Genomic DNA, 57,671 nt, shown 5'->3' on the forward strand with positions numbered 1-57,671 from the left:
CGGCTGGGGGATCGCCACGAGAACCACAGTGACCAGTGCGACCGCACAGGACAGGACGTCGATGAGCAGCACCGTCTCGACGCTGCCGGCGGCCAGGACCGCCGCGGCGGCGGCCGGAGCGAAGATTCCCGGCACCGAGCGGGCCAGCGACAGCATGGCGTTCGCCCGCGGGTAGTGCTGCTTCTCCATCATCAGCGCGACCGTGGCCGAGTAGGTCGGAACCTGGAACGCCAGGAACGCCCCGGTCGCCAGGTTCACCAGGTACAGGTGCCACACCTGCACCGCGTCGGCGAGGAAGAGCACCAGCAGCAGCAGGGTGAAGACCGCCGCGCCGGCATCGCTGAGCGCGATCGTGAGCCGCCGCCGCCACCGGTCGATGAGAGCGCCGGCGATCGGGCTGAACAGGACGGTCGACGCGAACGCGCAGAACGTCATGAGTGCCAGGTCGGAGGCACGCCCGGTCTCCTGCCAGATCCAGATGCTGAGCGCGAAGTTCGTCATCCGGGTGCCGAGGGTGGACACCAGTTGTCCCGCCCAGAGGATGGTGAACGCGGCGAAGCCTGCCGGCCGCTTGACTGTCATGTCGTGCACTGTCCTTCCCGATCCGCCTCGACGGCGAGGTGGTCCGCCCGGCTGAGATCCCTGATCGCCTCGACGAGGCGGGCGAGTAGCCGTTCGATCGTTTCCCGGCGGTGTACGTTCGCGCTGTAGTTGACGTCGACGCCGAGCCTGCGATCAACGATGGATGGCACTACATCTATCAGGTACGGCCACCGTCCACCGGTATCCTGGGCCGGCCCGGCCGGGTCGTCGGGCACGTCGAAGAGATCGGTGCCGGTGGGGGTGCCGGCGAAGCTGAAATCGCCCATGTAGTTGAAGGTGACCTGGGGCGGCCGCAGCGCGGCGAGCCGCGCCCGCAGGCCGGCGTCGGGGTGGCAGTAGCGCAGCAGCCCGTGGCCGACTCCGTTGCCGGGCACCGCGGCGAGCTGCCGGAGCACGGCGGGCAGCCGGGCCGCGTTCCGGGTCCGGGGCACGTCGAGGCGCAGCGGGTAGTAGACCTGGAACCAGCCGACCGTGCGGGTCAGGTCGACGTCGTCGAACAGGTCGGCGCGGCCGTGGGCCGCCATGGCCAGCGCGCAGCCGGCGTCGCCGGTCCAGTCGGCGAGCACGCACGCGGTGACCGCGGCGAGGAGGTCACCGAGCTTGCCGCCCAGGCGGCGGGCGACCTGCCGCAGCCGGACCGTCTCCTCCTCGTCCAGGTCCGCGTGCAGGGTGCGGCTGCTGGCGAAGGTGGTGACCCCGTCAGGATGGTCGACGGGCAGCCGGGCGGCGGCTTCGGCGTCCTGGCCGAGCCAGAAGTCGAGCTGCCCGGTCACCGCGGGGTCATCCGCGTACCCGGCCAGCCGTTCGGCCCACTCCAGGTAGGTCGTACCGACCGGAGGCAGGTCCGGTTCCCTCCCGGCCGCCAGGTGCTCGCACGCCGACTGCAGGTCGGTGAGAAGCACGCCCCGCGACATGGCGTCGACAACCAGGTGGTGGTTGACCACGAGCAGCCGGTCCGGCTCGTCCCCGCCGAGGCGGAAGTGCGCGGCGCGGACCAGCGGACCGTCGGCCAGGTCCAGGCCGGACTGGCAGTCGGTGGCGATGCGGTCGATCGCGGCGGCGCGCTCGACCGGCGACAGACCGGTCAGGTCGTGGCTGTCGAACGCGACGCTCTCCGCCGCCGGGCCGTACCCCTGCCGCCAGGACGTCCCGTCGTACCGGAACCGGGCCCGCAACGCGTCGTGCCGTCGGACCACAGCCGCCAGCGCGGCGCGCAGGTGCGCCGGCTCGACCGGCCGGCGCAGCGTCAGGTCGTACGGGTGGTTGAAGTGCGCGACGTTGCCCAGTCCCGGGGCCAACTCGGCGAAGAACCAGTGCTGGGGTGGGGTCAGTGGCAGCTCGCCGGCCGGGGGTCCGCCCGGCCGCGACGGCGCGGGCCGCGCGGCCGGATCGGCGAGGGCCGCCAGTTCGGCGACGGTGGGATGGCTGAGGATCTGGCGTGGTGTGATCGTGATCCCCGCCCGGGCCGCCAGTGACACGACCTGGATGGCCACCATCGAGTCACCGCCCAGGTCCCAGAACGAGTCGGTGATCCCGACCTGTTCGACCTGTAGCAGCTCGGCGTAGATGGCGGCCAGCGACCGTTCCCGCTCGTCGCGCGGGGCCTGGTGGGTGCCGGGGCGCCCGTTCGGCGACCCGCCCGCCGAGGCGCCGGCCGAGCTGGCCCGTACGGCGGCCGCCGCGTCGGCCGGCCACTGCGGGGTGGGCCGGTCCCACCACTGGTAGGCCTCGCGGGCGACCACCGTGCCGAGGACCGCGAAGGCCTCCGGCGTGTACGGGAGGTGGCCCCACTGCTCGCCGACCGGATCATCGGCCACCTCCACCGCGTACCGCCGGAACTCGGCGGCCACCCGCAGGACCCGCACCCGAGGGTGTCGGGACAGCAGGGTGGCGAGCCGCCGGTCCATCGCGGTGAGCAGCCCCGACCACGGCGGAACCCGGAACCGGGCGGACGCGGGGCAGAGCAGGACGGTCAGCGGCGCCTCGGTGCGGTCGCGGAAGGCGCCCACCGCGCCGGCGAGCTCGTACAGCTGCGTCTCCAGGGTGTTGGCCGCGGCCGGCAGGTCGCCCGGCGCGTCGGTCGGCCGTCCCCGCAGCCAGTCCTCCCACCGGACGGCCAGCACGTTGACCCCATCCGGGTTCCGGCCGAGCGCCGCCTCCGGGTCGAGGAGCTGCTGGAACACCTGGGCGTACGGTCCGAACTCGAGCTCGGCGGGCGGATCCAACCGGCCGAGCCAGTGGCGGGCCGCGTCCCGTAGCGGGTCCGCGGTGAACGAGGCGGCGACGGTCACCCTCGGTCGAGCGTCACGCACCGGCGCGTCCGCCGGGGGTACGGGGTGGTCCTGCGGTGACCGGGCGCGCTCCGGTGGCCCGGACCCACCGGCGACGGCCGCCGGCCGGTCCGGATCGGCGAGCGCGGCGGCGAGCAGCTCCGCCAGGTCGCCCAGGAGCCGGTCGGCCGTGCCCGGATCGAAGATGTCGGTCCGGTGGTCGAGGGTCGCGTGCAGCTGCTGCGGGGCCCCCGGCTCGCCCGCGCGCCAGGAGAGGGTGAGGAAGAGGTCGAAATCGATGCCGGTCGGCGGGACGTCCACCGGCTGCACGGTGAGCCCGGGCAGCGTCAGCTCCGAGTCGGGGGCGTCCACCACGTTGAACAGGCACTGGAAGACCGGGTGGTGAGCGGCGTTCCGGGGCGGACGGACCGCGTCGACGATCGCCGCGAACGGCAACTCGTGGGCGTAGGCGTCGAGCACGACAGCTCGTACCCGGCGTACCAGCTCGCGGAAGGTGGGTCGGCCGGCCAGGTCGACCCGGATCGGCAGCAGATCCGCGAAGTAGCCGATGAGGTCGTCGAGCTCGGGGCGGTCGCGGCCGGAGACCGGCGTACCGAAGACCACCTCCGCCTGTCCCGCCCGCTCCGCCAGCAGCGCCGCGAACCCGGCAAGCGCCGCGTGGAACAGGGTGGCGCCCTCCTGGGCGACGAGCGCCCGCAGGCCGGTCCCGATCGCGACGTCGAAGGTTCGCACCGCCCTGGCGGACCGGTCGGACCGGACGGCGGGGCGGGGCCGGTCGGTCGGCAGGGTCAGGGTCGCCGGAGCGCCGGCGAGCCGGTTCCGCCAGTAGTCGGCGTACCGGTCGAATGCCTGTCGCTCGCGCCCGTCCCGCCAGGCCGCCACGTCGGCGAACTGCGCCGGCAACGGGGCGAGAGCGTCCGCGGCGCCCGCCTGCGGTGCGACCTCGGCCGCGTAGCAGGTGGCCAGCTCACGCAGGAAGATGCCCCAGGACCAGTGGTCGGAGACGATGTGGTGGATGCCGACCAGCAGCCAGTGCTCGTCCGCCGCGGTGCGGACCAGCCGGCACAGCAGCAGCGGCCCGGCAGCCAGGTCGAACCGGTGGCCCACGAACCCGTCGAGCTGCGCCCGGACCGCCCGGTCCCGCTGCGAACCGTGCCCGTCGCGGAGGTCGACCGTCGGCAGCCAGCAGTCGACCCGGTCGTGGACGATCAGCACCGGTGAGCCGTCGCGGTCACCGAAGGTCACCCGGAGGATCTCGTGACGAGCCACGACGGTGTCGACGGCCCGACGCAGCATCTCCTCGTCGAGCCGGCCACGCAGGACGGCGGCGAAGGTGATGTTGTGCCGGGTGGGGTCGTCGCCGAGCTGGGCGACGGCCCAGAGCCGGCGCTGCGTGGACGACGGCACCAGGTCGCCACCGCGCGGCAGCACCGGGATCGGCTCCAGCGTCTCACCGCCGCCGTCGAGCACCTCGGCGAGCTGAGCGATCGTCGGGCCGGCGAAGAAGGCCGGCAGCGCCACCTGGCGGCCGAACTCGGTCTGCACCGCCGACAGCAGCCCGACGGCGAGCAGTGAATGACCGCCGGCGGCGAAGAAATCGTCGTGTACGCCGGCGGTGGCGCCGGGCAACACCTGGGACCAGAGCGCGGCCAGCCGCCGCTCGGTGGCGGTCCGGGCGGCGACCGGCGGCTCGGCGGTGTCGCGCGGCGACCGGGCGGCGGGTCGACACCGGCCGGCCACCCTGGCGGCGTCGTCGAGCCGTGCGGCCAGGTACTCCAGCCTGCCCGCGTCAAGCGCGGCCGCCGGTCCGGGAGTGGTCTCGCCGGCCGGCCCGTCCAGCGGCCACAGCCCGGCGAGGAAGCGGCTGGCGTTGCCGGCCGGGACCGCGACCACAAGGGCCGTCGGGAACCGGGCGGCCACCTGCCGGGCGGTCGCCCGATCCTGGGCGAGCACCAGCAGAGCGGCGGGATCGTCGCCCGCGGCGACCCGGGCAGCGACCGCCTCGGCGACACCGTCGGCGCCGGTGGCGGCGACCACGGAACGGCCGTGGCGAGCCTGCCGGTCGCGGAGCCGGCTCAGCTCCGCCGCTGGCACGGCACCGTCCTGGACGACGACCCCCGCCAGCGGTGGGGTCCAGCACCGCGCGAGCTCGCGGGCGACCACCGTGCCGATCGCGGCGAAGAAGTCCGCGGTGTACGGGACCTGTCCCAGCTTGTCGCCCTGCGGGTCGTGGATCGCGGCGACCGGATAGCGGCCGCTCCACGCGGCGGGCGGAAGGAACGTGACATCGGGTAGCTGCCGGCAGATCCGCGCGAGTTCGTCGTCGAGTCGGGCGAACAGCCGGGTCCAGGGCTGCCCGGCGTACGCCGCGGAGGGCGGGCAGAGCCCGACCAGCACCGGTGCGGCGGTCCGGCCGCGCAGCGCCGCGAGCGCCGTCCCGAGGTCGGCGACGACCCGGTCGAGCAGCTCCGTCGCCGGCTGCGGGGCGACCTCGTCGCCGTGCCGCAACCAGTCCTCCCACCGCAGCAGGCACACCGTCCCGTCGGGGGCGGCGTCGCCGGCGAGCAGGTGCGGAAGAACCTCGCCGTACTGCTTCAGTCCGATCTCGGCCGGCACCCGCAGGAAGTCGCACCAGAACCGCAGCGGCGCGCGGACCGGTTCGCCGGTGAAGGAAGCGGCGACGGTGATCCGGCGCCGGCGCAGGCTCGGGAGCCGGTCGAGCGTGAGCTCCGGGTGCTCGGCGAAGTCGGTGAGGACGGCGGCCAGCCTCGCCACGATCGTGTCGACCGTGCCGGGCAGGAACAGCCTGGCGTCGTAGCCGGCGGTCCCGGCGATGCCGTCGGCGCCGTCGGTGAGCGCGAAGAAGAGGTCGAAGTCGGTGGCGAAGCCCTCCACCGGCTCGGGCCGCATGGTGACCGGCCCGGCCCGGTGCGACTCCTCGCCGAGCGCGGTCACGCTGAACATGATCTGGAACAGCGGGTTGTGCCCGGGATCCCGTGGGGGCGCGACCGCCTCGACCACTCGGACGTAGGGCACATCCTGGCGGGCGTACGCGTCACCGACGGTGCGATGGGTGCGTCTGATCAGTTCGCCGACGTCGGGGTCACCGGTCAGGTCGATCCGGAGCACGACGGTGTTGGCGAAGCAGCCGATCATCGGCTCGACCTCGGCCGTGGTGCGGCCGGCCACCGGGGTGCCGAGGAGGATGTCCGGTTGCCCGGTGTGCCGGTACAGCAGCGCGGCCAAGCCGGACAGCAGGACGGTGTTCACGGTGGTCCCGTGCTGGCGGGCGAGGGCGCCGAGCCGGGCGGCCAGCCCGGCGGGGAAGTGGACCGGCCGCTGGCCGTGGCCGCTCGTGTCGCTGGGGCTGCCGGGCGGCGGGCCACCGTCACCGTCCGGGACGTCATCCACGGCCGCGGCGCCGCGGGGCCGGTCGGCGGCGAACGTCGACAGCGCCGGTGCGCCCGAGAGCCGGTCACGCCACCAGTCGAGCTGGTCGGCGACGGCCGGGCCGTCGACCAGCCGGCGTTCCCGGTCGGCCCAGTCGGCGTAGCGGACCGGTAGGGGTGGCAGCTCGGCCGCCCGCCCGGCGGTTGCGGCGGCGTAGCAGGCCGCCAGGTCGGCGGTGAAGATCGCGGTGGACCAGCCGTCGAAGACGATGTGGTGGACGGTCACCAGCAGCAGGTGGTCGTCATCGGCGAGGGTGAGCAGCCGGGCCGCCAGCAGCGGCCCTTCGGTGAGGACGAACCGGTGCCGGCAGTGCTGCGCGACGAGTTCGCGGGTCCGCGCCGTCCGGTCCGGCTCGGCGAGTTGCCGCAGATCGGTGCGGGGCACGGGGATCGGCAACCGGTCGTGCACGACCTGCCGGGGCTGTCCGGCCACCGCCCGGAACGTCGTCCGGAGCGCGTCGTGACGGTCGACGACCTGGTTGACGGCGTCCCGCAGCGCGTCCGGATCCAGCGGGCCCGTGATCCGCAGCGCGAAGGGGATCGCGTACACCGGGTCGCCCGGATCGAGCTGGTCGAGGAACCAGAGCCGCTCCTGCGCCGACGCCAGCGACCGGCTGCCGTCGGCCGATGTGCCCGGCCGGTCGCCGCCGCCATCGCGGCCCTGGCGCAGCCGCCTCAACAGCAGCCGCCGCTCGTCGGCGGTGAGCTCGCCGAGCTGTCGCATGAGGTCGGTGCTCACGCCGGATGCTCCCCTCGCGCCTTGCGGATGAGTTCGAGTTCGGCCGCCTGGGCCTCCGGCGAGAACTCGCCGAGTTCGGCAAGCAGCGCGGCGAGGTCCTCGTCGTCCTCCTCCGGCGCTGCGGCCAGCCGGCGCACCTCGGCGGCGAGTTCACCGACGGTCGGGCAGGTGAAGATCACACCGGTCGGCAGGTCCACGCCGGTGGCCTGCCGGATCCGGGCCAGGACCTGGGTGGCGAGCAGCGAATGGCCGCCCAGCTCGAAGAAGTTGTCGTGCCGGCCGACCGCGTCGACGCCGAGCATCTGGCGCCAGACGGCGGCGACCAGTTCCTCCTCCGGGTACCCGTCCCCGCCGGCGTGGTCGGGTTCCGCCGCGGCGGGGGCGTCGGTCTGCGGGGACGTCAGCCAGCCGGGGGCCGCGCCCCGCTCCGCACCGTCCGCGGCGGGGGCGACCACGGTGCCGCCGTCGCCGGCCGGCGCCACCACCCAGTGGCGTTGCCGGGCGAACGGGTAACCCGGCAGGGGCACCCGGCGTCGGGCGCCGTCGGCGGCGTCGACCGGCGCGACCGGAACGCCGGCGGTCCAGCAACGGCCGACCGCGGCGAGGATCGCGGCGGTCTCCGGCGTCGCCGAGTCCGGGTGGGGGAGCGAGTTGACCGCGACGTGCCCGCCGGACGCGAGGTCCTGCCGACGCGCCAGGGTGGTGAGCACGGTGCCGGGACCGACCTCAAGCAGTACCTGGTGCCCGGTGGCGAGCACGGTGCGCAGCCCGTCCGAGAACCGCACCGGCTCCCGCAGGTGGCGGACCCAGTAGTCGGGATCGGTCGCCTCGGCGGGCGTGATGGGCTCGCCGGTCAGGTCGGAGATGAACGGCAGGTCCGGAGGTCGAAGGGTGAAACCGGACATGACCTCGCCGAACTCGTCGAGGATCGGGTCCATCATCGGCGAGTGGAACGCGTGCGAGGTGCGCAGCCGCCGGTGGGGGATCGAGCGGGCCGCCAGCTCGGCGGCGAGCGCGTCCACGGCCCGCACCGGGCCGGACAGCACGCTGAGGTCGGGCGCGTTCGCGGCGGCGAGCGCGAGCTGGCCCACCAGGCCCTGCCGGCGGGCAACGAGGTCGGCCAGGTCCCGGGCGTCGTCGGCCGGCAGCGTCACCGAGAGCATCGCTCCGGCCGGCAGCCCCTGCATCAACCGGCCGCGGGCGGCGACGGCGGCGAGCGCGTCGGCGAGCCGCATGGTGCCGGCCAGGCACGCGGCGACGTACGCCCCGACGCTGTGCCCGAGCATGGTGCGGGCCGACACGCCCCGCGCGCGCCACCACCGGGCGAGCGCGTACTCGACGCAGAACAGCAGCGGCTGCGCGTAGCGGGTCTGGGTCAGCAGGTGCCTCCCGCCGCCGGCCTCGTCCGCCGGCCGGTCGAAGCCGAGCAGGGTGCGTGGATCGCTGTCCAGGTGCGGCCGGAGCAGTTCGGCGCACCTGTCGAACTCGCTGCGGAAGCGGGGTTCGTGGCGGTACAGCCCGGCACCCATGCCGGCATGTTGGGCACCCTGCCCCGGGAAGAGGAAGACCACCTCGGGCGCGCCGCCGGTCACCGTGTCACGAGCCGCCGGCGCCTCGGCGGCCAGTGCGCCGGCGGCGTCGGCCGGGTCGGCGCAGACCACCGCCATCCGGTGGGCAAGCGCACGCCGTCCGGTGTGCAGGGTGTAGGCGACGTCCCCGAGGGCGAGGCCGGGCCGGGCGGCCAGGAAGTCCGCCAACCGCTGCCGGTGCGCGTCGAGGGCCGACGCGGAAGCGGCGGACAGCAGCAGCGCCTCGTGCGGGCGCGCCGCGGGCGTACGCCCGGTCGCCGCGGGGGGCTGCTCGATGACGATGTGGGCGTTGGTGCCGCCCATTCCGAAGGAGCTGACGCCGGCCCGCCGCGGGTGGCGGTCGTCCGGCCAGAGCTCCGGGCGCACCGGCAGGCGGAACGGTGACCGGGCCAGCTCCAGGGCGGGACTCGGGGTTCCCAGGTGCGGGTTCGGCGGGATCCAGCCGTCCCGGACCGCGAGCACGGCCCGGATGAAACCCGCGACGCCGGCCGCGACGTCCAGATGCCCGATCACGGCTTTCACCGAGCCGAGCGCGCACCAGCCGGTGCCCTGGGGCGCGCCGGCCCGGAACGCCTCGGTCAGCGCCGCGACCTCGATCGGATCGCCGAGCGGCGTCCCCGTTCCGTGCGCCTCGACGTAGCCGATGGTCGCCGGAGCCACCTCCGCCGCTTCGTGCGCTCCGCGCACCACGGCGACCTGCCCGGCCACCCCCGGTGCGGTGAACCCGACCCGCGCCGCGCCGTCGCTGGTGACGGCACTGCCCCGGATCACCGCGTGCACGGTGTCCCCGTCCGCCAGCGCGTCGACGAGCCGGCGCAGCACGACGACGCCGACCCCGTTGCCACCGACGGTGCCGGCGGCCGCCTCGTCGAACGGGCGGCACACCCCGTCCGGCGCCAGCACCCCACCGGGCACGTACCGGTAGCCGGCTGTCTGCGGCAACCGGACGGAGACCCCACCGGCCAGCGCGAGGTCGCAGTCGCGGGCCAGGAGCGCCTGACCGGCCAGGTGGATGGCGACCAGGGAACTCGAGCAGGCCGTCTGCACGCTGACCGCCGGCCCGCGCAGGTCCAGGTGGTACGCCACCCGGGCGGCGAGGGTGTCCTTGTCGTTGGCGAGCACCAACTCGTCGACACTGACGTCGGCGGTCACGGCGGGATTCGGCAGCAGGTGCCGCAGCAGGTAGCTGCTCATGCTCGCGGCGGCGTACACACCGACCAGACGCTCGCCGCCGGAACCGGCGTGCCCCGCGTGCTCCAGGGCGTGCCAGGCGCATTCGAGGAAGACCCGCTGCTGCGGGTCCAGGATGGACGCGTCGCGGGGGGAGTAGCCGAACAGGGCGGCGTCGAAGCATTCCGCGTCCGCCAGTACGCCGCCGGCGGCGACGTGGTCGGGGTGGGCCGCCTCGTCGGCCGGCACCCCGGCGGCGGCGAGTTCCGCCGCGGTGAACCTCCGCACCGCCGAGGTGCCGGTGCGCACCAGTTCCGCGTACGCGTCGAGGTCGTCCGCTCCCGGGGCGCGGATCGCCATGCCGACCACCGCGATTTCCAGCCCGGACAGCTCGGCCGCCGGTGGCGTCGGCCGGGGTCCGGGCTGCTCCGCCACGAAGCCCGTGTCGTCACGCATCGCCGGCCCTCCGGTCGTGCTGGCCCGACACCCTCCGGGACCGATCGAGCAGGGCTTGTCGTCCCCGCATCCGGGCACCGGTCGAGGCCGGCCCGCCGTCCCGCACGGGCGGCGCGACCGGGCCGCCGGACCCGTTGCCGCCGCCTCCGTCCGTGCCGGCGGAAGATGCGAGGTCGGCGGCGAGGTCGGCAACGGTCGGATGCCGGAACAGCGTGATGGTGGGCACCGGACGTCCCAACTCGTCCTCCAGGCGGACCCGGACGCGACTGATGAGCAGCGAGTTGCCGCCCAGGTCGAAGAAGTTGTCGAAGCAGCCGACCTGGTCCACCCCGAGTACCTCCGCCCACACCGCGGCGACGCGTCGTTCCAGGTCGCCTCGTGGCGGCACGGTCTGTGGCCGGTCCGCCGACCCGGCCGGGTCGGCCCGCAGCAGCCGCAGCAGCGCGGCGTGGTCGGCCTTGCCGTTCGGGGTGTGCGGTACCGCCGGGACGGTGACGAAGCGGGCCGGCACCATGTACTCGGGCAGCACCCGGCGCAGTTCGCGGCGCAGTGCCGCCGGCTCGGGCGAGCAACCCGGCTCCGGCACCAGGTACGCGGCCAACCGCACGTCACCGGGACCTTCGGTGAAGGTGCCGACGATGCTGGTGCGTACGCCCGGTTGCCGGGCCAGCACCGCCTGGATCTCACCGAGTTCGATCCGCAGGCCGCGGATCTTCACCTGCCCGTCGGCGCGGCTGAGGTACTCCAGCTGCCCGTCGCGCCGGTACCGCACCAGGTCACCGGTGCGGTACAGCCGCTGGCCCGGCCGGTCGCCGAACGGGTCCGGCACGAACCGCTCGGCGGTCAGGGCGGGCCGGCGCAGGTAGCCGCGGGCCAGACCGATGCCGCCGATGTACAGCTCTCCCGTCACGCCCCGCGGCACCGGCTGCATCAGCTCGTCGAGGACGTAGACGTCGACGTCGGGGAACGGCTCACCGATCGGTACGCGTTGCTCGCCACCGGCGCACCGGGCCATCGTGGTGGCCACGGAGGCCTCGGTCGGCCCGTACGCGTTGAACAGGATCCGCTCCGCCGCCCAGGTGGTGGCGAGGTCCGGCGGGCACACCTCGCCGCCGAGCACGACGGTCCGCAACCGCGGGACCTGCTCCGGGCGCATCAACGCGGTCACGGTGGCCGGCAGGGTGATGATGGTGATGCCCTTCTCGGTGATGGTGTGGGCGAGGTCCGCGCCGGGCTGCAGCGCCGCGCGCGGCGCGAACACCAGTTCCGCGCCCGTGGTCAGGGACACCAGCAGGTCGAACAGCGAGGCGTCGAAGCCGATGGAGCTGAACTGCAGGATCCGGTCGCCGGGCCCGGCGACCGTGATGCCGGCCATCGTGCGGCCGAAGTTGCACATCCCCAGGTGGGGGACCATGACCCCCTTCGGCAGGCCGGTCGAGCCGGAGGTGTAGATGACGTACGCGAGGTTGCGCGGGTCCACGTCGACCGGTGGCCGGTGTTCGGGGGCGTCGGCGAGTTCCGGTGCGGCGTCGGGACAGAGCGTGGGGATGTGCGCCGGAAGCCGGTCCCGCACGCCGGTGCTGGTCAGGACGAGGTCGACGCCTGCGTCGTCGAGCATGTGTCGGATCCGCTCGGGCGGGTTGCCGAGGTCGAGCGGAAGGTAGGCGCCGCCGGCCTTCCACACCGCGAGCGCGCAGACGGCGACGTCCACCCCGCGGTCGAGACAGATGCCGACCACCCGGTCCGGCCCGACACCGCGGGCGGCGAGCACGTGCGCCAGCCGGTTGGCCCGCTGGTCCAGCTGCCGGTAGGTGAGCCGCTGCCGGCCGTCGGAGACCGCGACGGCGTCCGGAGTGGCGTCCACCTGGCGTTCCACCAGCCGGTGCCCGAGCGGCTCGCGGCCGGGCCGCGCCCCGCCCGGCGCGGTCCAGTCCTCGAAGATCGACCTGGCGGTGCGGTTGCCGTCACGCAGCAGCCGGCGTTCCTCGTCGGCGCTGACGACGGCCAGCCGGCCGACCGGCCGGTCCGGGTCGCGCAGCGCCGCGGCGAGCAGGGACCGCAGGTGGCTGAGGAAGGCTCGGACGGTCTCCGGATCGAAGAGCCCGTCGTCGTACTCCAGGGTGCCGTGGAGGCCGTCCTCCCGTACCGTGCAGGCGAGCGCGAGGTCGAACTTGGTGGTGCCGCTGTGGCTGCGGATCGCATCGATCCGCAGACCGGCCAGCCGCAGCCGCGCGGCGTCGGCGTCCTGGACCACGCACATCACCTGGAACAGCGGGTGGTGCGCGGTGTCGCGCTCCAGGCCGAGGGCGTCGACGAGCAGTTCCAGCGGCAGGTCCTGATGGATCTGTGCGGTTCGCACCCGCTCGCGCATCTGCTCGGTCAGCGACCGGAAGGTGGTGTCCGGCGCGAAGGTGCCGCGCAGCGCGAGCATGTTGATGAACAAGCCCACGACCCGTTCCAGGTCGGCCCGGTCCCGGCCGGCGACCGGGCTGCCGATGACGATGTCGTCCTGGCCGGTGTAGCGACGCAGCAGCGTCATGAACGCCGCGAGCAGCACGACGAACGGGGTGGTGCCCGTCTGCCGCGCGTACGTCCGCACGGCGGTGGCGATCTCGGCCGGCCAGTCGAACCACTCCATGCCGCCGGTCGTCGACGGCACCGCTGGCCGGGGCCAGTCCGTCGGCAGTTCCAGCAGGGTCGGCGCGCCGCTGAGTTCGGCCGTCCAGTGCGCCAGGAGCTTCGCCCGGCGGTCCGGGTCGAACCGCGTCGCGGTCGACCGCGCGTGGTCCGGGTAACGGACCGCGGGCACCGGCAGTTCCGCCGGCCCCGCGCCGGCCAGCCGTGCCGCGTAGCACTGCTCGAGTTCCTCGAAGACGATCCCCATGCTCCAGCCGTCGCAGACGATGTGGTGCAGGGTGAGCAGGAAGACCGCGTCGGTCGCGTCGAACCGCAGCAGCCGGGCGCGCAGCAGCGGGCCGGTGGACAGATCGAACGGCAGCGCCGCCTCGATGGCCGCCTGCTCGGCGGCGAAGGCGGACCGCTCGTGGGAGGCGACGCCCGGGTGCTCCTCCACCCGCAGCGTCCCGACCGGCGCGTCGAGCACGATCTGCCAGGGCTCGCCGTCGAGGGAGAGGAACAGCGTACGCAGCGCCGCGTGCCGGTGGATGACGTCCGCCAGAGCCGCGTCGAGCGCCGCGGGATCCACCGCCCCGCTGAGCCGGAAGGCGTACGGCACGTTGTAGGCCGCCGAGGCGGGGTACATCTCGGCCAGCAGCCACAGCCGGCGCTGGGCGGAGGAGAGCGGGTGCGCGTCGTAGTCGGCGCCGCGTTCGGCCAGAACGGCGGCCATCGCCGCGCGCCGTCGCGCGTCGAGCCCGTGCAGTCGTCGCAGGATGTCGGCGTTCATCCGGTCTAGCCCCTTTCCCGGATCAGGGTGGCGACGTCGTCGTCGGACATCGCCTCGACGGCGTCGAGCAGGTCGCGCACGTCCCGTCGGTCCGCCGGGTCCGTGTCGGTGCCGCCGGAAGGGGCGCCGGTGCCACCCGCCGCCTCGCCGGGCGGCGCGGCGGCGACGGCGTCGACCGCGGCGGCGAAGCCGGCAAGCGTCGGATGCGCGAAGAGCAGCCGCAGCGGTACCTCGACGCCGAGGGCGCCGCCCGTGCCCGCCACCGCCGCCAGGACGTTCAGCGAGTGACCGCCGAGCCGGAAGAAGTCGTCGGAGCGGGTCACCCGCGTGACGTTCAAAACCCGTTGCCAGACCTGCGCCACCGCCTGCTCGGTCGGGGTGGTCGGCGCGGCACCGCCGGCCGCCGGCGTGAGCAGATCGACCGGGTCCGGCAAGGCGGCGACGTCCAGCTTGCCGTTGCCGGTCAGCGGCAGGGCCGGCAGCAGCACGAGCCACGTCGGCACCAGGTGGCTCGGCAGCCGGTCCCGCAGGTGGGCGCGGATGGCGGTCTCATCGACCTCCGGGCCGGCCGGGACCGCGTAGCCGACCAGCCGGACCTGCCCGGTGGCGTCCGGCCGGGGCTGTACCGTCGCGGCGCGGACCAGGCCGGACCGGTCCAGGACATCCTCGATCTCGCCGGGTTCGATCCGGAAACCGTGGATCTTGATCTGGCGGTCCGAGCGGCCGAGAAACTCCACCGTGCCGTCCGGGCGGTACCGGGCCAGGTCCCCGGTGCGGTAGAGGCGGCGTCCGGGCTCGTCACCCAGGTGGTCCGGGATGAACCGTTCGGCGGTGAGCGCCGGTCTGCCGACGTAGCCGCGGGCGACGCCGTCGCCGCCGACGAACAGCTCACCGACCAGGCCGGGAGCGACCGGTTGGAGGTAGCTGTCCAGCACGTACAGCCGCACGTCCCGAATGGGGCGGCCCAGTGGCACATGGACCTCGTCCGCGGGCAGTTCGTTGCACCGGTGGGTCGCCGCGAAGGTGGTGGTCTCGGTGGGGCCGTACCCGTTGACGAGGTTCTCCGGCGCGCCGTGCGCCAGCGCGGATCGCACCGCGTGCACGTTGGGCTGCTCGCCGCCGAAGACGAAGTGCCGGAGCGGGCGTACCGCTTCCGGGTGATCCCGGAGCACCTGCATCGCGAGCGAGGTGGTGAGGAACATGGTGGTCATCCCGTGTTCCCGGATCCGCTCGCCGAGCCGGGCCGGGTCGAGGACGTCCGGCCCGGACACTCCCACCAGGCGGGCGCCGTTGAGCAGCGCCCCCCACACCTCGAATGTCGCCGCGTCGAAGGAGATGTTGGAGGTCTGCGCGACGGTGTCGGTCGGCCGGAAGTCGACGTAGTCGATGTCGCGAACCAGCCGGATCACATTGCGGTGGGTCACCGCCACGCCCTTGGGCAGCCCGGTGGATCCGGAGGTGTACATCACGTACGCGAGGCTGTCCGGCACGGCCGTGGCAGGGAGCGGGTCGGCGGACTCCGCCGTCACCTCGGCGGCGGCGCGGGTCAGGTCGACCAGGACGGCCCCGTCGTCCGCCGCGGCCGACTCACCGTCCGCCGCGGCCCCGGCCCACCGGTCGCGCGTCGCCCGGTCGACGATCACCACGCGCGCGCCGGCGTCACGGGCCATGTACCGGCGCCGCTGCGCGGGATACTCCGGGTCCAGCGGCAGGTAACCGGCCCCGAGCTTGAGGGCCGCGAGAGCGCCGACGATCCAGGCCGCTCCCCGGTCCAGGCAGAGCCCGACCCGGTCGTCCGGCCCGACCCCGAGGCGGGCGAGGTGGCGGGCGAGCCGATTGGAGTCGGCGTCGAGTTGCCGGTAGGTGTAGCGGGCGTCGCCGAACCGGAGGGCCTCGGCGTCCGGCGTCCGGCGTACCCACCCCGCGAAGAGCGTGGTCAGGGTCTCGGCGCCGGCCGCGACGCGGGTGGCGTTCCACTCCACCACCACCCGTTCCCAGCGGGCCGGCTCCAGCCGGGGCAGGTTGGACAGGTGCCGGTCCGGCGCGGCGAGCGTCTGTTCGAGCAGGAGCAGGTACTCGCGGGCCAGCTCGGTCGCTCCGGCACGGGACAGGCGAGTGGTCCGGTACCGCAGGTAGCCGACGCGTTCGCCGACACCGGCAGGTACCTGCAGTTCGATGTCGTAGAGCGCGTGCGGGGCGGTCACCGGCTCGGCGGTGAAGGTGGTCGGACCGACCCGGTCGGTGCCGGTCAGCGACGGTGGAGAGGCGAACACCGCCTGGAAGATCGGGTGTACGCCCGGCCTCCGCTCGGGTGCCACCGCCGAGATGATGTCGTGGAACGGCAGGTCCTGGTGGGCGTACGCGTCGAGGCAGCGGCCGCGGACATCCGCGAGCGTGCCCCGCAGCGTCGGATCCGGGGCGAGCCGCAACCGCAACGGCAGCAGGTTCACCAGGTGACCGACGAGGTTTTCGGTTCCCGGCCGCAGCCGACCAGCGGTGGGGGTGCCGACCACCAGGTCGGTGGCGCCGCTGAAGCGGTGCAGCAGGAGGCCGAAGACGGACAGCAGCACCATGAACGTCGAGGCGCGCTCCTCTCGCGCGAGACGCTCGGCGGCGTCCGCCGCGGCGGCCGGCAGCACGAACGGCACCACGTCACCCCGGTGGTCGGCCGTCGCGTCGGCGCCGTCCTCGTGCGGCTCCGGGCGGTCGCGGGGCGCCGCGTCGGCCAGCGGACCGAGGTCGAGGGGCGCCGGCAGCCGGTCCAGGGCCCGCCGCCACCAGGCCCGGTCGTCGGCTGCCGACGAGGTGTGGAGCAGGTCGTGCTGCCACCGGGCGAAGTCGGAGTAGGTGCTGGTGAGTGCCGGTGCCGGGCGCGCTTGCCCGGTGGTGAACTCGGCGTACCGTCCGAGCAGTTCGGCTCGCAGCACGGGCAGTGAGTGACCGTCCGCGGCGATGTGATGCACGACCACGAGCAACAGCCGTTCGCGCTCGGCCAGCCGCAGCAGCAGGGTGCGCAGCAGCGGACCGCGGCCCAGGTCGAAAGGACGCGCCAGTTCCGCGGCGACGAGCCGTTCACACTCGGCGTCGCGCTGGTCGTCGGCGAGCGCGCGGAGGTCGCGCTCGACCACCGGGGCCGGGCCGTCGGCCGCCGGCACCGGTACGGGACGGCCGTCGACGGTTTCGAAGGCGGTCCGCAGCGGCGCGTGCCGGGCGACAAGCGCGCCCAGCGCCCGGTCGAGAGCCGCGACGTCGAGCGGTCCGTCGACGCGGATCCGGAGTCCGACCTGGTGCGCGGCGGTGCCTGGGTGGAGCTTCTCGAAGAACCAGATCTGCTCCTGGCCCGGCGCGGCGATCCCCGCCGGGCCGGTCGCCGCCGGGCTCGCGGGCGGGCTTGCGGTGTCACTGTCGCCGTGCAGCGCGGTCAGCAGCGCGGGATTGCGCAGCAGGCCGCGCAGCGGCGCGCGGGACGGCTCGGTCATCGGTCATCCCTCTCCGGTCCCGGCTGCGACGAGCCGGACCAGTCGGTCGGCGATACCCTCCGCCGCCGGGTTGTCTCCGGCCAGACGTGCTGCCTGTTCCCGGACGGTCGTCAGTTCGAAGAGGTCCCGGACCGCCACCGGGGCTCGGAAGATCTCCCGCAGCATGGCGGCGGCGCGCATGGCCAGCAGTGAATCGGCGCCCGCGGCGAAGACGGATTCGGTGACCCCGAGTTCCTCGACCTCGATCAGGTCCAGCCAGAGGCCGACCAGGACCTGTTCGATCGCCGACCGGCAGGGTTCGTGCCCGGGGCCGGCCAGCGGGGTCCCGCCGCCGAGCCGACCCCGGTCGACCTTTCCGCTCGGGGTGAGCGGAAAGGTGTCGAGGACGAGAAACCGCGCCGGGACCATGAAGTCGGGCAGGGTGCGGCGCAGGTGGCGGCGCAGTTCCTCCCGGTCGGGTCGGGCGTGGTCCCCGGGGTCGCCCGACCCGGGCCCGTCGAGCAGCAGGTACGCGCAGAGCAGCGGCTCCCCGTCGCCGTCCCGGGCGGCGAGTGCCGCGACGGCGTCGCGTACCCCGGGATGGCCGCGCAGCGCCGACTCGATCTCCCCGGGTTCGATCCGGTGTCCCCGCAGCTTGATCTGGTGGTCGAGCCGGCCGAGGTACTCGATCCGGCCGTCCGGGCGGCGCCGGGCGAGGTCGCCCGTCCGGTACATGCGAGCGCCCGGCCGCGGAGCGAACGGATCGGGCACGAACCGCTCCGCGGTGAGCGCGGGCCGGCCCAGGTATCCGTGCGCGAGCCCGTCCCCGCCGAGGTGAAGTTCACCTGTCGATCCGTCCGGGACCGGATCGCCCCGCTCGTCCAGCAGGTAGGCGCGTTCGCCGTCGAGCGGCACGCCGATGGTGACCGGTCCTGGACCGACCCGCTCGGCCACGGAGTACACCGCGGTCTCGGTCGGGCCGTACCCGTTCCACAGGGCGCGGGAGCGCGTGGTGAGCTGGTCGGCGAGATCCCGAGGGAGCGCCTCGCCACCGGACAGGACGGTCACCCGTGGACCACCGGACCATCCGGCGGCGACCAGCATCCGGAGGGTGGTCGGGGTGCCCTGCACGAACGTGACGCCGGCGCGCTGGATCTCGGCGCTCAACTCCTCCCCGTCCGTGGCGACCCGCCGGCCGACCAGATGCACGCTGGCGCCGACCGTGAGCGGGAGCAGCAACTCCACGAGCGAGATGTCGAACGACAGCGGCGTCTGGGCGAGCACCACGTCCGACCCGGTCAGGCCGAGCCGGGGGGCGAAGTCGGTGCAGAGCCGGACCAGCGCGCGGTGCGGCACCAGCGTCCCCTTCGGAGCGCCGGTCGATCCCGAGGTGTAGAGCAGGTAGGCGGGCGCCGCGTCGGGCCGGTGCTGGCCACCGTCGCGGGGCGCGGTGGTGGGCAGGTCGGCGACCGTGACGGTGACCAGCGGCCGGCCGGACCCGGGCAGCCGGTCGAGCAGGCCGGGCTCGGTCACCACGACCGAGGCCCCGCTGTCGGCGAGCATGTAGCCGAGACGTTCGGCCGGGTATGCCGGGTCGAGCGGAAGGAACGCGGCGCCGGCGAGCAGCACGCCGATCAACGCCGCGGGCAACTCGATCGAGCGGTCGGCGTAGACCGGCACCACCTGGCCCGGCCGCACGCCCGCAGCGCGCAACGCGGCGCTCCACCGGTACGCCCGGTCGAGCAGTTCCCGGTACGACCACCGGGCGGTCGCGTCCCGCACGGCCACCGCCGCCGGGGTGCGCGCGGCCTGCCTCGTGATCAGGTCGACGATGCCGCCGGCACCGCCACCGGTGGTGACCGCGTGCGGTGTCGCGGCGCCGGCCAGCGCCGTTCGCAGTTCGCCGACGAAGGCCGGCCAGCCGTCATCGAGCTGGTAGAAGTGGCCACCGGGCAGCGGACGGAACTCGAAATCGGCCGACGTGTGCCGCGACCAGGCCGCCACGTCGTCGACGGAGGCCTGGGGGTCGGTCATCCCGGTGAGGGCGGTGATCGGGCAACCCAGTGGTGGACCGGACCGGAACGTGTACGTCTCACAGGCACGCAGGTCCGTCCGGAGGGTCGGGAGCAGCAGCCGCATCAGGTCGCCGTCGCGAAGGACCGGCTCGGGCACCCCGCCGACGTCACCCAGCCAGGCCAGCAGCTCCTCGTCGTCCAGCAGGTGCCGGTGCGTCCCGGCGCGGGGCAGGTGTGGGGCGGCGTGGGCCGAGACGACGAGCCGGACCGGGGCGGCGGCGTGGATGTCGGCCAGCCGCCGGGCGACCTCGAAGGCGATCAGGGCCCCCATGCTGTGTCCGAAGAGGGCGTACGGCGGCGGAACGTGGTCCGCCATTGCGATCGCGAGCGGCTCGGCGACCGCCGCGATCGAGTCGGCCGCGGGCTGGTCGTACCGGCGCTCGCGGCCCGGCAGCTGGGCGGACCAGACCTCGATTTCCGGGGCCAGCGCCTCGGCGAGCGGCAGTGTCGAGGATGGTCCGCCGCCGGCGTGTGGAATCGCCACCAGCCGCAGCCCGGCGCGGGGGGACGGGAGCGGACATCCGAGCCAATGACCGCTCTCGGCTAAGTGGACAGATCGGTTAATTACGTTGTACTTGCTGCCCAACCCGCCACGCTCCCGGTCAGTTAAACCACAGTTCCCCGCCTCAATCGCCGCTAGCATGGTGGCGCATCATGGTCTTCATATCGGTACACGTTTCGGTATTGACCGAGGTAGGTGCCGAGTCGGGGGGAGTGGAGTGCTTTTCCGTGTCTTCAAGCGGCTCGAGATCATCGATTTAGGGGGAAATCCAGTCACGATCACGGGCCGCAGGCAGCGTGTCCTGCTCGCCATCCTGCTGGTCAACGCGAATGAATGGATCAACAGCCGCCGCCTGGTGGAGATGGTTTGGGACGACAAACCGCCTAAGTCGGCAATGGCGAATCTCAAGACATTTGTGTGGCAGCTACGTCAGATCCTGCCGCCGAGCCCGGACGGCGAGCGCATTGAAGCCCGCCGGGGCGAGTACCGGCTCCGCGCTCGCGCCGACGAGCTGGACCTGCTGATGGTGACCGAACTGGTGGCCGAGGGGCGGCGGCGTCGCGCCGACGACGATCCGGGCGCGGAGCGGTCGCTGGCCCGCGCGGTCCGGCTCTGGCGCGGTGACCTCGCCGGCGACCTGCTGGACAACCCGGCTCTCGCCATCGAGCACGAGCGGAGCATGGAGCAACGGTGGGCGCTGCTCGAGGACTGGTTCGACGTTCGGCTGCGCCGCGGGGGCGACGCCGACGTGGTTCGCGACCTGCGCGAGGTCCTGGCGGCCCGCCCACTGCGGGAGCGACTCTGGGGCCAGTTCATGCTTGCGCAGTACCGGTCCGGCCAGCGGGCCGAGGCGCTCGCCACCTACCAGGAGCTGTACGCGCTCCTCGACCGGGAACTGGGCATCGTGCCCGGGCCGGCGCTGCAGGAGATGCAGCGCAAGATCCTCGGTGACGACCCGTCGCTACGCCGGGAGGATCCCGCCCGACCCCAACCGCTCGCCCACCTCCCGGCCGATCTCCTCTCGTTCACCGGCCGGTCGGAGGAACTCGCCGCGGTGCTGGCCAGCATCGGCGACACCCCGCCGGGTGGGCGGTCCCGAGCGGCCGTCTGCGCCATCGACGGCATGGCCGGGGTGGGCAAGACCGCGTTCGCGATACACGCGGCGCACCGGCTCCTGCCGGACTTCCCCGACGGGCAGCTATTCATCGACATGCACGGGTTCACCGACGGCGTGCCGCCGGTCGAGCCGGCCGACGCGCTGGACCGGCTGCTGCGCGCCCTCGGCGTACGCGGTGACCTCATCCCGCGGGACCCGGACGACCGGGCCGCGCTGTTCCGAAGCCGGCTCGCCGGGCGGCGGATCCTGCTCGTGCTCGACAACGTCGCACACGTCGGCCAGGTGGCGCCGCTGGTGCCGGCGAGCCCCGGCTGCCTGGTCCTGGTGACCGGGCGTCAGCGGCTGCTGGGCCTGGACGACGTCCTGAGCATTTCGCTGGATGTGTTGTCCCGCGACAAGGCGATCGATCTGTTCAGCCGCGTCGTCGGCCGCCAGCGCGCCGACCGGGAGGCCGAGCGGGTCGCCGAGGTGGTGGAGCTGTGCGGGCGGCTGCCGCTGGCCGTACGCATCGCCGCGGCCCGCCTGGACGCCCGGCCGACCTGGTCGGTGGCGCATCTCGCCGAGCGGCTCCAGGACCGACGCCACCGGCTCGCCGAACTCGAGATCGGCCAGCGCAGCGTGGTCGCCGCGTTGCAGGTCTCCTATCAGCACCTGACCAGTGAACTCAAGCGCGTGTTGCGGATTCTCGGGCTCTACCCGGGACTGGACATCGACACCGACGCGGCCGCCGCGCTCACCGGCCTGCCACCACGGCAGGTGGACCGACTACTGGAGACGCTGGTCGACGTGCACCTGCTACAGCAGCGCGGACACCGCCGGTACCGGTTCCACGACCTGATCCGGCAACACGCCGCGACCCTGGCCGACCTCGAGGAACCGCAGGGCAGCCGGCACCAGGCGATGCGGGGCCTCATCGACCACTGGTGCTGGGCGGCGCAGAGCGCGGCCCAGCAGATCCAGCCCGGCCGCACGCCGGTCTGCGCGGCGCCGGAGCCGGCGAGCGCGCTCAGGTTCGACACCGCCGACCAGGCGATCGACTGGTTCACCGTCGAGCACAAGAACCTGCTCGTCGGGGTCTGCTACGCGGAGCGGCACCGGCTGTACCGCCAGGCCTATCACCTGGCCGACTCGCTGCGGCCGTTCTACTACAGCCGGGGCCAGATCGACGACTGGCTGCTCACGTCCCGCCTCGGTCTGGCCGCCGCCCGGATGTCGGGCGACGAACTGGCCATCGCCGTGTCGCTGACGAATGCGGCCTCGGCGAAGTGGACCGCCGGGCAGAACGTCGAAGCGCTGGCCGAGCAGACCGAGGCGCGCGAACTCTTCCACCGGCTGGGCGACCGGCAGAGCGCTGCCCGGGCCGCGGTGGCGGCCGGCCACATTCTCTTCCGGCTCGGCCGCTACGCCGAGTCGCTGGACCGCCAGTGGCAGGCGCTCGAGGTGCTGGACGACTTGGGCGACGTACCCGGGCGGGCCGCCGTGCGCTGCCTGGCCGGACTGCTGCTCTGGCGGCTCGGCCAGTACGAGGAGTCGCTGCATCAGCAGCGGATCTCGTTGGCCGACTACACCGAACTCGGCGACCTCAGCGGGCAGGCCGACTCGCTCACGCTGATGGCGCTCGTCCATGTCCGCCTCGGTCAGGAGGCCGAGGCGGTCGACCGGGCGCGAACCGCGCTCGACCTGTACCGCCGTAGCCACGAGCACCGCGGCCAGGCGTACGCCCTGAACGTGCTCGGAACCGTGTACGCCTCGCAGGGCCGGCATGCGGAGGCCCTCGGCAAGTTCAGCCACGCCCTCAAGTTGATCCGTGAGGTCGGCGAGCGAGGCACCGAGGCGCGGACGCTGAGCCTGCTGGGGATGGTGCATCGCCGCAGGGGCGACCTGATCCTCGCCCTGGAGCATCAGGACCGGGCCCTGTCCGTCACCCGCGAGACCGGTGATCCGGGCGTCGAGTGCGAGGTCCTCAACGAGTTCGGCCGGACCAGGTCGGCCAACGGCGAGTGGGAGCGCGCCGTCGAGCACCATCGGCAGGCACTGCGGATCGCGACGATGGTCGCCGACCCGTACGAGCAGGCCGAGGCCCACGAGGGTCTCGCCGTGGCGTTGACGGCGCTGGGCGATCCGGAGGCGGCCGGCGGGCACCGCAGGGCCGCTGCCGAGCGGTACGCCGATCTCGGCTTGGCTGAGCCGAGGATCCTGATGGAGGAGGCGGTGCCGAACAGGTCCTGAGCAAATTGCCGTCGCGCGTGGCCATTGGTTCTGGCTGGATGTACTTGATGGTGTGGTATTGGTTGCTCAATTGCCTCGAGAGTGGAATTTAGCGGCGTCAAGAAAGGTCATCTCAGCTATTCCGCGAGGGGCGGTAGCGCGCTGATCACCCTGGATGTCGATGCCGGCCGATCAGGTCGGGCGCGGTCCATTTCGGTGCGAAGACAGGACGTGCCCGTTCGGCGATGTTCATCAGGCGGGCCGAAGGCCGCAGCGGTACGTGCGTACGCTGTCACCGTCGGGTGCGCGCCACTGACTGCCGGCCTCCCAACCCAACCGTTCGTAGAATCCGGTCGCCCCCAGGGGCCCGGTCGACGTCTGCGCCTCGGCCCACACGGCACCGGCGTTCCGGACCACTTCGACGAAACGGTCGACCAGCATCACGCCGATGCCGCTCTTGCGCCAAGCCGGCTGTACCGCCAGCGCGGTCATGACTGCCACGCGCGATGCGGCAACCGATCCGGCCTCGTCCGGCGCCACCGCGGCCGCCCGGTGGCGCAGCACCCGCCGGGCCCACGGCCGGATCCGCGTTCGCGCGATACGGAGGGCAACTCTGGGCCGGACGACAAGCGCGACGAGCCCGGCGAGGGCAAGAGACGCCATCGCGCGCCGGTCCTTCGCCAGCTCCGTGGTGTAGGCGGTGTGATCACTGGCACCCAGCACGAACCCGACGACCTCGTCGTGCGGGTCGATGGCGACAACACCTACGCCGTGCGGCGAGTTCAGGAGGGTCCGCTGCCAGCGCCGGATGAAGCGGGCGCCGAGCGACGGGAACAGCCCCATCGGAAGCAACTCGACGTGGGCTCGGGACATCGCCGGCAGGTCCGTGTCGCCGGCCGGGCGGAGAGCGAGCCGGCCTGCGACCTGATCGGCTGGATTCGGGGTGGGCGGCGCGACGATGCTCCGGCGAAGATCGTCAACCATGCCGCGAGGAATGCGCATGACATCAGCCTTTGCGTGTCCGTGTCAGGATTCCCTGCTCGAGGGCCGGCCGTGCCGCTCACGGCCGGCCCGGAGGATGCCATCTCGACCAGCCCTCGGTCCACGTCTACCCGTCCGGCACAGCCGAACACCGGGACACCGACGACATTGGTGCCGGCCGGACGTAACGGGGGCAGAACCGCTGGGGGCATCAGGCGGGGAAGCGCAGTCCGGTGAGCAGCTTCTCCACGCGGGTGCGAATCTCGTCGCGGATCGGGCGTACCGCCTCGACGCCCCGGCCGGCCGGGTCCTCGAGCTTCCAGTCCTCGTAACGCTTGCCAGGAAAGACGGGGCAGGCGTCGCCGCAGCCCATGGTGACGATGACGTCGGACGATTCCGCGGTCTCGTACGCCAGGAGCTTGGGGGTCTGGTCCGTGATGTCGATGCCGACCTCGCGCATGGCCTCGACGGCGGCGGGATTGACCTGATCGGCCGGGGCGCTCCCCGCGGAGCGGACCTCGACGGTGTCGCCGGCGAGGTGGCGTAGCCAGCCGGCGGCCATCTGGGAGCGGCCGGCGTTGTGCACGCAGACGAACAGAACAGTTGGCTTGTCGCTCATCGGGTTCTCCAGGTTCTAGGTGGTTGCCGCCGGACCCGTGGTCGAGTCACCTCGCGGCGGGGGTGCTGCGGCGGGGAACAGGCGGCGGCGGGCCCACAGCGACACGTAGACCAGTCCGACGAGGACGGGGACCTCGATGAGCGGGCCGACGACGCCGGCGAGGGCCTGCCCGGAGGCGATCCCGAACGTACCGATCGCGACCGCGATGGCGAGTTCGAAGTTGTTGCCCGCCGCGGTGAACGCCAGGGTGGTGGTGCGTTCGTAGTTCAGGCCGATGGCTCGGCCGAGCAGGTAGGAGCCGGCCCACATGAGGGCGAAGTAGGCCAGCAGCGGCAGGGCGATGCGCGCCACGTCGGCCGGTCGGTCGGTGATGGCCTCGCCCTGCAGGGCGAAGAGGATGACGATGGTGAACAGCAGCCCGTACAGGGCCACGGGTCCGATCCTGGGCAGGAACCGCTGCTCGTACCAGTCGCGGCCCCTGGTCCGCTCGCCGAGACGGCGCGAGAGGTAGCCGGCGAGCAGCGGGATGCCGAGGAAGACGAGCACGTTGCCGGCGATGTCCCAGCCGGAGACCTCCAGCGCGGCGCCGTCCAGACCCAGCCAGCCCGGCAGGACCGACAGGTAGAACCAGCCGAGCAGGCCGAAGGCGAGCACTTGGAACACCGAGTTCAGGGCGACGAGGACGGCGGCGGCCTCCCGATCACCGCAGGCGAGGTCGTTCCAAATGATGACCATGGCGATGCAGCGGGCCAGGCCGACGATGATCAGGCCGGTGCGGTACTCCGGCTGGTCGGCCAGGAAGCTCCAGGCCAGGGCGAACATGACGGCGGGACCGACGATCCAGTTGAGCACCAGCGACGAGACCAGCAGGCGGCGGTCCCCGGTGACCGTGTCGAGGCGGTCGTAGCGGACCTTGGCCAGGACCGGGTACATCATGACCAGCAGGCCGAGGGCGATGGGCAGGGAGATACCGCCGATCTTCACCGCGTCGACAGCTCGGTCGAACCCGGGGACGCTCCGGCCGAGCAGGAGACCGGCGACCATGGCCAGCCCGATCCACACCGGCAGGAACCGGTCGAGGCTGGAAAGGCGCGCCACCACCGGTGTCTCGGCGGCGTCGGCTCGTACGGCGGTGCTCATGGAACTCCCGTGGCTAGAGGTGGTAGTGGGCGCGGCGGCTGCGGGTTCAGGAGCGAGCAGCCCGGCTTGCCGCAGGGCTCGCAGCTGGTTACGCGCGTTGTCCGGTCGTGCTCGAAATCCCGATCTGGGTCAGCAGGAGACGGACCCGGCGTTCAATCTCGTCGCGGATCGGTCGCACGCCGGCCAGGTCGAGCCCGGCCGGGTCGTCAACGGTCCAGTTCTCGTAGCGGGTGCCGGGGAAGACGGGGCAGGCGTCGCCGCAGCCCATGGTGACCACGACGTCGGCGGCTCGGACCACCTCGTCGGTCCACGGCTTGGGGAACTCCGCCGAGATGTCGATGCCACGTTCGGCCATCGCCGCGATCGCGGCAGGATTGATCTCGATGGCGGGTTCGCTGCCGCCGGACCACGCGACGGCCCGATCGCCGGCCAGGTGAGCGAAGAAGCCCAGGGCCATCTGGGAGCGGCCGGCGTTGTGGGTGCACAGAAACAGCACGACCGGGCGGCCGTCGCGGTGATGCCCCTCGACGCGGGCCAGGGCCCGCAGGCGCTGTCGGGCGAAGCGCTCGGCGAGCAGCGGCAAATGGTTCGCGATGCTGGCGGCGGTGGCGAACTGGTCGTAGCTGGTGTGCAGGAACCGCTCGATGGTCTCGGTGCCGTAGCTGCCGTCGAACTCCTCAGTGAGCCGGATCGCCGCGGTGCGCAGGGCGACCTGTTGGTCGAGGGTGATCTCTTGCCGTGGGTGGGCTCTGGTGCCGGTCATCGGGAACCTCCGGGCAGGACGGCGGGGGCGAGCCGGTCGACGCGGTCGGCGAGGTCGGCGTAGGCGGCTTCGAACGCCGCGTCGGTGTCCACCCGCACCGGGTCCGGGACGGACCAGTGCAGACGGGGGCGGACCGGTCCGGTCAGCTCCTCGTGGGCGTTGTCGCAGACGGCGATCACCAGATCGTCGCGACGCACGACGTCGTTGACGTGGGCGGTGCCGGCCGGGTCGAGGTCGAGGTGGTGGCGGTGAGCCACGGCCACCGCGCGGGGGTGGACCCGGTCTGCGGGCCTCGTGCCGGCGGAGGCGACCTCGCTGTGGGTGCGCTGCTTCCACAGCGCGGCGGCCAGCTGCGAGCGGGCCGAGTTGTGGGTGCACACGAACACCACCCGGCTCACGCCTGCCAACCGGGGAGTGGCGAGAGCGGCCAGAGTCTCCGGGCGTAGCCGGAGGTAGGTGCGGCGCCGGTCGCCTTCGGAGCGCCCCTTGGTGACCAGACCGGCGTCGGCGAGGACGTTGACGTGGTGGGCGACCAGGTTCGTCGCCATGTCGAGGGTGTGGCCGATCTCTCCGGGGGAGGCATCGCCCAGGGTGAGCGCGTCCACGATCGCCAGGCGTGCCGGATCTCCGAGAGCGGCGTGAATCCGGGCTCGCACGACGAGTGACGAAAGCTCAGCGTTCATTGAGTCAATCATTGCTGAGTAAGAGCTCCGGAGTCAAGCTGGTCCCGGATGGTCTCCGGCGCCCAGCGGTCGACGTCGCCCGTGCGGACGGATGGAGCCGGCGGATGGCGGCTGTGAGGGCGCGAGATCAGGCCTTGGCGGCGGCCCCGGGCTCGATCGACAGCAGCGCGGCGAGCTGGCGCAGGATCTGCGGTCGGGCCCGGTAGTAGACCCAGGTGCCGCGCCGCTCGGCGTCGACGAGGCCCGCCTCGCGCAGCGTCCTGAGGTGGTGGGAGATCGTCGGGCCGGTCAGGTCGAAAGCCGGCGTCAGGTCGCACACGCAGGCCTCCCCGTCCTCGGCGGAGGCGATCATCGACATCAGCTGCAGCCGCACCGGGTCACCGAGGGCCTTGAATGCGGGCGCGAGCACCGCGGCTGTCTCGGCCGGGACTCGGCGCTGGGCCAGCGGCGGGCAGCACGGCGCGTCGGCGTTGAGGTCGACGACGGGGAGGGGCGCCTGTTGCTTCGACATGCCTCTAGGTTGACATCTCTCTAATCAGTGTGCAAGTCTTTGATTCGACGAACGTCAAGACAGGCGTTCCACGGAGTTGAGCCAGCGGCGCTACGACCGCGCCCGTACCGCCGTCCACGCGCTGATCAGCCCTCGTTGACGAGAGGATTCACATGAGCCAGAACACTTCCACCGCGGATGGGGTAACCGGTGACCCCGCAGTGGCGCTGCCGTCCACCGGCTCCGGTGCCTGCTGCGGCAGCGCCGCCCAGGCCGTCGGCGGCATCCGCCCGTCCGTTGACGAAAGCGCCGACAACGACCCGTGCTGCGGGAGCCGGCAGGCGGCCGAGGCGGCCGGGTCGTGCTGTGGCACCGAGGCAAAGGCCGAAGCCGTCGCCACCGGACGCGGATGCTGCTCATGACGAGCTCAAGCAATCTCGCTGACCGCTCGAGCAGGTCAGCGTCGACCGGTTGGCCGCCGGGGATTACACTTTCATCGCCAATCGGCGATAAACGATAGAGGGAGTGGCGGTGGGTGAACTGCTCGACCGGGTGACCGCGCAGACGTACGCCTCGTGGTTCCGGGCTCTGGCGGACCCGACCCGGGTGCAGATCGTCGAATACCTGGCCCGGCACGCGCGGCCGATGAGCGTGGGCGAGATCGTCGCCGCCGTCGGGCTGGCCCAGTCCACCGTCTCCCAACACCTGAAGATCCTCACCGAGGTGCGGTTCGTGCTCGTCGAGCCGGTCGGCACCGCCCGTCACTACCGCCTCAACGAGGCCTGCGTCGGTTGCTTCCCGTCGGCCGCCGACGTCGTCATGGGTCGCCCGGCCCCCAACCCGAACGGAGCCAGCTGATGGCCGACCTCGCCGTCCGCCCGATGACGTCGGACGACGCCGATCGCGTCCTCGCCATCTACCAGGCCGGACTCGACGGCGGCGACGCCAGCTTCGAGACCACCGCCCCGACCTGGACGGCATTCGACGAGGCCAAGCTGCCGGACCACCGTCTCGTGGCCGTCGACGCGGACGGCACCGTGATCGGGTGGGTGGCGGTGGCGCCGACGTCGAGTCGGGCGGTCTACGCCGGGGTCGTCGAGCACTCCGTCTACGTCGATGCTGCGGCTCAGGGGCGTGGGGTGGCCCGGCTGCTGCTGGAAGCGCTGATCGACTCCACTGAGGCCGCCGGCATCTGGACCATCCAGTCGGGAGTCTTCCCGGAGAACGCGGCCAGTCTCGCTCTGCATCAGCGAGTCGGCTTCCGCGTCATCGGCATCCGCGAGCGGATCGCACGGCACCACGGGCGGTGGCGCGACGTCGTGCTGCTTGAGCGCCGCAGCTCCGCTGTCACCTGAACCCCTCGGCCCGCGCTCGCCTGCACAACTGCACCCTTTTGATTCGACAGCCATCTACACAGAGGAGTTCCTGATGAGCGTCCTGGACGAGTTGCCCGTCGTGGTGATCGGCGCGGGTCCGGTGGGTCTGGCCGCCGCCGCCCACCTGCACGAGCGCGGCCTGCCCCTCCGTGTCCTGGAGGCCGGTGACAGCGCCGGCGCGGCGGTCCGGCAGTGGGGGCACGTGCGCGTTTTCTCCCCGTGGCGGTACAACGTCGACCCGGCCGCGCGCCGGCTGCTCGACGACGCCGGCTGGGTCGCCCCGGCGGACGACGCCCTGCCCACCGGCGCGGAGCTGGTCGCCGACTACCTTCAGCCCCTCGCGGAGCTTCCGCAGCTCAAGCCGCACCTGCGCTACGGCGCGCGGGTGGCGGCGATCACCCGCCTCGGCCTGGACCGCCTGCGCACCGCCGGCCGCGACCAGACGCCGTTCCTGATCCGCCTCGCCGACGGCGAGGAGGTCCTGGGCCGAGCCGTCATCGATGCCTCCGGGACCTGGGGTACGCCCAACGTCCTGGGTGCCTCCGGCCTGCCCGCCCGGGGAGAGAACGAGGTGGGCGCGTACCTGGAGCATGCTCTGCCGGACGTGCTCGGCGCGGACCGGGACCGGTTCGCCGGCCGGCACACCCTCGTCGTCGGTGCCGGCCACTCGGCGGCGAACACCCTGCTCTCCCTGGCTGAGTTGGCCGCTGCGGAGCCGGGAACGGAGGTGACCTGGGCGATCCGCTCGGCGAGCCCAACGCGCACCTACGGCGGTGGGGACGCCGACGCCCTGCCCGCCCGCGGTGCGCTCGGCTCCCGGCTCCGCGAGCACGTGCAAGCCGGCCGGATCCGGCTGCTCACCGGCTTCTCCGTGCACGCGCTCACCCCGAGTGCCGACCGGGTAGCCGTGGTCGTCCGTCACGCCGATCGCGGCGAGGAGTCGGTCGTGGTGGACCGGATCGTCGCGGCCACCGGCTTCCGTCCCGACCACGCGATCGCGGCCGAGCTGCGCCTGGACCTCGACCCGGTCATGGGGGCCACCCGGGCGCTCGCCCCGCTGATCGACCCGAACGAACACTCCTGCGGCACCGTGCCCCCGCACGGCGTCGACGAACTCGCCCACCCCGAGGTCGGTTACTACGCCGTGGGCATGAAGAGCTACGGCCGTGCGCCGACGTTCCTCATGGCCACCGGCTACGAACAGACCCGCTCCGTCGTCGCCGCCCTGGCCGGGGACTGGGCCGCCGCCCGGGACGTCCAGCTCGACCTGCCGGAGACCGGCGTCTGCAACAGCGACCCCGCCGACTCGACCGGCACCGGGAACTGCTGTGGCCCAGCCCCGGAGCCGGCCGCCAAGGGGCTCGCCACCGGCATCTCGGGCGGGCTGCTCGCGGCCCCGCTCCAGTTGGTCAGCCTCGACGCCGCCCCCAACGGCGGCCAGGTTGGCGGCTGCTGCGCCAGCTGATGGTCACCGCCTCGACGGCGCCCGCCGACCCGACCGTCGGCGGGCGCCACGGGTGGCGCATCGTCGCCGCCCTCGCCGTCACCTCGACCGTCGGCTACGGCACCCTCTACTACGCGTACGCGGTCCTGCTCGGTCCCATGGCCACCGGCCTGGAGGCCTCCACCACCGCGGTCACCGGGGCGCTGACCGCCAGCGTCCTCGCCGGCGCGTTGATGGCCATCCCGGTCGGGCGGTGGCTCGACCGGCGCGGCGGACGGGCCCTCATGACCGCGGGCTCGATCGCGGCAACCGCGCTCCTTGTCGCCTGGTCGCAGGTCCATACCATCGGGCAGCTCTACGCCGTCATGATCGGTATCGGTATCACCGGGGCGATGGTTCTGTACGAGCCGGCGTTCGCCGTCGTCGTCTCCTGGTTCACCCCCGAGCGGCGGCCCACCGCGCTGCTCGCGGTCACCGTCGTCGCCGGGTTCGCCAGCACCATCTTCATGCCCCTCACCGGCCTGCTCGTCGCGCACCTCGGCTGGCGCGACGCGCTGCTCGCGCTCGCGGTCACCCACGGCATGGTGACCGTTCCGCTGCACGCCCTCACCATCCGCGAACCCCCGCACGTCCCGCTATCCGGCCCTGCGCCGCGCCGGGACCGTACCGGGCGGCGGGCGGTGGCGCGCGCCGCGATGCGCGACCCCCGGTTCTGGATCCTCGCCGCCGCGCTGACCGCGCACGGCGCCGCCACCAGCACCATCGGCGTCCACCTCGTCGGCTATCTCGTCGACCGCGGCCATCCGGTCACCTTCGCCGCCACCGCCGCCGGCCTGCTCGGCGTCCTGTCCGTCACCGGACGACTGGTCCTCACCGGCGCCCGCCGACGCTTCCCGGTCACCACCGTCGTCGCCACGGTCTTCGCCGTTCAGGCCGCCGCTGTCCTCGCGATGCCCGTCGCCGCAGGGACCCGCGTCGGAGCGATCCTCGCCGTCACCGGGGTCGGGCTCGGCTTCGGTATCGCCAGCCTCGCCGCCCCAGCCCTCCTCGCCGACCGCTACGGCACCACCGCGTACGCCACCATCGCCGGACGACTCAGCGCCCCCGTCACCACGGCCAAAGCCGGCGCGCCTCTGCTTGCCGCCGCACTCCTACCCCTGGGCGGTTACCACCTCGTGCTCGTCGCCGTGGCCACCGCCTGCCTTCTCGCCGCCGTCGGCATGCGGGCCGTGGGAAGCTCAGCGGTGCCGCACGACGCCGCGCGACGACGAGGTGGGGGAGTCGGTCAGGCCGGTGATCGGGCTCGTGCCGCGGGCTGACCGACTCCCCGCGTCTCGTCAGGGCGTCAGTCGTCGCGCCCGGCGCCGCGGTCGGGCGCGCTCATGTCCCCCGTTCCGGGTGTGCCGTCGGCGAGGCCGTAGCGCAGGTACACGGTGCCCTTCGGACCGGCTACCGGCGGTTCGAGGAGCGTCACGTTCGTGGGCACCGCACCGCCGTCGAACACCTTCTTCCCGACGCCGAGAACGATCGGGTACACCCAGAGGTCGAGCCGGTCGAAGAGCTTCTCGCGCAGGAGGGTCTGCACCAGGTTGAGGCTCCCGACGACCTTCACGTGCTGGTGCCGGTCACGGATCTCCCGCACCGCGCCGGCGAGATCCGCTCCGAGCTGCGTGGACCCGGCCCAGGGGAGGTCGGGCCTGCCGCGGGAGGCCACGTACTTCGGGATGCTGTTGAACAGCCTGGCGATCTCGTTGTCCTGGCCACCCTCCTGGTGCGGCCAGTAGGCGGCGAAGATGTCGTAGGTCCGCCGACCGAGCAGGAGGGCGTCCGTCCCCTCGTACGCGGCTGCGACCTGAGCCCCGGTGGTCTCGTCCAGCAGGGGCGCCTGCCAGCCGCCGAACGGGAACCCCACCGGGTCCTCGTCCGGGCTGCCGGGCGACTGTCCGACCAGGTCGAGGGTCGCGAACAACTCGATGTGGATGTGGCCCATGTGTCGTACTCCCGTGGCGTTGGTTGTCTCGGTCGCAGAGGTAGACCAGCCGGCACCGACAGATTCAGCGGTGCCGGCCACCACCCGCGGGAGCGGCGGGGGCCCACCTCGGGGCCGGCGTGGTCAGAGTCCGGCGGCGGCGTCGTAACGGCGGCGCAGCTCGGTCATCTCCGAGGGGGCCAGCGCTTCCTTGACCGCAAGTTCTGCGTACCTGGTCGGGAACATCTCCCGCAGCCGGTCGACGAACATGACGTCGGCGGTCGCCTCGACCACCTGGATTCCGGGTGGCTGGGTGGACATGTCCATGATCACCGGTCCGGCGAGTTTGACCGCCCAGTCCCATGGGCGCTTCTGCTCGGCGACCCCGCAGAGGTGGAAGCCGTAGACGGTCCGTACGTCGTCGAGCGCCGTGGCCCCGGCCGGCTCGTAGCCGTAGACGCGGACCCCGCAGATCACCGGCGGCTTCGCCGCCGCCCCGGTGGCCGCCTGCGGGACATCGTGTCCGGCGTGGTTGTGTTGCTCCGGGTCGGCCTGTTCGAGCGTCGTCCGCATCCGGGCCGTGATCTGCGCCTGCAGATCCGCCGGCTCCGCCTCCGAGCCGGCGGAGTTGGCCAGTACGACCGTGCCGGCCGTGACCGCCAGAATGACCGCCACCCACAGGAAGCGGTTCCGGTACCACCCCGCGAAACTCTCCCGGGAAATCATGATCGCTTCTCACCTCGTCGCCGGTTCTGGTGCGCAGGCAGACCGCATCGGAAGGCCTCCACCGGTCAGGCGTCGGGCGTGTCGGCCGTCGCGGAGACACGTACCGGTGGACACGTAGGGCGGGACATCTGCCCGGGGATGTGTGCCCGTCGTGGAGATGGCCCGGCGATGTGGCGCGCGCGGGTCTGCCAGGACGGCGCGCTGCCGGCACCGCGATGCTCCCGTGCTGGCCGTTTCCCAGCGCGGTTGCCCCCGCGCTGCGGCGATGTGCCATTTCAGCACGCCTGGACCCGCTCCAGCAATGGACGGCGCAGACCTACCTGTGGTGCAGCGACGTGAACTTCGTCTGATCAGCCGCGGCACCGCTCCGGCCCGGGACGACGGCCCGGGCCGGAGTGGCCCGGCGAGACGGTGCAGCAGGTGTCGCCACGCCACGCCTCGCGGCCCTCCTTGACCGCCACTGCCGCGATGACCAGGGCGGCGAGGGGGTCGGCCCAGGACCATCCGAACAGGCTGTTCAGCCCCAGACCCACGAGCAGGACCGCGGACAGGTACGTACACAGCAGCGTCTGTTTGGAGTCCGCAACCGCCGAGCGCGAGCCGAGTTCCCGGCCGGCCCGGCGCTGCGCGTACGACAGCACCGGCATGATCGCGAGCGACAGGGCGGCCAGCATCAGGCCGATGGGGGAGTGCTCGGCCTCGGCGCCGCCGACCAGCGCGCGCACCGACTCCACGGTGACGTACACGGCGAGCGCGAAGAACGAGACCGCGATGACGCGTAGTGCGATCTTCTCCCGAGCCTGCGGGTCGCGGCCGGCGAACTGCCACGCCACCGCCGCCGCCGACGACACCTCGATCACCGAGTCCAGCCCGAAGCCGATCAGCGCGGTCGACGACGCGATCGTGCCGGCGGTGATCGCCACGACCGCCTCGATCGTGTTGTAGGCGATCGTGGCGGCGACCAGCAGCCGCACCCGGCGGGCGAGCGCCTGACGGCGCGCCGGCGACGGCCCCACCGGTGTCAGGTCGACCAGGGGCAGGTTCATCAGCAGCAGCCGTCCGCGTCGGAATCCGGGCAGGCGGCCGGATCGACCACCAGCACGAGACCGAGCAGGTCCCCCAGAGCGTGCGCGAGCCGGGCGTCGGCCAACTCGTAGCGGGTGCGGCGGCCCTGCGGCACCGCGACCACCAGTCCGCAGCCACGCAGGCACGACAGGTGGTTCGACAGGTTCTGCCGCGTCGTGCCCAGCAGGTCGGCCAGCTCCGCCGGGTATCCGGGCCCGTCGCGCAGAGCCAGCAGCAGCCGGGCCCGCGTCGGATCGGACAGGGCATGGCCGAAGCGGGCCAGCACCTGTCCGTGCGTCAACGTGTCCACGGCAAGATAGTACATCCAATGCTGTACTAAGGAATCGCTGACACCGGGTGTACCTCCGCCTGCCGAGCAGCCGAGCCCGGACCATCGGCCCAGTGCTCGCGGGCCCTACGCCACTGCCGGCAGCCGGCAGGGCCGGCCAGGCTGGACGTGATCGGTCCGTCCCTCATCGGGGCGTCCACCCCTCGATGCCTCGGGGAAGGACAGACCAGACAGGAGATGCGGCGGCACGACCGCCGGCGAGCGAAAGGACCGACGATGAGACAGTGGACGGTAGTGGACGTGATGACACGCGACGTCATCTCGGTCAGGCGGGACGCAACCTACCGCGAGGTGGTCGACGCCCTGGTCGAGGGCGGCGTCAGCGCCGCGCCGGTGGTCGACGCCGACGGCCACGTCCTCGGGGTGGTCTCCGAGGCCGACCTCCTGCACAAGGTCGAGGCGGTCGGGGACGAACGGCACCGTCGCGTCTTCGCGGGGCGGCGGCGCGCAGTCGACAGCAAGGCGCAGGGGGCCGTCGCCGCGGACCTCATGAGCGCGCCGGCCGTCGTCGTGACAGCGGACGCGTCCGTGGGCGCCGCCGCGCGCCGGCTCGAGAAGGAGCGCATCAAGCGGATGCCCGTCGTCGACGCCGAGCGGCGTCTCGTCGGCATCGTCTCGCGGCGGGACCTACTGCGGATCCACACCCGGCCCGACGCCGAGCTCCGCACCGAGATCATCGACGGCGTCCTGCGGCGGGAACTGTGGATCGACCCCGCGTCCGTGGAGGTCGACGTCGCGGACGGCGTCGTGACGCTGACGGGCACGGTGGAGAGCCGCAGCCTGGCCGGCCTCGTCGTCGAGCGGGTCGCCGAGGTCGCCGGAGTGGTCGAGGTCGTCGACCGGCTCGGCTGGCGGCACGACGACTCCGAAACGGTCCGGTCGCACGGGTACGCGTTCGGCAGCGCGGACCGGTTGATGCGGCCGTCACGCAATTGAGCCGGCGGGCGCGGCGGCGCCCGCAGCGGTTCGCGGATGGGAATCCGGTGGGTCCGGGACCAGTGGTGACACTCGTGGTCCCGGACCCGAGGGGCCTACCGCCCGCGGTCACGAACGGTTCAACACGACCTTCAGCGCGCCGGTCTCGGCGGGGTTGGCGAACACGTCGTAGGCGGCCATGATGTCGTCGAGCGGGAACCGGTGGGTGATGATCTGGCCGGTGTCCAGCTGCCCGGTCGCCACCATCTTCAGCAGGGACGACGTCGAGTAGGTGTCGACCAGGCCGGTGCTGATGGTGACGTTGCGGATCCACAGGTCCTCGAGGTGCAGGGTGGCCGGCTTGCCGTGCACGCCGATGTTGGCGACGTGGCCGCCCGGCCGGACCAGCCGGGTGCAGGTCTCGAAGGTGCCCGGCGTGCCGACGGCCTCCATGACAACGTCCGCACCGAGGCCGTCGGTGATCGCGTTGACCATCTCGAGGGGATCCTCATCGGCGCGGATCAGCACGTCCGCGCCGAGTTGCTTGGCCGCCTGGAGCCGGCTCTCGGCCTTGTCCACCGCGACGATGTGCGAGGGCGACAGCAGCCGTGCGGTCAGGATCGCGGCGAGCCCGATCGGACCGGCGCCGACCACGACCACGGTGTCGCCGGGCCGGACGGTGCCGTTGAGGACGCCCACCTCGTACGAGGTCGGCAGGATGTCGGCCAGCAGCACGGCCGATTCGTCGGACACGGTGTCCGGCAGCTTGTAGGTGGACAGGTCGGCGAACGGCAGGCGTGCGTACTGAGCCTGCACGCCGTCGATCAGGTGCCCGAGGATCCACCCGCCGCCGCCGCGGCACTGTCCGTACGCCTGCTCCCGACAGTAGCGGCACCGGCCGCAGGCGGTGATGCAGGACGCGAGGACCCGGTCGCCGGGCTGGACGGTCGTCACGGCGGGACCGACGGCGACCACGGTGCCGACCGCTTCGTGACCGAGGATGCGGCCGGGCTGCACGGCCGGCACGTCGCCACCGAGAATGTGCAGATCCGTGCCGCAGATCGTCACGGTGTCGACCTGGATGATGGCGTCACCGGGTTCGATGATCCCGGGGTCCGGTACGTCGGTCCAGGTCCGTTGGCCGGGGCCGTTGAAGACGAGCGCTTTCACGATGGACCTCCTGTCCGAAGCGATTCCTCCGTCTCCATGGGACTGCGCCGTGGCCGCGCCGGTCAGGGCCGAACGTCCTCAGCCGGGGTGGCCTCGGGCCCTGCCCCCGGACGGCGGTGCACGACGCGACACCGGAAGGCCGGTACGACGGTTCAGCGGACGACCTTGACGTTGAACGTCGGGGTGTCCAGGGCGCTCATCAGGCGTAGCCACAGCGGCAGCAACATCTCGGTGCCGCGGGCGGTGGTGATGTCGCCGAGATCGATGACGTCGGTGTGGCCGAAGGACTCCAGGATGCCCGTGACGATCCTCTTGGCCCCGGCGTCGTTGCCGGACACGAAGACCGAGTGGTCGCCGTCGGCGAGTGCCGCCGGATCGACCATCAGTGGCGCGGTGAGCGTGTTGAGAGCCTTGACCACCCGGAGTTGCGGGAAGGCATCCTGGATTCGTTCGCCGAGGCTGTCGGTGTCCTTGATGAACAGGGTGGGCGGGAACCCGTTGCCGAAGTCCAGCGGATTGGCGATGTCGATCAGGATCTTGCCCGCGAGGTTGTCGGTGCCGGCGGCCCGCAGGGCGGCGATCGAGACGGCGCCGGAGGTGGCGTTGACCAGCAGCTCGGCCCCGGCGGCGGCGTCGGCGAGGGTGGTCAGGCGGACCTGCGGGTGGGCGGCGGCCCACGCCGCGTAGGGCGGGTTGCCCATCCCGTCCGGTGCCGTCCTGGCCAGCGTGGCGGCGACGTCACGGGTGCCGACGGTGACCTCGTGGCCGAGCTCCGCGAGGCGGCCGGCCAGTGCCTGGCCGACCATGCCGGTGCCCAGAACTGCGATCTTCATGGTGGTTGCTCCCTCGTGCGGTCCGGTGGGTATCGATCCGGCTCGCGCTCAAGCTAACAGACGGGTCTGTCTACCAACAAGGCTTGGACAGACTCGTCTGTACAATCGAGCGTGCCCGGCCAGCGGAGGGAAACGGATGACACGGCCAGCACAGCCTGCGCGCGAGCGGATCCTCGACACGGCGTTCCGGCTGTTCTACGCCCGAGGCCCCCGCGGCGTGGGCGTCGACACCGTCATCGCCGAGTCCGGCGTGGCCAAGGCGACGCTGTACAAGCACTTTCCCCGCAAGGACGACCTCGTCCTGGCGTACCTAGACAGGGTCGACCAGACCTGGCTCGGGCAGCTACGCGCCGCGGCCAGCGCAGCCGGCGACGACCCGGGTGACCAGCTTGTCGGGATGTTCGACGCCCTCGCGTCGGCGTGCCGACGCGAGGGCTACCACGGTTGCGCGTTCATCAACACCGCCGCCGAGAGCGAGGCGGGCAGCGACGTGCATGCCCGTACCGTCGAGCACAAGCGGGTGGTGCTGGCGTGGGTCACCGACCTGGCCCGCCGGGCCGGCGCCGCCGACCCGGCGCGACTGGCCCGGCAACTGACCCTGCTGCTCGACGGGGGCCTGTCCGCCGGCGTGCTCGACGCGGAGCCGGGCACGCCGGACACCGCGAAGGCAGCCGCCCGCGTACTGGTCGAGGCCGCCTGCCCCGCCCGCTGACCCTGCCCGGCCGCCCGGATGCGCTCGCCGGGACCAGACCGACCATTCACGGGCGGAGGTCGGTCCGCGCCTCTCCTGTGGACGGGTCGTACGGGTACGACAGGTGCTGGTGGGTCATCAGCCAGGCACCGTCGCGTCGCTGGAACACCCGGGTCCCGCGCGACCAACTGTCGACCGGCGGGCCGCCATTCGGGCGTACCGAGACGTGGTTGAGGCCCCACGCCACGGCGAGATCGCCGTCCACCACGATCGTCAGGTCGGGCACGCCCCAGGTCACCTCCCCGTCGCCTGCCGCCGCCAGGCCCGCCGCGCAGACCTCGCGGACCGCCTCCACCCCGACGTACCGCAGTGGCTGATCGTGCTCGTACGAGACCACGTCGTCGGCGATGGCCGCCATCAGGGCTTCGAGATCCTTGGCCGCGGTGCCCTCGAACCATCGTTGGTGCAGACGGCGCACCTCCTCCTCGGCGGTGCCGGTGTCCCGGTCCGGCTGGTCGGAGGCACCGGTGAGCGCAAAGGAGTGGTGCTCGTGGGTGACGAGCCACCGGCCGTCCCGCTTTCGCAGGCCGAGGGTCAGCCGCAGGCGGTTGTCCGGGTTGCCGGCGAGATCGTCCGGCGTGCCGCAGCGCAGGAGCGCGTACGCGAAGGCCACCTCCTCGCCGGCGACGACCTCCAGCGACTCGATCTCGAACGACGCGCCCTGCGCCTGCCACCGGAAGAACGGCGGCCAGGTCTGCCGGTACGCGTCCAGCCCGCGCACCCCCTCGTACGGCGGCGGCACGTCGAACATCACGAGGTCCTCGGCGTGGTCCGCCACTACTCCCGCGAGGTCACCGCGGTGCACCGCGGCCGCCCAGCGCTCGACCAGGGCACGGACCTGTTCCTCGTTGCTCGGCATCTCAGCGGCTGCCCTTCCGGTTGTCGGATCCGTCAGGACTACAACCCCGGCCGCCCCGCGAAGTCATCGCTCCCGCCGGCTCCTACCGGCAACCGGTCCGGAAGTTGGAACGCCGGCAGGCGCGCGTCGAGGAACGACACGACCTCGGCGACCCGCTGGCCGCGCAGCACCAGCAGGTCCAGGCCCGCGGGCAGGTAGGCGGAGGCGGCGTCGTTCCACAGGTACGTCCCGAACGCGAGCTGCCCGTTGGCCCGCGCCGGCCGGAACCGCCACCGGCGCCGGCCCGCCGCGTCGGCCAGGAAACCGCGGATCTGCTCGTGGCCCTCGTACCAGGCGATCAGCGGTGGCATCGAGTACCGCGCGTCCTCCGTCAGCATCGCCACGATCGCGTCGACGTCACCGGACTCCCACGCCGCGGCGTACCGCCGGGCCACCTCCCGCAGCGCCGCGTCGCCCAGCTCGGCGAGGATCCGCTGCTGGCTCACGCTCGGCGCCCGGTCGGCGACGATCCGGCGGGCACGCTGCAGCGCGCTGTTGACTGCGGCCACCGTGGTGTCGAGCAGATCGGCGGTCTCGCCGGCGGCGTAGCCGAGGACGTCGCGCAGCAGCAGGACGGCGCGTTGCCGTGGCGGCAGATGCTGCAGGGCGGCGACGAACGCGAGTTCCGTGCTCTCTCTCGCGATCGCGCGTGCCTCCGGATCCAGCTCGGTGGACCAGGCCATCAGCCGGTCCGGGTACGGCTCGAGCCAGACCGCCTCGACCGCAGGCACGTCGCGTCCGGCGAAGTCGGTCGGCAGCTCACGCCGTCCCCGCCGGGCGAGGAGGGTCAGCGCACGGTTCGTCGCGATCCGGTAGAGCCACGCCCGGACCGATCGGTCCTCGAACCGGTCGAGTGCACGCCACGCCCGGTCCAGGGTGTCCTGGACGGCGTCCTCCGCGTCGTGGACCGAGCCGAGCATCCGGTAGCAGTGCGCGCGCAGCTCGTCGCGCAGCGGTGCGACCAGACGGCTGAAGGCGGTGCCGTCACCGGCACGCGCGGCGGCGAGCAACTGCGCGACGGCGACCTCGCCCGTCGACTCCGGCCCCACCAACGGTCTGTCTCGGCCCACCCGCTCCAACCTAGGCGCACCGGAACGGCACCGCTACGCCGGTCGGCCGGCCGACCGGCGGGCCGGGCGCACCCGGCCCGCCGGGACCGTGCCGCTCAGCGGGCCTTCTTCGTCGCCCGCTTGCGGGGCGGCGTCAACAGGTCGGCGATCGCGGCGATCGCGGAGGGCACGAGGCGGTAGTACGCCCAGACGCCCCGCTTGTCGCGCTCGAGCAGGCCGGCCTCGGTGAGGATCCGCAGGTGGTGACTCACGGTCGGCTGGGAGAGGCCGAGCGGTGCGGTGAGATCACTCACGGACGCCTCACCCTCCGGAGCGGACTGGATCAGGCTGAGCAGTCGTAGTCGAGCCGGGTCGGCGACGGCCTTCAGCACTCCCGCGAGCCGCTCGGCGTCGGCGCGCTTGATCGGCTCGCCGGCGAGCGGCGAGATGGCAGGCATAGCAGTGTTGGCAGGTCCCACGTCTCCCATGGTTGCACCAACACCATCGATAGGTCGGTTGAATCCCAACCTGGTCACCGTCAATTTCGCGAGTCGGGCCACCGTGGCTGGCCGCCCGGTGTCAGGACACCGCGCACGACGCGCCGTTGAGGTTGAACGAGCTCGGCCGGGCGGTGTTACCGGTGTGGGTGGCCTGGAAGCCGATGGTGACCGACCCGTTGGCGGGGATGCCCGCGTTGTAGGCGAGGTTCCTGGCTGTCACCTGACCGGAGGTGGGGGCGTAGGAGGCGTTCCAGCCCGACGTGATGGTCTGCCCGCCCGGCAGCGTGAAGACCAGGGACCAGCCGTTGATGGCCGTGGCGCCGGTGTTGGCGACGGTGATGTTCTCAGTCAGTCCGGTGTTCCAGGCGTTGACGGCGACGGTCACCCGACAGGTTCCGGGGCCCGGGGCGGTCGGGCTCGGCGGAACGGTCGGGCTCGGCGGGACGGTCGGGCTCGGCGGGACGGTCGGGCTCGGGGGATAGGTCGGGCTGGGTGGGGTGGTGGGGTTCGACGGGTCGGACAGGCCGAAGAACTGGATGGCCGAGGCGGCCATGCCGGCGGCGGGCAGGCTGTGTCCGGCGCCCTGGATGCTGTACGCCTCGACCTGGACGGTGCCACTGGTGTCGGCGTACCGGCGGCGGTTCCAGTTGGCCTGTGGTGTGTCGGTGGAGGTGGGCGTCTGGCTGAGCCCGAACACATTGGTCCACTGCTCGATGGTTTCCTGCAGGAGCTGGTACGGCACCAGCGTGTCGTTGGTGCCGTGCCACAACTGGACCCGTGGGCGGCGGCCGGGGTAGCCGGGGTAGGCCTGACGGACCGCGTCGCCCCACTGCTGCGGGGTCCGGTTCATGTTTCCGCCGGTGCACTGGCTGCTGCCGGGCGGGAAGTCCGCGGCGTTGGCGAAGCAGTTGTAGGGCACTCCCATGAAGGCGGCGCCGGCCTTGAACACGTCGGGGTACAGGGCGAGCAGGTGGTTGGTCATCATGCCGCCGGACGAACTGCCGGTGGCGTAGACCCGGTCGGCGTCGGCGCCGTACCGCTGCTGGGTGTAGCGGACCATCGACATGATCGACGCCGGGTCGCTGCCGCCACCGCGGCGCTTGGCGGCGTCGGACCAGACGTCGAAGCAGTTGCCGAAGCCGGCCTGCTGCGTCGCGGTCGGGTAGATCACGATGAACCCGTACCGGTCGGCCAGGGCGGCGAACTCGCTGCCGGAGTGGAAGCCGGGCCCCGACCCGCCGCAGCCGTGCATGGCGACGAGCGTCGCCGGCCTGGCCGGGCGGGAGTCGGGCACGTAGACGTGCATGCGCATCCCGCCCGGGTTGTCGCCGAAGCTGGTCACCTCGGTCAACGACGCCGCGTACGCGGGCCGGAGCGTGGGGACCACCAAGCCGACCGCGGCCAGCGACGCGGCGAGGCCGAGCAGCAGATTCCTTCTGATTCTCACCGGGATGACTCCTTTGATCATCTGTGCAGGCTGGGACTGGTCGTGCGGTTCACTCGCGGGTGTGCCCGGTACCCCGCGGTGGGCGCACGTCGCCGCTCCTGTGCGGCTCGCCCTGCCCGGCTCCGGTGGCGTCGTGTAGCAGATAGTGTTCCCGTGGGACCGACAAGTGTCAATCGATTACCATCGACTGACTGAGGTCGTTCACCTGCGCTCCGGTCTGGTCGGCGCGCCGGCTACAGTTCGTTACCCCGTCCCCGAGCCCCCGCCCGGAGCGCCCGTGACCATTCCGTTCGACATCGAGGAGATGTTTCCGGGCGACGGGGACCAGCCCTTGCGGCTGCCCCGGCGGCAGGTCGGCAACTCACCCCAGGGCGTCGCGGTGACCCTGCTGGCGGACTACACCCTGCGCACCCGTGCCGCGGTCCCGTCCGCCGCGATCGTCGCGCTGCTCGCGGACTCCGGCGTCACCACCGCCGGCGCGCGTACCGCGATCAGCCGCCTGGCCCGCCGTGGCGTGCTGGAGGGCAGCCGACAGGGGCGGCGCAGCTTCTACCGGCTCAGCCACGCCGCGGCCGCGAACCTCGCCGGCGGCGGCAGGTGGATCCTCGCCACCACCGCCGCGACCGCCCCGTGGGACGGGTGCTGGACGATCGTCGCCTTCTCCCTGCCGCAGGAGTTGGCCGCGCAGCGGCGGGCGCTGCGCGGCCAGCTCCGTTGGCTCGGGTACGCGCCGCTGTACGACGGGCTGTGGATCTCGCCGCACGAGCTGACCCCGCCGGCCCGGGCGCAACTTGCCCAGCTCTCCCTCGGTGCCGTCACGGTGTTCCGGGGACGACAGACCGAGCTCGACGCCACGAGTCGTCGCGCCCCCATCGACGCCTGGGACGTCGATGCGATCGCCCGGCACTACGCGGAGTTCCTCCGGCGCTGGACACCGCTGCTGCCCCGGGCGCGGTCGGGGCGGGTCGACGGTGCGGCGGCGGTGCGGGCGCGTACCGAGATCATGGACACCTTCCGCCGCTTCCCCACCCTCGACCCGCGGCTGCCGTTGGAACTCCTTCCGCCGGGATGGCTCCGGGAGCCCGCCCGGGAGCTGTTCGCGGCAATCTACGACGGCCTCGCCGAGCCCGCCGAGCAGCACGTCCGAACGCTCGTCGCGCGGCTCACCGGCGGTGTGGATCCCGGGATCCGGGCGCACACCACCGCCGACCTGCATGCCGGCGTACGCGACGGCATCGGGCCGGTCGGTCGGTGACCCGGCGGCCTCCGCCAGCGGTAGCGGGCCGAGTGACGGTTGGCCGGATCCGACTCCTCCCGCCTACGCCGGCACCGCCCGCTGGTCACCGGCGGCGTCATGGGCGGCCATGGTCGCCTGCCGGCCGGGTTCCTCGCGCAGGACGGCGCAGTGCAGCCACGGGTCCGGGATGGCGAAACCGTCCACGAGCGTCCGCATGTGCGGGCGCAGTTCCTTCAGCAGTCCGTTCACCACCCCGGTGATCGCCTTGGCGCGGGCCGGGGTGAGACGCCCGTGCTCCAGGAACCATCCCTTGTGCGCCTCGATGACGCTGAGCGCGTACAGGTCGCAGACCCGGGCGAGCAGTGCCTGGACCGACGGGTCCGCGGTCTCGTCGATGCCGGCGACGAACGCCTCCAGGGTGACCCGGTCGATGTGCGCGGCGGCGACGGCGAGGACGTGGTCCTGGACGTCGTTGAAGATGTCGAACGGCCGGTCCTTCTTCGTGGTCGCACCGTTGCGCAGGCGACGCACCGCGCCGTCGAGGAGATGCCTCTCCCGGTCCTCGAAGAGCGCGAGCTGCCAGCCGCGGTCGGTGACGGCGACCTCCTCGTCGCGGCCGGGTACGGCGCTGATCAGCCGCTCGATGAGCGACCGCGCGGCGGTGCGTTCGAGCACCATCTCGCGGACCTGCTCGGCGACGAAGGAGGCGCGCCCCCAGCCGTCCAACGAGCCGAACTCGTCCCGGTAGCCGGTGAGCAGCCCCTTGGCCACCAGTTGCAGGAGCACCGTGTTGTCGCCCTCGAACGTGGTGAAGACGTCGGTGTCGGCCTTGAGGCCGGGCAGCCGGTTCTCGGCCAGGTAGCCGGCGCCGCCGCACGCCTCGCGGCACATCTGGATGGTGCGGGTCGCGTGCCAGGTCTGTGCGGCCTTGAGACCGGCGGCCCGGGACTCCAGCTCCCGTTGCCGGTGCTCGTCGACCGGCCCGGCGCCGCCCTGTACCGCGTTGAGTGCGGCGACCAACTCGGCCTGGGCGAAGTGCAACGCGTACGTGGTGGCCAGTGCGGGCAGCAGCTTGCGCTGGTGGGCCAGGTAGTCGTTGAGCAGCACCTCCCGGTCGGCGTCGGGGGTGTCGAACTGGCGGCGGATGTCGCCGTAGCGCACCGCGATGGTCAGCGCGGACTTGGTGGCCGCCGCCGCGGCGCCGCCCACGCTCACCCGGCCGCGAACCAGGGTGCCGAGCATCGTGAAGAAGCGCCGGGAGTCGTTCTCGATCGGACTGGAGTACGTCCCGTCCTCGGCGACTTGACCGTAGCGGTCCAGCAGCATGTCCCGCGGCACGCGCACGTGCTCGAAGCTGAGCCGCCCGTTGTCGACGCCGAGCAGGCCGGCCTTGGGCCCGGCGTCGCCGATGGTCACGCCGGGCAGCGGGTCGCCCTGGGCGTCGCGGATCGGGACCAGCCACGCGTGTACGCCGTGCCGCCGCCCGTTGGTGATCAGCTGCGCGAAGACCACCGCCATGCGCCCGTCCCGGGCGGCGTTGCCGATGTAGTCCTTCCGGGCCGCCTCGTGCGGGGTGTGCAGGTCGAAGGTCTGCGTCCGGGGGTCGTACGTGCAGGTGGTGCGCAGCTGCTGGACGTCGGAGCCGTGGCCGGTCTCGGTCATGGCGAAGCAGCCGAGAATCTCGCCCGCGATGATGTCGCGCAGATAGGCGTCGTGGTGCCGCTGGGTGCCCAGGGCCTCCACCGCGCCACCGAACAGGCCCCACTGGACACCCGCCTTGACCATCAGCGACAGGTCGACCTGGGCCAGCATCTCGCTGGCGACGATCGAGCCGCCGACGTCGGACCTGCCGCCGTAACCGGTGGGGAACGCCGAGGCGACGCCCAGCTCGACGGGGAGCTCGGTGAGCAGCCGGCTGATCCGCTCCCGCGCCTGGTCACCGGTCTCGCCGTACACCGGGAGGAAGCGCTCGTCGAGGTGTTTCCGGTGCGCCTCGCGTACCTCGGCCCACGGTCCGTCGAGCACTTCCCGCAGGCGTGCGAGGTCGATGCGGCCGGACGCGTGATCGGGCATGGTCACCCCTTTGGCTCGCGGACATATGGGTGCACTTCGTACCCGATCAAGCGTACCCAGCCGCCGCGGTGATCCGGTGGGCATGGCCACGGTGAGACGGGCCACCCTCGCCGGCCGCCGTCCCGGCGCCCGTCGGCGGCCGGTCGTCGCGGCTCAGCCCGCATCAAGTTGACAGTCATCGATGTTAACGACAACATACGGTTGGCGGTCGGCTGTGACGGCACCGTCATGTGTCGCCCCGAGGAGGAAGCGCGTGAAGCTGGACCAGGAGCCGCCACGGGGTTCGCACCCGCGTACGGTGCGGGCGCTGTCGGCCGTCGCTGTGGCGGCGGCGCTGCTGCTGGCCGCCGGTGCGGTGGCCGCGTCGCCCGCGGCGTGGGCGGCGGCCGTGGACGTCGGGGCGACCTATGTGTTCGTCAACCGGCACAGCGGCAAGGCGATGGACGTCCACAACTGGTCGACGGCGGAGAACGCGCCGGTGAACCAGTGGGCGCGTAACGACCTCGCCGTCCAGCAGTGGCAGTTCGTGGACGCCGGCGGCGGCCACTACACGATCCGTTCGCGGCACAGTGGGAAGGTGCTGGACCTGCCGGGCACGGCGGACGGCACGCAGTTGGTGCAGCGCACCGACAGTGGGGCGGCGACGCAGCAGTTCCGGTTGCAGGACTCGGCGGGCGGATTCGTGCGGTTCGTCAACCGCCACAGCGGCAAGGTCGTCGACGTGTGGAACTGGTCCACGGCGGACGGTGGTCGGCTGGCCGGCTATCGGGATCTCGACGGCGCGAACCAGCAGTGGCAACTGATCCGCCTCGGCGTCAACCCGCCCACCACGCCGCCACCGGCGTCCTATCCCCAGCCCGGCAGGGTTTCCGGCGACATCGGGGTGCACGACCCGACCGTGGTCAGGCGGCCCGAGGGCGGGTACCTCGTCGCCCACACCGGCGACGACATCGCGCTCAAGACCTCCACCGACCGGGTCACCTTCCGCAACGCCGGCGTGGTCTTCCCCGGCGGTGCGCCGTGGACGACCGCCTACACCGGCGGCGGGCGCAACCTCTGGGCACCGGACCTGTCCTACCACAACGGCCGCTACCACCTGTACTACTCCGCGTCGACCTTCGGCTCCAACCGGTCGGCGATCTTCCTCGCCACCAGCACCACCGGCGCCTCCGGCAGCTGGACCAATGCGGGCCTGGTCATCGAGTCGCGCAGCACCGACAACTTCAACGCCATCGACCCGAACCTCACGGTCGACGACCAGGGCCGCTGGTGGCTGAGCTTCGGCTCGTTCTGGTCGGGCATCAAGCTGATCCAGATCGACCCGGGCACCGGGCGACGGCTCGGTACGGCGATGCACAGCCTGGCGGCCTACGGGCCCGGCATCGAAGCCCCCGTCATCGTCAAGCGGCACAGCTGGTACTACCTGTACGTCTCGTTCGACCGCTGCTGCCAGGGCGCCAGCAGCACCTACCGGGTGATGGTCGGCCGCTCCACCGCCCCGACCGGGCCGTTCGTCGACCGCGCCGGCCGCGACATGCTGGCCGGCGGGGGCACCCAGATGCTGGCCTCGCACGGCGGCGTCCACGGCCCCGGCCACCAGGCGGTGCTGGCCGACAGCGACGGGGACCACCTCTTCTACCACTACTACGCCGACGACGGGGCGTCGCTGCTCGGCATCAACCGGATCGGATACGACGCCGCCGGCTGGCCCTACCTCTACTGATCGGTCAGGAGGACCGATGATTCGCACCCTCACCAGGAGATCACCCCGCGGCCGGTCGGCCCGCCCTCGCCGTCGCACCGGTCTGGTGCTGGCGCTGGTGACCGCGCTGGCCGGCGCCGCCGGTGTCGCGTTGGTCGCCGCGCCGTCGGCACAGGCCGCGGTCATCGACACCGGCGCCTACTACGTCCTGGTCAACCGACACAGCGGCAAGGTCCTCGACGTCCGGGACACGTCGGTGGCGGACGGCGCCGCGATCCAGCAGTGGACCCGTAACGACGGCGAGTGGCAGCAGTTCCAGTTCGTCGCCTCCGGTGGGGGCTACTACCGCCTCAAGGCCCGCCACAGCGGCAAGGTCGTCGACCTGTGGGAGTGGAACGTCGCGGACGGCGCCGACTACCGCCAGTGGCCCGACCTGAACGCCGCCAACCAGCAGTTCCAGGTCCTCGACTCCGACAGCGGTCATGTCCGACTGATCAACCGTCACTCCGCCAAGGCCCTCGAGGTGTGGGGGTGGTCCACCGCCGACGGCGCCCGGGTCAGCCAGTACGCCGACCTCAACGGCGCGAACCAGCAGTGGCAGATGATCCGGGTCGGCGGTGGCGGCAGCCCGACCACGCCACCACCGGGCACCGGTTGCGGCAGCGGGTCGTACCACGCCGAGGCCGTGCTGAGCGGAAGCACCTGGACCGCCCGCAACGGGTCGTCGACGGTGTACTCGGGGTCGAGCATGCTGTCGGCGATGCAGGCCGCGGTGAACTCACTGTCGGCGGGACGGACGTCGAAGCAGCGGGTGGTGGTCCGTGGCTCCGGGTCGATGAGCGCGGGCTCCCGGCTGTCCCTGCCGTCGTACACGACGCTCGCCGTGTGCGGCACGATCAACGTGACCGGCTCGGGTTCCGGTGACTACGCGCCGGTCTACTCGCGCGGGACCACCGACGTGGAGGTGCAGAACCTGACGCTGACCGGCTCGCCGCTGTACGGGATCTTCATGCGGAACGTGAACAACCTGACCCTGGGGCAGATCGACATGCGGCTCTCCGGCGGCCTGGGCGTCCGCGTCGACAACCACGGCGGGGACCGGGCGGTGAAGGTGCGCAACGTGCGCATCGACAACGTGTACGTGTCCGGGACCGGCGCGCACGGGGTGGAGACGTACGGCGTGGACGGCCTCACGATCGGAACGGTCACGGCGCGGAACACCGGCTACTCCGGGCTGCTGCTCAACGACACGGTCAACGCCACGGTCGGTACGGTCGACGCGCAGGGCGCCGGGACCGGCACCGGGTACGCCGCGTTCCGGATGGCCAACCGTAACGGGCGGGTTGGCAGCTCGTACCCGACGAACATCCGGGTCGGCAACGTCGCCGCCGCCGGCGGCGGCCGGGGGATCTTCTGTGTCTCGGAGTCCGGTGGCGCGGTCATCGACCGGGTGACGATCTCGAACACGGGAAACAACGCGATCCTGGTGGAGAACTGCTACAACGTGACGATCGCCGGGGTGTCCGGAACGGTGACCGGTGGCGGCGAGATCAGGATCGCCGCCCGGACGGAATTCCCGCTCTCCTCCGGCATCCGGTTCCAGAACCTCACCGTCACCAACACCAACATCACGCAGAGCCCCTGCGGCGGGACGAACAACACGATCAGCAATGTCACGCGGGTCAACTCGACGCTGACCTGGTGCTGACCGACCAGGCGCCGCGCCGCTCAGGCGAGCGGCGCGGCGCCGAAGGACACCGCGAACCGCTTGCACCAGATCGACACGCTGCGCAGCCCGTCCAGGTCGACCGAGGCCGGGATGTCGTACGCCTGGTCGCCGATGTTGCCCTTGAGCTGGCCCAGCTCGACCCAGCGGCCGTCGTCGAACACGTGCCAGCCGGCGCGGCCGGGCAGCACCTCCCGGTCGGTGAGCCAGACCCGTAGGTCGGGGCCGTCGGACGTGTCCAGCCCGCGCACGAGCAGTTGACGACGGCCATCGGCGAGGCGGACCAGCTGCACCCGCCCGGTCGTGTCGTGCTCGTGGGAGACGAAGTCGCCGGCGGCGAGGACCACGGCCGCGGGTGGCGCCGACGCGGTCGGCCGCGGCTCCGCCGACCCGGTCGGCTGCGGCTCCGCCACCGTGGGCAGCGCCTCGCGTACCTCGCGGTCGGTCACCAGCCGCCACGGCTGGAACAGGTACAGGCCCACCCCGAGCCCGGTGACGACCACGACGGCGAGGACGGACAACAGCCAACGTCGTCTGAGCATGGTGATCACCATAGGCCCGCGCGGTGCGGGAAGGTCTTTCCGTTCGCTTACGGCCCGTCCGACCGGCCGGTGGCGGACGCCCGCACCGGGCCGGTGGTGGATAGGGTTGCCCGCCATGGGGCACCACGTGCTCGTCGTGGACGACGACCGGACGGTCAGCGATGTCGTCCGGCGCTACCTGGAGCAGGACGGCTGCCGGGTCCGGCTGTCCTTCGACGGGGCGGACGCGCTCGCCGCGGTCGCCGCCGAGCCGCCCGACCTGGTCGTCCTCGACCTGATGATGCCGGGTCTGGACGGCATCGAGGTGTGCAGACGGCTGCGTGCCCGGATGCCGGACCTGCCGGTCGTCATGCTGACGGCGCTCGGTGACGAGGCCGACCGGGTCGCCGGGCTCGAGGTCGGCGCGGACGACTACGTGACCAAGCCGTTCTCCCCCCGGGAGCTGGTGCTGCGCATCCGGTCCGTGCTGCGTCGCGCGGCGCCGCGCGACGCGGAGGCCCCGGAGGTGCTGCGCGACGGCGACCTGACCGCGGACACCGTCCGCCGGGTCGCCCGGCTCGGCGACGATCACCTGGCGCTGACCCTGCGGGAGTTCGACCTGCTCGCGTTTCTGCTGCGCCACCCCGGGCGGGCCTGGTCGCGCGCCGAGCTGCTGGACCGCGTGTGGGGCTGGCGGTTCGGCGACCAGTCCACCGTCACCGTCCACGTCCGGCGGCTGCGGGAGAAGATCGAGGACCGCCCCGCCGAACCGCGGCGCATCGTCACCGTGTGGGGTGTCGGCTACCGGTACGAGCCGCAGGGGCCGGACCGGTGAGGGATCTGCTGCTCATCGGTCTCTACGCGCTGATCGCCGGCGGGACCGTCGCCGCGCTCGGCGCCGGCGCGCTGCGCCTGACCCGCAACCGGTCGATCCTCGCCCACGTGGCGGTGCTGCTGGCCGTCACCGTCGCATCGGTGGCGGCGGGTGTCACGGCGGTCGCCCAGGCCATGTTCCTGTCCGCGCACGACCTGCAGGTCGTGCTCGTCACGGTCGCGGCCTCCGCGGCGGTCACCCTGGCCGTCGGGGTGGCGTTCGCCCGGCGGCTGGCGCAGGCGGCGGTCTGGGCCGACCAGTCGCGGCAGCGGGAACGGCAGTTGGAGGCCGGCCGCCGGGAGCTGGTCGCCTGGGTCTCCCACGACCTGCGTACCCCGCTCGCGGGCCTGCGCGCGATGGCGGAAGCACTCGAGGACAGGGTCGTCGACGATCCGGCGACGGTGGCCGAGTACCACCACCGGATCCGGGCCGAGACGGATCGGATGACCCGCCTGGTCGACGATCTGTTCGAGCTGTCGCGGATCAACGCCGGTGCGCTACGGCCCGTGCTGTCCCCGGTGCCGCTCGGCGACATCATCTCGGATGCGATCGCGGCCACCGCGCCGCTGGCCGTCGACCGGCGGGTGCGGGTGCTCGCCCCGGACAGCGGCTGGCCGACCGTCCGGGCGGCCGAGGCGGAGCTTGCCCGGGTGGTGACGAACCTGCTCGTCAACGCCGTGCGGTACACCCCGCGGGACGGCACGGTTCGGATCGACGCCGGCCGTGACGAGAAAGACGTGTGGCTCGCGGTCTCCGACACCTGTGGCGGCATCCCCGACACCGATCTGCCCCGGCTGTTCGACGTGGCGTTCCGGGGCGAACGGGCCCGCACCCCCGCACCGACCGGCGCCGACCGCGACGAATCCACCGGCGGAGGGCTGGGCCTGGCGATCGTGCGCGGTCTGGTCGAGGCACAGGGCGGGCGGGTGCACGCGCAGAACCTCGCCGAGGGGTGCCGTTTCGTGGTCCGCCTCCCGGCGGCCGCGACGAGCTGACGGCCCGGCCGCCCGGATCGGGACCGGGTCCGGGGCTTTCTACCCGGGTGTCCCGCCGCGTCCAGGCATACCGTCAGGGGGACGGCGAAGGGATCGGAGGACATCATGAGCGACCACCGGGGCACGTGGGCCGAGCTGACGAACCGGCTCAACGCACTGGGTTTGAAGCTCAAGCTGCACGCGGAACAGGCGAAGGACGACGAGTTGTCCGACGCGCTGTCGACCCTGCGGCATCAGATCGAGGAGGCGTTCGCCGCGACCGGCCGTGCGGTCGAGGACGAGGCGGTCCGCGCCGACGTGCGCGAGGTCGCGCGGCTGCTCGGCGCGGCGGTGTCCGACTCGCTCACCCGCCTCGGCGACGACGTGCGGGAGACCGTGCGGCGCCGGGGGTAGCGGGCACTGCTGAGACGACGGTGGGAGAAGCGCCCCGACCGGTGGGCGAGGGGCGCTTCTCCCTCAGTCGAGGAAGCGTCGGGCCAGATCGGCGAGGGTGTCGGCGGTCTGCTCGACCGGTGCGAGCGGCAGCACGACGTGGCTGACGACCAACCGCGCGATCGATTCCGCGCCGACCGTGACGTCGTCGGGGGAGGTCCCCGGCAGGTGCGCCTCGGCCCACTCCCGGAGCACGGCGACGGCAGCGGCGAGGGCCAGGTCGGCGCGGGTGGTCAGGTACGGCAGGAGGGTGTCGCTGCCGCCGCGCGCGCTGGTGAGGACGGACTTGATCAGCGGGTCGGCGGCGGCCTGCGAGAGCACGAAGGTGACGGCGGCGTGGACGGCCGCCCGCGCATCTGCGCCATGGGCGAACAGGGCGTCCCGCACCCCGCCGATGAATCTGTCGATCTCACGGTGGGCGATGGCCTCGCCGAGCCCTGCCTTGTTCGTGAATTCGTTGTAGAGCGTCTGCCTGCTGACGCCGACGCGGGCGGCCACGTCCGCCATGCGCACCGCGTCCCAGCCCCGGTCGATCGCGAGGTCGCGGGCTGCGCCGATGATCGCGTCCCGCAGCTGCTGGCGTGCGTGGTCGCGGTAACGCGGGGAGCCGGCCATGATGCGGCGAGTCTAGCGTTTGGACACCGATCCTGTCCGTGCCCAGAAAGTTGACACGAACACAAGTCTTGTCAAGTCGGGTCTCTCGTGTGACAGTCGGCTCATCGCTCGATGTCTTGGAGGCGGCCATGCGGACCCCGGTCGACGCCCCATCCGTCCTCGCCGGGTGGCGGGACAGCAAGAAGTACCTGTGGCCGCTGGCTCTTCTGGTGCCGGTGCTGCCGTTCCTCGCGTACGCGCTGTGGGTGGCCGGCGCCGGATGGGCCGCCTGGTGGCTCACCCCCGCCGTCGTCTTCGGCCTCATCCCGCTCATCGACGTGCTGCTCGGTGACGACGGCCGGAACCCGCCCGACGACATCGCCCGGCAGTTGCAGGAGGTCCGCTACTACCGCTGGATCACGTTCCTGTTCCTGCCGGTGCAGTACGCCGCCCTGGTGCTGGGCGCGTGGGTCTGGACGCGCGGCGGCCTCGGCGTCGGTGGCGCCGCCGGCCTGGTCGCCACCATCGGCATCGTCAACGGCCTGGCGATCAACACCGCACACGAGTTGGGCCACAAGCGCGAGTCGGTCGAGCGGTGGCTGTCCAAGATCGCGCTCGCGCCCACCGCGTACGGCCACTTCTACGTCGAGCACAACCGGGGACACCACGTTCGCGTCGCCACCCCGGAGGACCCGGCCAGCGCGCGGCTGGGGGAGAGCTTCTACGCGTTCTGGCCGCGTACGGTGTGGGGCAGCCTGACCTCCGCGTGGCACCTGGAGATCGGCCGTCTCCGGCTGCGGCGCCGGAGCCCGTGGACGCTGCGGAACAACCTGCTCAACGCCTGGCTCCTGACGGCCGTGCTGTTCGCCGGGCTGATCGCGACGTTCGGCTGGCAGCTCGTGCCGTTCCTGCTCCTGCAGGCGCTCCTCGGCTTCTCGCTGCTCGAGGTGGTCAACTACCTCGAACACTACGGACTGCGCCGCCAGCGCAATGCCGCCGGGCGCTACGAGAAGGTCGACCCGCGGCACAGCTGGAACAGCGACCGCGTCGTCACCAATGTGTTCCTCTTCCAGTTGCAACGCCACAGCGACCACCACGCCAACCCACTGCGCCGCTACCAGACCCTGCGCAGCTTCGACATGTCGCCCCAGCTGCCGGGCGGCTACGCCTCGATGGTGCTGCTCGCTCTCGCCACACCGCTGTGGTACCGGGTGATGGATCCCAAGGTCCTGGCCCACTACGACGGGAACCCGGCCCTGGCCAACCTCAAACCCGGCGCCGAGGCCCGGCTGCGCCGCCGCTACGGCCGCCCGACCGCGGCGCGCTGACGCTCCGCGCGGCCGGGCAGCGCCTGCCGATCGGTGAGCCGGACCCGCGGGTTGGGGACCTTCTGCCCTGTCGGCCACCGTTTGCCGGCGAGAGGGTCGAGGTACCGACCACCGAGGGAGGCGGACCGAGATGATGCACACGAAGAAGTGGACGGTCGAGATCGTGATCGACGAGCACGACGACGAGCGGCGAACCCATGCCGAAGCGCGGCTGCGCACCGGAGACCGGACCCGTCTGCGCGGTGAGGGCCACGCCCGCCGCAACCCGGCCGACCGTGAGGTTCCGGAGGTCGGGGACGAACTCGCCGCCGCGCGGGCACTGTCGGACCTGGCGCACCGCCTGCTGGACGCGGCCGCCGACGACATCGAGAACCTGACCCACCGGCCGGCCCGGCTGTCCGGCTGACGGACGGCGGGCCAGGTCCGCCGCGGCAGCGGCGGGCGGTGGTTCCGCGAAGCCGGAGAGCGTACGGGCGTGGCATCATGAGGGGGAGCCGACCTCCGGGCACAGGGCACCCACCCGTCACCCACCCCGAAAGGGAATGCCCGTGCGCATCAGGCTCCGCAGATCAACGCGCCCATTCCGTACCCGTGCGGCCGTCGCCGGCGTGGCCACCGCGGTCGTGCTGTCCGCGACCGCGGTGACTCTGGCCCCGGTCGCCGCGGCTGAGTCGCTGCCCTACCAGGACCTGTCGCTGCCGGTGCCGCAGCGGGTCACGGACCTGCTGTCCCGGATGTCGCTGGACGAGAAGATCGGCCAGATGACCCAGGCCGAGCGCGCCGAGGTCAGTCCGTCCGACGTGACGACGTACCGGCTCGGCTCCATCCTCTCCGGTGGCGGCTCCGCCCCGTCGCCCAACAACGCGGCCGGCTGGGCCGACATGTACGACAGCTTCCAGCGCGGGGCGCTGGCCACGCCCCTCGGCATCCCGATGATCTACGGCTCGGACGCCGTGCACGGGCACAACAACGTCGTCGGCGCGACGATCTTTCCGCACAACATCGGCCTGGGCGCGACCCGCGACCCGGGTCTGGTCGAGCGGATCGGTCGGGCGACCGCCGAGGAGGTCACCGGAACGGGTGTGGACTGGACCTTCGCTCCGTGCCTGTGTGTGGCGCGCAACGACCGCTGGGGCCGCACGTACGAGTCGTTCGGTGAGAAACCCGAGCTGGCGACGGAGATGACCAGCATCGTCACCGGCTACCAGGGCGCCACGCTCGGCGGGCCGGCCAGCGTGCTGGCCACCGCCAAGCACTACGTGGGCGACGGCGGCACCACGAACGGCACCGACCAGGGCGACACCCGGCTGTCCGAGGCCGAGCTGCGGGCGATCCACCTGCCGCCGTTCGTCGCGGCCGTCCGCGCCGGCGTCGGCTCCGTCATGGTCTCGTTCAGCAGCTGGAACGGGCAGAAGCTGCACGGCCACCGCTACCTGGTGACCGACGTGTTGAAGAACGAACTGGGCTTCACCGGCTTCGTGGTGTCCGACTGGAACGGCATCGACCAGCTCGACGGCGCGCCCGGCTTCACCGCGGCCGAGGTGGCCCAGGCCGTCAACGCCGGCATCGACATGGTGATGGCGCCGGACCGCTGGCGGTCGTTCATCACCCTGCTGCGCGCCGAGGTGCAGGCGGGCCGGGTGCCGATGTCGCGTATCGACGACGCCAACCGGCGGATCCTGACCAAGAAGTTCGAGCTGGGCCTGTTCGAGCGGCCGCTGGCCGACCGCTCGTACGCCGGCACGCTCGGCAGCGCCACCCACCGCGAGCTGGCCCGCGAGGCGGTCGCCAAGTCGCAGGTGGTGCTCAAGAACGGCGGCGCGCTGCCGCTGCGCACGAGCAGCCGGATCTTCGTGGCCGGCAGGAGCGCGGACGACATCGGCAACCAGAGTGGCGGGTGGACCATCACCTGGCAGGGCAGCAGCGGCAACATCACGCCGGGCACGACGATCCTGCAGGGCATCCGCAACACCGTGGGGTCGGCCGGCACCGTGACCTACAGCCGCACCGGCAGCGGGATCGACTCCTCGTACGACGTCGCGGTGGCGGTGGTCGGCGAGACTCCGTACGCGGAAGGCGAGGGTGACCGGCCCGCGGGCCTGGGCCTGGACGCCACGGACCTGAACACCATCAACACCCTGCGCGCCGCCGGCGTGCCGGTGGTGGTCGTGCTGGTCTCCGGTCGGCCGCTGGACGTCGCCGCCCAGCTGCCGAACTGGAACGCCCTGGTCGCCGCCTGGCTGCCGGGCACCGAGGGGCAGGGCGTGGCCGACGTGCTGTTCGGAGTCCGCCAGCCGACCGGGAAGCTGCCGGTGACCTGGATGCAGTCGGCCGGCCAGCAGCCGATCAACGACGGCGACGGCAAGCCGCCGCTGTTCCCGTACGGTCATGGGCTGAGCTACGGGGGAGGGGTACCGGACACCACCGCGCCGACCGCGCCGACCAACCTGCGCGCCGTGGTCGACGGCACATCCGCCACGCTGACCTGGTCGCCGGCGACCGACGACGTCGGGGTACGGGAGTACACCGTGCACGAGGTGGTCGGGGCGCCCGAGCCCAGCCCCGTGTACGGCAGGACGACCACCACCTCGTTCACGGTCACCGGGCTGGTTCCCGGCGCGCCCCGGCAGTTCCACGTGCGCGCGGTCGACGCCGCCGGCAACGCGTCGCCAGCCTCGACGCCGGTCGTGGTGACCGCGGCGGACCCGACGCCGACCCCGACGCCGACCCAGGGCGGGGCGGGCTGTCAGGTCACGTACGCGACCAACGACTGGGGCACCGGTTTCACCGCCAACATCACGGTGAGCAACACCGGCACCGCCGCGCTGTCCGGCTGGACGCTGCGCTTCGCGTTTCCCGACGCGGGCCAGCGGGTGACCCAGGGCTGGTCGGCGACCTGGTCGCAGAGTGGCACGGCGGTGACGGCGACGAACGCCGCCTGGAACGGCTCCCTGCCGGCCGGCGCCGCGACGCAGATCGGCTTCAACGGCACGCACAGCGGCGCGAACCCGCGCCCGTCCTCCTTCACGCTGAACGGGGCGCCGTGCACCACCGGATGACCGCCGTGTCGGCAACCGGGAGCAGGGTGCCGCGCTGTTGCCGGTTGCCGGCAGTGGATAGCCTGTAGCCGGATCGGCGTCCATGGATGGTGCGGCCGGGGAGGCCAGCGTTGACGATGGAATCGGCACGTCCACCCACGACCGTCGAGGCCTCGGCGGTCGTGGTGCGGCTGGCTCGGGAGGTGAGCGAGCAGCTCGCCCCGGAGGAGTCGGGCGTCTTCGACGAGGTCGCGGCGGCCTGGCGGGCCGGGCACTCGGCGGGCCGGGCGCCGGGCGGCGCGGTCGGCTTCGGCATCGAGGAAGCACTGGTAAGTGCCGTCGTCATCGAGGTGGTTGCCGGGTCGCTCCGGGATCTCCTCGGTCTAGGCGCCGCTGCGGTCCGGTCCCGCTGGCGGCGGTGGCGCCGGCGGGACCGGACCGGGCCGGAGTTGGCGGGCGCCGCCGTGCCGGCGGTCGACGGTCGGATCGTTCTCACCGCGGCGCAGGTGGCCCGGCTGCGCGAGTTGTCGCGGCGGCACGCGATCACCCTCGGGCTCGACGAGGCCACCGCCGACCTGCTGGCCGACGCCCTCGTCGGCGCCGTTCACATGCCGGACACACCGCCCGACGATGACCGCTCCTGAGGACCGGCCGCGCCCGCTGCTGTGGCTGTACGGCCTGGTCGCCGTCTCGCTGAGCAGCGTCGGGATGGCGGCCGGCTTCACGTTCTTCGACGGCCCGGTGTACCGGGCTCTGCGGTACGGGATGACCGTGCAACGGTGCGAGGCGCTGCACCGGGGTTCGGCCGGCGCGCTCGGCGAATGCCTGGCGGAGCAGGTCCGGCTGCGCGGAACGGCCGTCTTCGGTGGTGCGCTGCTGCTGCTCGCCGGAACGCTGGCGCTCACCATCGTCGTCCCCTG

43 protein-coding genes (2 of these 43 cut by a window edge) are annotated in these 57,671 nt (G+C 72.7%); 18 read left to right on the forward strand and 25 right to left on the reverse strand.

Annotated features, from left to right (window positions below; translation table 11 throughout):
* The 6 genes in view from ABTW87_RS03040 to ABTW87_RS03065 are tightly spaced (at most 5 nt apart) and all read right to left on the reverse strand, a layout consistent with a single transcriptional unit that may run on beyond the window.
* Window positions 1-582, reverse strand: the 5' portion of a protein-coding gene (locus ABTW87_RS03040; RefSeq protein ID WP_350647947.1) for an MFS transporter. 840 nt of this gene lie to the left of the window's left edge; the window shows 582 of its 1,422 coding nt (coding positions 1-582); it begins with the start codon at window positions 580-582; its stop codon lies beyond the left edge, outside the window.
* A complete protein-coding gene (locus ABTW87_RS03045) occupies window positions 579-7,082 on the reverse strand; it encodes a condensation domain-containing protein (RefSeq protein WP_350647949.1) in 6,504 nt (2,167 codons plus the stop codon). Before ABTW87_RS03045 ends, ABTW87_RS03040 begins: the two co-directional genes overlap by 4 nt.
* Window positions 7,079-10,297, reverse strand: coding sequence for a type I polyketide synthase (locus ABTW87_RS03050; RefSeq protein WP_350647951.1), 3,219 nt, complete (start codon window positions 10,295-10,297; stop codon window positions 7,079-7,081). Before ABTW87_RS03050 ends, ABTW87_RS03045 begins: the two co-directional genes overlap by 4 nt.
* Window positions 10,290-13,703 carry a non-ribosomal peptide synthetase gene (locus ABTW87_RS03055; protein ID WP_350647953.1) on the reverse strand — a complete coding sequence of 1,138 codons (3,414 nt, stop codon included), beginning with the start codon at window positions 13,701-13,703 and terminating at the stop codon, window positions 10,290-10,292. The genes ABTW87_RS03050 and ABTW87_RS03055 overlap by 8 nt, the downstream gene beginning before the upstream one ends.
* A gap of 5 nt (window positions 13,704-13,708) precedes the next feature.
* Window positions 13,709-17,182, reverse strand: coding sequence for a non-ribosomal peptide synthetase (locus ABTW87_RS03060; protein ID WP_350647954.1), 3,474 nt, complete (start codon window positions 17,180-17,182; stop codon window positions 13,709-13,711).
* Window positions 17,183-17,185: 3 nt separating this feature from the next.
* Window positions 17,186-19,720, reverse strand: a complete 2,535-nt coding sequence (locus ABTW87_RS03065; RefSeq protein ID WP_350647956.1) for an amino acid adenylation domain-containing protein — start codon at window positions 19,718-19,720, stop codon at window positions 17,186-17,188.
* A gap of 433 nt (window positions 19,721-20,153) precedes the next feature.
* Here ABTW87_RS03065 and ABTW87_RS03070 point away from each other — a divergent pair, with 433 nt between their 5' ends.
* Window positions 20,154-23,084 carry an ATP-binding protein gene (locus ABTW87_RS03070; RefSeq protein WP_502891517.1) on the forward strand — a complete coding sequence of 977 codons (2,931 nt, stop codon included), beginning with the start codon at window positions 20,154-20,156 and terminating at the stop codon, window positions 23,082-23,084.
* A gap of 231 nt (window positions 23,085-23,315) precedes the next feature.
* On the opposite strand, the gene ABTW87_RS03075 is transcribed toward ABTW87_RS03070, so the two are convergent.
* From ABTW87_RS03075 to ABTW87_RS03100, 6 genes are all read right to left on the reverse strand, one after another.
* Window positions 23,316-23,906, reverse strand: a complete 591-nt coding sequence (locus tag ABTW87_RS03075) for a GNAT family N-acetyltransferase (RefSeq protein ID WP_350647959.1) — start codon at window positions 23,904-23,906, stop codon at window positions 23,316-23,318.
* 349 nt (window positions 23,907-24,255) lie between these two features.
* On the reverse strand, window positions 24,256-24,663 hold the full coding sequence (locus ABTW87_RS03080; protein WP_350647961.1) for an arsenate reductase ArsC: 408 nt from the start codon (window positions 24,661-24,663) through the stop codon (window positions 24,256-24,258).
* Window positions 24,664-24,678: 15 nt separating this feature from the next.
* Complete coding sequence (arsB, locus tag ABTW87_RS03085; RefSeq protein WP_350647963.1) at window positions 24,679-25,803, reverse strand: ACR3 family arsenite efflux transporter; 1,125 nt, start codon at window positions 25,801-25,803, stop codon at window positions 24,679-24,681.
* Window positions 25,804-25,891: 88 nt separating this feature from the next.
* Window positions 25,892-26,566, reverse strand: coding sequence for an arsenate reductase ArsC (locus ABTW87_RS03090; protein ID WP_350647965.1), 675 nt, complete (start codon window positions 26,564-26,566; stop codon window positions 25,892-25,894).
* Window positions 26,563-27,249, reverse strand: coding sequence for an arsenate reductase/protein-tyrosine-phosphatase family protein (locus ABTW87_RS03095; RefSeq protein ID WP_350647967.1), 687 nt, complete (start codon window positions 27,247-27,249; stop codon window positions 26,563-26,565). Before ABTW87_RS03095 ends, ABTW87_RS03090 begins: the two co-directional genes overlap by 4 nt.
* 127 nt (window positions 27,250-27,376) lie before the next feature.
* A complete protein-coding gene (locus ABTW87_RS03100; RefSeq protein ID WP_350647969.1) occupies window positions 27,377-27,760 on the reverse strand; it encodes an ArsR/SmtB family transcription factor in 384 nt (127 codons plus the stop codon).
* Window positions 27,761-28,270: 510 nt separating this feature from the next.
* Between ABTW87_RS03100 and ABTW87_RS03105 the strand changes: the two genes are divergently transcribed.
* The 4 genes from ABTW87_RS03105 (at window position 28,271) to ABTW87_RS03120 (ending at window position 31,878) form a co-directional block, all read left to right on the forward strand.
* Entirely contained in the window at window positions 28,271-28,597 is a 327-nt protein-coding gene (locus ABTW87_RS03105) for an ArsR/SmtB family transcription factor (protein WP_502891518.1), read from the forward strand.
* Window positions 28,597-29,094, forward strand: coding sequence for a GNAT family N-acetyltransferase (locus ABTW87_RS03110; protein ID WP_350647971.1), 498 nt, complete (start codon window positions 28,597-28,599; stop codon window positions 29,092-29,094). The genes ABTW87_RS03105 and ABTW87_RS03110 overlap by 1 nt, the downstream gene beginning before the upstream one ends.
* 73 nt (window positions 29,095-29,167) lie before the next feature.
* A complete protein-coding gene (locus ABTW87_RS03115) occupies window positions 29,168-30,580 on the forward strand; it encodes an FAD-dependent oxidoreductase (protein ID WP_350647973.1) in 1,413 nt (470 codons plus the stop codon).
* Window positions 30,580-31,878 (forward strand): MFS transporter, encoded by a 1,299-nt coding sequence (locus ABTW87_RS03120; protein WP_350647975.1) that lies wholly within the window; start codon window positions 30,580-30,582, stop codon window positions 31,876-31,878. Before ABTW87_RS03115 ends, ABTW87_RS03120 begins: the two co-directional genes overlap by 1 nt.
* Window positions 31,879-31,904: 26 nt before the next feature.
* Here ABTW87_RS03120 and ABTW87_RS03125 read toward each other — a convergent pair whose 3' ends face one another.
* From ABTW87_RS03125 to ABTW87_RS03140, 4 genes are all read right to left on the reverse strand, one after another.
* Window positions 31,905-32,549: a dihydrofolate reductase family protein gene (locus tag ABTW87_RS03125; protein WP_350647977.1), complete on the reverse strand. Its 645-nt coding sequence runs from the start codon at window positions 32,547-32,549 to the stop codon at window positions 31,905-31,907.
* Window positions 32,550-32,672: 123 nt separating this feature from the next.
* Window positions 32,673-33,254, reverse strand: coding sequence for a hypothetical protein (locus ABTW87_RS03130; protein WP_350647979.1), 582 nt, complete (start codon window positions 33,252-33,254; stop codon window positions 32,673-32,675).
* A 350-nt stretch (window positions 33,255-33,604) separates the two neighbouring features.
* Window positions 33,605-34,300, reverse strand: a complete 696-nt coding sequence (locus tag ABTW87_RS03135; protein WP_350647981.1) for a cation efflux transmembrane domain-containing protein — start codon at window positions 34,298-34,300, stop codon at window positions 33,605-33,607.
* Window positions 34,300-34,644, reverse strand: a complete 345-nt coding sequence (locus tag ABTW87_RS03140) for an ArsR/SmtB family transcription factor (RefSeq protein ID WP_350647983.1) — start codon at window positions 34,642-34,644, stop codon at window positions 34,300-34,302. Before ABTW87_RS03140 ends, ABTW87_RS03135 begins: the two co-directional genes overlap by 1 nt.
* A gap of 240 nt (window positions 34,645-34,884) precedes the next feature.
* Here ABTW87_RS03140 and ABTW87_RS03145 point away from each other — a divergent pair, with 240 nt between their 5' ends.
* Window positions 34,885-35,604, forward strand: coding sequence for a CBS domain-containing protein (locus ABTW87_RS03145; protein ID WP_350647985.1), 720 nt, complete (start codon window positions 34,885-34,887; stop codon window positions 35,602-35,604).
* A 108-nt stretch (window positions 35,605-35,712) separates the two neighbouring features.
* Here ABTW87_RS03145 and ABTW87_RS03150 read toward each other — a convergent pair whose 3' ends face one another.
* Entirely contained in the window at window positions 35,713-36,753 is a 1,041-nt protein-coding gene (locus ABTW87_RS03150; RefSeq protein ID WP_350647987.1) for a zinc-dependent alcohol dehydrogenase family protein, read from the reverse strand.
* Between the two features lie 152 nt (window positions 36,754-36,905).
* Complete coding sequence (locus tag ABTW87_RS03155; protein ID WP_350647989.1) at window positions 36,906-37,586, reverse strand: NADPH-dependent F420 reductase; 681 nt, start codon at window positions 37,584-37,586, stop codon at window positions 36,906-36,908.
* Between the two features lie 136 nt (window positions 37,587-37,722).
* On the opposite strand from ABTW87_RS03155, the gene ABTW87_RS03160 reads away from it, so the two are divergent.
* Window positions 37,723-38,298 (forward strand): TetR/AcrR family transcriptional regulator, encoded by a 576-nt coding sequence (locus ABTW87_RS03160; RefSeq protein ID WP_350647990.1) that lies wholly within the window; start codon window positions 37,723-37,725, stop codon window positions 38,296-38,298.
* A gap of 46 nt (window positions 38,299-38,344) precedes the next feature.
* Here ABTW87_RS03160 and ABTW87_RS03165 read toward each other — a convergent pair whose 3' ends face one another.
* From ABTW87_RS03165 to ABTW87_RS03180, 4 genes are all read right to left on the reverse strand, one after another.
* Entirely contained in the window at window positions 38,345-39,196 is an 852-nt protein-coding gene (locus ABTW87_RS03165; protein WP_350647992.1) for an SgcJ/EcaC family oxidoreductase, read from the reverse strand.
* Window positions 39,197-39,234: 38 nt separating this feature from the next.
* Window positions 39,235-40,284 (reverse strand): sigma-70 family RNA polymerase sigma factor, encoded by a 1,050-nt coding sequence (locus ABTW87_RS03170; protein ID WP_350648061.1) that lies wholly within the window; start codon window positions 40,282-40,284, stop codon window positions 39,235-39,237.
* 116 nt (window positions 40,285-40,400) lie between these two features.
* Window positions 40,401-40,742 carry an ArsR/SmtB family transcription factor gene (locus tag ABTW87_RS03175; RefSeq protein ID WP_350647994.1) on the reverse strand — a complete coding sequence of 114 codons (342 nt, stop codon included), beginning with the start codon at window positions 40,740-40,742 and terminating at the stop codon, window positions 40,401-40,403.
* A 121-nt stretch (window positions 40,743-40,863) separates the two neighbouring features.
* The gene (locus tag ABTW87_RS03180) at window positions 40,864-42,231 is read right to left on the reverse strand and encodes an extracellular catalytic domain type 1 short-chain-length polyhydroxyalkanoate depolymerase (protein WP_350647996.1); all 1,368 of its coding nucleotides are present in this window, start codon (window positions 42,229-42,231) and stop codon (window positions 40,864-40,866) included.
* 277 nt (window positions 42,232-42,508) lie between these two features.
* Between ABTW87_RS03180 and ABTW87_RS03185 the strand changes: the two genes are divergently transcribed.
* Window positions 42,509-43,486 carry a PaaX family transcriptional regulator gene (locus tag ABTW87_RS03185; RefSeq protein WP_350647998.1) on the forward strand — a complete coding sequence of 326 codons (978 nt, stop codon included), beginning with the start codon at window positions 42,509-42,511 and terminating at the stop codon, window positions 43,484-43,486.
* A gap of 63 nt (window positions 43,487-43,549) precedes the next feature.
* Here ABTW87_RS03185 and ABTW87_RS03190 read toward each other — a convergent pair whose 3' ends face one another.
* Window positions 43,550-45,541, reverse strand: coding sequence for an acyl-CoA dehydrogenase family protein (locus tag ABTW87_RS03190; protein ID WP_350647999.1), 1,992 nt, complete (start codon window positions 45,539-45,541; stop codon window positions 43,550-43,552).
* A 253-nt stretch (window positions 45,542-45,794) separates the two neighbouring features.
* Here ABTW87_RS03190 and ABTW87_RS03195 point away from each other — a divergent pair, with 253 nt between their 5' ends.
* Together ABTW87_RS03195 and ABTW87_RS03200 are read left to right on the forward strand one after the other, a co-directional pair.
* Complete coding sequence (locus ABTW87_RS03195; RefSeq protein WP_350648001.1) at window positions 45,795-47,264, forward strand: family 43 glycosylhydrolase; 1,470 nt, start codon at window positions 45,795-45,797, stop codon at window positions 47,262-47,264.
* 16 nt (window positions 47,265-47,280) lie between these two features.
* Window positions 47,281-48,951 (forward strand): RICIN domain-containing protein, encoded by a 1,671-nt coding sequence (locus ABTW87_RS03200; RefSeq protein WP_350648003.1) that lies wholly within the window; start codon window positions 47,281-47,283, stop codon window positions 48,949-48,951.
* A 20-nt stretch (window positions 48,952-48,971) separates the two neighbouring features.
* Here the strand turns inward: ABTW87_RS03200 and ABTW87_RS03205 are convergent, their stop codons facing one another.
* On the reverse strand, window positions 48,972-49,511 hold the full coding sequence (locus tag ABTW87_RS03205) for a DM13 domain-containing protein (protein ID WP_350648005.1): 540 nt from the start codon (window positions 49,509-49,511) through the stop codon (window positions 48,972-48,974).
* A 115-nt stretch (window positions 49,512-49,626) separates the two neighbouring features.
* Between ABTW87_RS03205 and ABTW87_RS03210 the strand changes: the two genes are divergently transcribed.
* The 3 genes from ABTW87_RS03210 (at window position 49,627) to ABTW87_RS03220 (ending at window position 51,752) form a co-directional block, all read left to right on the forward strand.
* Window positions 49,627-50,325: a response regulator transcription factor gene (locus tag ABTW87_RS03210; protein ID WP_350648006.1), complete on the forward strand. Its 699-nt coding sequence runs from the start codon at window positions 49,627-49,629 to the stop codon at window positions 50,323-50,325.
* Entirely contained in the window at window positions 50,322-51,359 is a 1,038-nt protein-coding gene (locus tag ABTW87_RS03215) for a sensor histidine kinase (protein ID WP_350648008.1), read from the forward strand. The genes ABTW87_RS03210 and ABTW87_RS03215 overlap by 4 nt, the downstream gene beginning before the upstream one ends.
* Window positions 51,360-51,464: 105 nt before the next feature.
* Window positions 51,465-51,752, forward strand: a complete 288-nt coding sequence (locus ABTW87_RS03220; RefSeq protein WP_350648010.1) for a hypothetical protein — start codon at window positions 51,465-51,467, stop codon at window positions 51,750-51,752.
* A 63-nt stretch (window positions 51,753-51,815) separates the two neighbouring features.
* Here ABTW87_RS03220 and ABTW87_RS03225 read toward each other — a convergent pair whose 3' ends face one another.
* Window positions 51,816-52,406 (reverse strand): TetR/AcrR family transcriptional regulator, encoded by a 591-nt coding sequence (locus tag ABTW87_RS03225; protein WP_350648012.1) that lies wholly within the window; start codon window positions 52,404-52,406, stop codon window positions 51,816-51,818.
* 128 nt (window positions 52,407-52,534) lie between these two features.
* On the opposite strand from ABTW87_RS03225, the gene ABTW87_RS03230 reads away from it, so the two are divergent.
* The 5 genes from ABTW87_RS03230 to ABTW87_RS03250 form a co-directional block, all read left to right on the forward strand.
* Window positions 52,535-53,713, forward strand: coding sequence for an alkane 1-monooxygenase (locus tag ABTW87_RS03230; RefSeq protein ID WP_350648014.1), 1,179 nt, complete (start codon window positions 52,535-52,537; stop codon window positions 53,711-53,713).
* Window positions 53,714-53,843: 130 nt separating this feature from the next.
* Window positions 53,844-54,119: a DUF1876 domain-containing protein gene (locus ABTW87_RS03235; protein WP_350648015.1), complete on the forward strand. Its 276-nt coding sequence runs from the start codon at window positions 53,844-53,846 to the stop codon at window positions 54,117-54,119.
* Window positions 54,120-54,321: 202 nt separating this feature from the next.
* Complete coding sequence (locus ABTW87_RS03240) at window positions 54,322-56,772, forward strand: glycoside hydrolase family 3 N-terminal domain-containing protein (RefSeq protein ID WP_350648017.1); 2,451 nt, start codon at window positions 54,322-54,324, stop codon at window positions 56,770-56,772.
* Between the two features lie 110 nt (window positions 56,773-56,882).
* Window positions 56,883-57,395: a hypothetical protein gene (locus ABTW87_RS03245; RefSeq protein ID WP_350648019.1), complete on the forward strand. Its 513-nt coding sequence runs from the start codon at window positions 56,883-56,885 to the stop codon at window positions 57,393-57,395.
* On the forward strand, window positions 57,382-57,671 hold the start of the coding sequence (locus ABTW87_RS03250; RefSeq protein WP_350648020.1) for a M48 family metalloprotease. 2,416 nt of this gene lie beyond the right edge of the window; 290 of the gene's 2,706 nt are visible here — the first part of the coding sequence; the start codon lies at window positions 57,382-57,384; the stop codon falls past the right edge of the window. Before ABTW87_RS03245 ends, ABTW87_RS03250 begins: the two co-directional genes overlap by 14 nt.

This window comes from Micromonospora sp. NPDC126480, assembly GCF_040302465.1.
Lineage (GTDB): Bacteria > Actinomycetota > Actinomycetes > Mycobacteriales > Micromonosporaceae > Micromonospora.

What these genes read in the sequence shown, in the direction of transcription:
- ABTW87_RS03200 (WP_350648003.1), top strand. Translation starts at nt 47,281, where the DNA reads ATGATTCGCACCCTCACCAGGAGATCACCCCGCGGCCGGTCGGCCCGC.
- ABTW87_RS03095 (WP_350647967.1), bottom strand. Translation starts at nt 27,249, where the DNA reads ATGAACGCTGAGCTTTCGTCACTCGTCGTGCGAGCCCGGATTCACGCC.
- ABTW87_RS03090 (WP_350647965.1), bottom strand. Translation starts at nt 26,566, where the DNA reads ATGACCGGCACCAGAGCCCACCCACGGCAAGAGATCACCCTCGACCAA.
- ABTW87_RS03120 (WP_350647975.1), top strand. Translation starts at nt 30,580, where the DNA reads ATGGTCACCGCCTCGACGGCGCCCGCCGACCCGACCGTCGGCGGGCGC.
- ABTW87_RS03055 (WP_350647953.1), bottom strand. Translation starts at nt 13,703, where the DNA reads ATGAACGCCGACATCCTGCGACGACTGCACGGGCTCGACGCGCGACGG.
- ABTW87_RS03165 (WP_350647992.1), bottom strand. Translation starts at nt 39,196, where the DNA reads ATGCCGAGCAACGAGGAACAGGTCCGTGCCCTGGTCGAGCGCTGGGCG.
- ABTW87_RS03155 (WP_350647989.1), bottom strand. Translation starts at nt 37,586, where the DNA reads ATGAAGATCGCAGTTCTGGGCACCGGCATGGTCGGCCAGGCACTGGCC.
- ABTW87_RS03110 (WP_350647971.1), top strand. Translation starts at nt 28,597, where the DNA reads ATGGCCGACCTCGCCGTCCGCCCGATGACGTCGGACGACGCCGATCGC.
- ABTW87_RS03175 (WP_350647994.1), bottom strand. Translation starts at nt 40,742, where the DNA reads ATGCCTGCCATCTCGCCGCTCGCCGGCGAGCCGATCAAGCGCGCCGAC.
- arsB (WP_350647963.1), bottom strand. Translation starts at nt 25,803, where the DNA reads ATGAGCACCGCCGTACGAGCCGACGCCGCCGAGACACCGGTGGTGGCG.
- ABTW87_RS03145 (WP_350647985.1), top strand. Translation starts at nt 34,885, where the DNA reads ATGAGACAGTGGACGGTAGTGGACGTGATGACACGCGACGTCATCTCG.
- ABTW87_RS03125 (WP_350647977.1), bottom strand. Translation starts at nt 32,549, where the DNA reads ATGGGCCACATCCACATCGAGTTGTTCGCGACCCTCGACCTGGTCGGA.
- ABTW87_RS03060 (WP_350647954.1), bottom strand. Translation starts at nt 17,182, where the DNA reads ATGACCGAGCCGTCCCGCGCGCCGCTGCGCGGCCTGCTGCGCAATCCC.
- ABTW87_RS03100 (WP_350647969.1), bottom strand. Translation starts at nt 27,760, where the DNA reads ATGTCGAAGCAACAGGCGCCCCTCCCCGTCGTCGACCTCAACGCCGAC.
- ABTW87_RS03235 (WP_350648015.1), top strand. Translation starts at nt 53,844, where the DNA reads ATGATGCACACGAAGAAGTGGACGGTCGAGATCGTGATCGACGAGCAC.
- ABTW87_RS03140 (WP_350647983.1), bottom strand. Translation starts at nt 34,644, where the DNA reads ATGTACTATCTTGCCGTGGACACGTTGACGCACGGACAGGTGCTGGCC.
- ABTW87_RS03190 (WP_350647999.1), bottom strand. Translation starts at nt 45,541, where the DNA reads ATGCCCGATCACGCGTCCGGCCGCATCGACCTCGCACGCCTGCGGGAA.
- ABTW87_RS03050 (WP_350647951.1), bottom strand. Translation starts at nt 10,297, where the DNA reads ATGCGTGACGACACGGGCTTCGTGGCGGAGCAGCCCGGACCCCGGCCG.
- ABTW87_RS03220 (WP_350648010.1), top strand. Translation starts at nt 51,465, where the DNA reads ATGAGCGACCACCGGGGCACGTGGGCCGAGCTGACGAACCGGCTCAAC.
- ABTW87_RS03225 (WP_350648012.1), bottom strand. Translation starts at nt 52,406, where the DNA reads ATGGCCGGCTCCCCGCGTTACCGCGACCACGCACGCCAGCAGCTGCGG.
- ABTW87_RS03075 (WP_350647959.1), bottom strand. Translation starts at nt 23,906, where the DNA reads ATGGGGCTGTTCCCGTCGCTCGGCGCCCGCTTCATCCGGCGCTGGCAG.
- ABTW87_RS03210 (WP_350648006.1), top strand. Translation starts at nt 49,627, where the DNA reads ATGGGGCACCACGTGCTCGTCGTGGACGACGACCGGACGGTCAGCGAT.
- ABTW87_RS03135 (WP_350647981.1), bottom strand. Translation starts at nt 34,300, where the DNA reads ATGAACCTGCCCCTGGTCGACCTGACACCGGTGGGGCCGTCGCCGGCG.
- ABTW87_RS03230 (WP_350648014.1), top strand. Translation starts at nt 52,535, where the DNA reads ATGCGGACCCCGGTCGACGCCCCATCCGTCCTCGCCGGGTGGCGGGAC.
- ABTW87_RS03160 (WP_350647990.1), top strand. Translation starts at nt 37,723, where the DNA reads ATGACACGGCCAGCACAGCCTGCGCGCGAGCGGATCCTCGACACGGCG.
- ABTW87_RS03130 (WP_350647979.1), bottom strand. Translation starts at nt 33,254, where the DNA reads ATGATTTCCCGGGAGAGTTTCGCGGGGTGGTACCGGAACCGCTTCCTG.
- ABTW87_RS03115 (WP_350647973.1), top strand. Translation starts at nt 29,168, where the DNA reads ATGAGCGTCCTGGACGAGTTGCCCGTCGTGGTGATCGGCGCGGGTCCG.
- ABTW87_RS03080 (WP_350647961.1), bottom strand. Translation starts at nt 24,663, where the DNA reads ATGAGCGACAAGCCAACTGTTCTGTTCGTCTGCGTGCACAACGCCGGC.
- ABTW87_RS03205 (WP_350648005.1), bottom strand. Translation starts at nt 49,511, where the DNA reads ATGCTCAGACGACGTTGGCTGTTGTCCGTCCTCGCCGTCGTGGTCGTC.